Annotated in this window: 51 protein-coding genes and 1 tRNA gene (2 of these 52 cut by a window edge); 22 read left to right on the top strand and 30 right to left on the bottom strand. The window is 39.1% G+C overall.

The window, feature by feature from the left end; genetic code table 11:
* Positions 1-292, bottom strand: partial view of a metallophosphoesterase gene (locus tag OQX61_RS17950; RefSeq protein WP_265843182.1) — the start only. 839 nt of this gene lie to the left of the window's left edge; only the first 292 of its 1,131 coding nucleotides appear in the window; the start codon lies at positions 290-292; its stop codon lies beyond the left edge, outside the window.
* 273 nt (positions 293-565) lie between these two features.
* Here OQX61_RS17950 and OQX61_RS17945 point away from each other — a divergent pair, with 273 nt between their 5' ends.
* Entirely contained in the window at positions 566-1,024 is a 459-nt protein-coding gene (locus tag OQX61_RS17945; protein WP_265843181.1) for an effector binding domain-containing protein, read from the top strand.
* A gap of 67 nt (positions 1,025-1,091) precedes the next feature.
* A complete protein-coding gene (locus OQX61_RS17940) occupies positions 1,092-3,134 on the top strand; it encodes a M13 family metallopeptidase (protein WP_265843180.1) in 2,043 nt (680 codons plus the stop codon).
* 104 nt (positions 3,135-3,238) lie between these two features.
* On the opposite strand, the gene OQX61_RS17935 is transcribed toward OQX61_RS17940, so the two are convergent.
* The 4 genes from OQX61_RS17935 to recJ form a co-directional block, all read right to left on the bottom strand.
* Positions 3,239-3,667, bottom strand: a complete 429-nt coding sequence (locus tag OQX61_RS17935) for a CBS domain-containing protein (protein WP_265843179.1) — start codon at positions 3,665-3,667, stop codon at positions 3,239-3,241.
* A gap of 72 nt (positions 3,668-3,739) precedes the next feature.
* Positions 3,740-5,254, bottom strand: a complete 1,515-nt coding sequence (locus OQX61_RS17930) for a GH3 auxin-responsive promoter family protein (protein ID WP_265843178.1) — start codon at positions 5,252-5,254, stop codon at positions 3,740-3,742.
* A gap of 18 nt (positions 5,255-5,272) precedes the next feature.
* Positions 5,273-6,007, bottom strand: coding sequence for an LPS export ABC transporter ATP-binding protein (gene lptB, locus OQX61_RS17925; protein WP_265843177.1), 735 nt, complete (start codon positions 6,005-6,007; stop codon positions 5,273-5,275).
* A 40-nt stretch (positions 6,008-6,047) separates the two neighbouring features.
* Entirely contained in the window at positions 6,048-7,748 is a 1,701-nt protein-coding gene (gene recJ / locus OQX61_RS17920; RefSeq protein WP_265843176.1) for a single-stranded-DNA-specific exonuclease RecJ, read from the bottom strand.
* 176 nt (positions 7,749-7,924) lie between these two features.
* Here recJ and OQX61_RS17915 point away from each other — a divergent pair, with 176 nt between their 5' ends.
* Entirely contained in the window at positions 7,925-8,689 is a 765-nt protein-coding gene (locus tag OQX61_RS17915) for an MBL fold metallo-hydrolase (RefSeq protein ID WP_265843175.1), read from the top strand.
* On the opposite strand, the gene OQX61_RS17910 is transcribed toward OQX61_RS17915, so the two are convergent.
* From OQX61_RS17910 to OQX61_RS17890, 5 genes are all read right to left on the bottom strand, one after another.
* Entirely contained in the window at positions 8,676-9,092 is a 417-nt protein-coding gene (locus OQX61_RS17910; RefSeq protein ID WP_265843174.1) for a response regulator, read from the bottom strand. The genes OQX61_RS17915 and OQX61_RS17910 overlap by 14 nt on opposite strands.
* 143 nt (positions 9,093-9,235) lie before the next feature.
* Positions 9,236-9,826: a YceI family protein gene (locus OQX61_RS17905; RefSeq protein ID WP_265843173.1), complete on the bottom strand. Its 591-nt coding sequence runs from the start codon at positions 9,824-9,826 to the stop codon at positions 9,236-9,238.
* A gap of 94 nt (positions 9,827-9,920) precedes the next feature.
* The gene (gene gcvP, locus OQX61_RS17900) at positions 9,921-12,800 is read right to left on the bottom strand and encodes an aminomethyl-transferring glycine dehydrogenase (protein ID WP_265843172.1); all 2,880 of its coding nucleotides are present in this window, start codon (positions 12,798-12,800) and stop codon (positions 9,921-9,923) included.
* Positions 12,801-12,875: 75 nt separating this feature from the next.
* Complete coding sequence (locus tag OQX61_RS17895; protein WP_265843171.1) at positions 12,876-13,448, bottom strand: hypothetical protein; 573 nt, start codon at positions 13,446-13,448, stop codon at positions 12,876-12,878.
* Positions 13,449-13,460: 12 nt separating this feature from the next.
* The gene (locus tag OQX61_RS17890) at positions 13,461-14,180 is read right to left on the bottom strand and encodes a pyridoxine 5'-phosphate synthase (protein WP_265843170.1); all 720 of its coding nucleotides are present in this window, start codon (positions 14,178-14,180) and stop codon (positions 13,461-13,463) included.
* 70 nt (positions 14,181-14,250) lie between these two features.
* Between OQX61_RS17890 and OQX61_RS17885 the strand changes: the two genes are divergently transcribed.
* On the top strand, positions 14,251-15,825 hold the full coding sequence (locus OQX61_RS17885; protein WP_265843169.1) for a mechanosensitive ion channel family protein: 1,575 nt from the start codon (positions 14,251-14,253) through the stop codon (positions 15,823-15,825).
* A 135-nt stretch (positions 15,826-15,960) separates the two neighbouring features.
* Here OQX61_RS17885 and ahcY read toward each other — a convergent pair whose 3' ends face one another.
* Complete coding sequence (ahcY, locus tag OQX61_RS17880) at positions 15,961-17,277, bottom strand: adenosylhomocysteinase (RefSeq protein WP_265843168.1); 1,317 nt, start codon at positions 17,275-17,277, stop codon at positions 15,961-15,963.
* Positions 17,278-17,496: 219 nt separating this feature from the next.
* Here ahcY and OQX61_RS17875 point away from each other — a divergent pair, with 219 nt between their 5' ends.
* The 5 genes from OQX61_RS17875 to OQX61_RS17855 all read left to right on the top strand — a co-directional run bounded on the left by OQX61_RS17875 (position 17,497) and on the right by OQX61_RS17855 (position 22,043).
* Positions 17,497-18,495 (top strand): hypothetical protein, encoded by a 999-nt coding sequence (locus tag OQX61_RS17875; protein WP_265843167.1) that lies wholly within the window; start codon positions 17,497-17,499, stop codon positions 18,493-18,495.
* Between the two features lie 119 nt (positions 18,496-18,614).
* A complete protein-coding gene (locus OQX61_RS17870; protein ID WP_265843166.1) occupies positions 18,615-18,920 on the top strand; it encodes a helix-turn-helix domain-containing protein in 306 nt (101 codons plus the stop codon).
* A gap of 126 nt (positions 18,921-19,046) precedes the next feature.
* Positions 19,047-20,249: a VapE domain-containing protein gene (locus OQX61_RS17865; RefSeq protein ID WP_265843165.1), complete on the top strand. Its 1,203-nt coding sequence runs from the start codon at positions 19,047-19,049 to the stop codon at positions 20,247-20,249.
* 295 nt (positions 20,250-20,544) lie between these two features.
* On the top strand, positions 20,545-20,880 hold the full coding sequence (locus OQX61_RS17860) for a MobC family plasmid mobilization relaxosome protein (RefSeq protein WP_265843164.1): 336 nt from the start codon (positions 20,545-20,547) through the stop codon (positions 20,878-20,880).
* A complete protein-coding gene (locus OQX61_RS17855) occupies positions 20,877-22,043 on the top strand; it encodes a relaxase/mobilization nuclease domain-containing protein (protein WP_265843163.1) in 1,167 nt (388 codons plus the stop codon). Before OQX61_RS17860 ends, OQX61_RS17855 begins: the two co-directional genes overlap by 4 nt.
* Positions 22,044-22,467: 424 nt before the next feature.
* Here OQX61_RS17855 and OQX61_RS17850 read toward each other — a convergent pair whose 3' ends face one another.
* On the bottom strand, positions 22,468-22,686 hold the full coding sequence (locus tag OQX61_RS17850; protein WP_265843162.1) for an XRE family transcriptional regulator: 219 nt from the start codon (positions 22,684-22,686) through the stop codon (positions 22,468-22,470).
* 155 nt (positions 22,687-22,841) lie between these two features.
* Between OQX61_RS17850 and OQX61_RS17845 the strand changes: the two genes are divergently transcribed.
* The 7 genes from OQX61_RS17845 (at position 22,842) to OQX61_RS17815 (ending at position 31,994) form a co-directional block, all read left to right on the top strand.
* Positions 22,842-23,456, top strand: a complete 615-nt coding sequence (locus tag OQX61_RS17845) for a hypothetical protein (RefSeq protein ID WP_265843161.1) — start codon at positions 22,842-22,844, stop codon at positions 23,454-23,456.
* 87 nt (positions 23,457-23,543) lie between these two features.
* Entirely contained in the window at positions 23,544-23,843 is a 300-nt protein-coding gene (locus tag OQX61_RS17840) for a hypothetical protein (protein ID WP_265843160.1), read from the top strand.
* A gap of 345 nt (positions 23,844-24,188) precedes the next feature.
* A complete protein-coding gene (locus OQX61_RS17835) occupies positions 24,189-26,993 on the top strand; it encodes a DNA methyltransferase (protein WP_265843159.1) in 2,805 nt (934 codons plus the stop codon).
* Complete coding sequence (locus tag OQX61_RS17830; protein ID WP_265843158.1) at positions 26,990-28,990, top strand: DEAD/DEAH box helicase; 2,001 nt, start codon at positions 26,990-26,992, stop codon at positions 28,988-28,990. The genes OQX61_RS17835 and OQX61_RS17830 overlap by 4 nt, the downstream gene beginning before the upstream one ends.
* The gene (locus OQX61_RS17825) at positions 28,983-30,170 is read left to right on the top strand and encodes a GIY-YIG nuclease family protein (RefSeq protein WP_265843157.1); all 1,188 of its coding nucleotides are present in this window, start codon (positions 28,983-28,985) and stop codon (positions 30,168-30,170) included. The genes OQX61_RS17830 and OQX61_RS17825 overlap by 8 nt, the downstream gene beginning before the upstream one ends.
* 82 nt (positions 30,171-30,252) lie before the next feature.
* On the top strand, positions 30,253-31,113 hold the full coding sequence (locus OQX61_RS17820) for a HipA family kinase (protein WP_265843156.1): 861 nt from the start codon (positions 30,253-30,255) through the stop codon (positions 31,111-31,113).
* A complete protein-coding gene (locus tag OQX61_RS17815) occupies positions 31,113-31,994 on the top strand; it encodes a hypothetical protein (protein WP_265843155.1) in 882 nt (293 codons plus the stop codon). Before OQX61_RS17820 ends, OQX61_RS17815 begins: the two co-directional genes overlap by 1 nt.
* A gap of 20 nt (positions 31,995-32,014) precedes the next feature.
* On the opposite strand, the gene OQX61_RS17810 is transcribed toward OQX61_RS17815, so the two are convergent.
* The 3 genes from OQX61_RS17810 to OQX61_RS17800 all read right to left on the bottom strand — a co-directional run bounded on the left by OQX61_RS17810 (position 32,015) and on the right by OQX61_RS17800 (position 37,726).
* A complete protein-coding gene (locus OQX61_RS17810) occupies positions 32,015-33,268 on the bottom strand; it encodes a tyrosine-type recombinase/integrase (RefSeq protein WP_265843154.1) in 1,254 nt (417 codons plus the stop codon).
* Positions 33,269-33,862: 594 nt separating this feature from the next.
* Positions 33,863-37,297 carry a pyruvate carboxylase gene (locus OQX61_RS17805; RefSeq protein WP_265843153.1) on the bottom strand — a complete coding sequence of 1,145 codons (3,435 nt, stop codon included), beginning with the start codon at positions 37,295-37,297 and terminating at the stop codon, positions 33,863-33,865.
* A 355-nt stretch (positions 37,298-37,652) separates the two neighbouring features.
* Positions 37,653-37,726 (bottom strand) — tRNA-Asn (locus OQX61_RS17800).
* A gap of 321 nt (positions 37,727-38,047) precedes the next feature.
* Here OQX61_RS17800 and OQX61_RS17795 point away from each other — a divergent pair.
* Positions 38,048-38,458: a BrxA/BrxB family bacilliredoxin gene (locus OQX61_RS17795; RefSeq protein WP_265843152.1), complete on the top strand. Its 411-nt coding sequence runs from the start codon at positions 38,048-38,050 to the stop codon at positions 38,456-38,458.
* A gap of 101 nt (positions 38,459-38,559) precedes the next feature.
* Here the strand turns inward: OQX61_RS17795 and cdaA are convergent, their stop codons facing one another.
* Positions 38,560-39,351 (bottom strand): diadenylate cyclase CdaA, encoded by a 792-nt coding sequence (cdaA, locus tag OQX61_RS17790; RefSeq protein WP_265843151.1) that lies wholly within the window; start codon positions 39,349-39,351, stop codon positions 38,560-38,562.
* Positions 39,352-39,378: 27 nt separating this feature from the next.
* A complete protein-coding gene (gene folP, locus OQX61_RS17785; protein ID WP_265843150.1) occupies positions 39,379-40,236 on the bottom strand; it encodes a dihydropteroate synthase in 858 nt (285 codons plus the stop codon).
* Positions 40,237-40,292: 56 nt separating this feature from the next.
* Here folP and OQX61_RS17780 point away from each other — a divergent pair, with 56 nt between their 5' ends.
* The 4 genes from OQX61_RS17780 to OQX61_RS17765 are packed head-to-tail and all read left to right on the top strand — an operon-like array spanning position 40,293 to position 43,557.
* Positions 40,293-40,835, top strand: a complete 543-nt coding sequence (locus OQX61_RS17780; protein WP_265843149.1) for a DUF1599 domain-containing protein — start codon at positions 40,293-40,295, stop codon at positions 40,833-40,835.
* Positions 40,835-41,986 carry a BT_3928 family protein gene (locus tag OQX61_RS17775; RefSeq protein WP_265843148.1) on the top strand — a complete coding sequence of 384 codons (1,152 nt, stop codon included), beginning with the start codon at positions 40,835-40,837 and terminating at the stop codon, positions 41,984-41,986. The genes OQX61_RS17780 and OQX61_RS17775 overlap by 1 nt, the downstream gene beginning before the upstream one ends.
* A 3-nt stretch (positions 41,987-41,989) precedes the next feature.
* A complete protein-coding gene (locus tag OQX61_RS17770) occupies positions 41,990-43,048 on the top strand; it encodes an ABC transporter permease (protein WP_265843147.1) in 1,059 nt (352 codons plus the stop codon).
* 2 nt (positions 43,049-43,050) lie between these two features.
* Positions 43,051-43,557, top strand: a complete 507-nt coding sequence (locus OQX61_RS17765; RefSeq protein ID WP_265843146.1) for a shikimate kinase — start codon at positions 43,051-43,053, stop codon at positions 43,555-43,557.
* On the opposite strand, the gene OQX61_RS17760 is transcribed toward OQX61_RS17765, so the two are convergent.
* Positions 43,554-43,952, bottom strand: coding sequence for a hotdog domain-containing protein (locus OQX61_RS17760; protein WP_265843145.1), 399 nt, complete (start codon positions 43,950-43,952; stop codon positions 43,554-43,556). The genes OQX61_RS17765 and OQX61_RS17760 overlap by 4 nt on opposite strands.
* A gap of 71 nt (positions 43,953-44,023) precedes the next feature.
* Complete coding sequence (locus tag OQX61_RS17755) at positions 44,024-44,473, bottom strand: DoxX family membrane protein (RefSeq protein ID WP_265843144.1); 450 nt, start codon at positions 44,471-44,473, stop codon at positions 44,024-44,026.
* A gap of 815 nt (positions 44,474-45,288) precedes the next feature.
* Between OQX61_RS17755 and OQX61_RS17750 the strand changes: the two genes are divergently transcribed.
* A complete protein-coding gene (locus OQX61_RS17750; RefSeq protein WP_265843143.1) occupies positions 45,289-45,948 on the top strand; it encodes a TetR/AcrR family transcriptional regulator in 660 nt (219 codons plus the stop codon).
* On the opposite strand, the gene OQX61_RS17745 is transcribed toward OQX61_RS17750, so the two are convergent.
* The 11 genes from OQX61_RS17745 to OQX61_RS17695 form a co-directional block, all read right to left on the bottom strand.
* Positions 45,941-46,741 carry a tRNA pseudouridine synthase A gene (locus OQX61_RS17745; protein ID WP_265843142.1) on the bottom strand — a complete coding sequence of 267 codons (801 nt, stop codon included), beginning with the start codon at positions 46,739-46,741 and terminating at the stop codon, positions 45,941-45,943. The two genes, OQX61_RS17750 and OQX61_RS17745, sit on opposite strands and share 8 nt — an antisense overlap.
* A 4-nt stretch (positions 46,742-46,745) precedes the next feature.
* Positions 46,746-48,704: a beta-N-acetylhexosaminidase gene (locus OQX61_RS17740; protein ID WP_265843141.1), complete on the bottom strand. Its 1,959-nt coding sequence runs from the start codon at positions 48,702-48,704 to the stop codon at positions 46,746-46,748.
* A gap of 77 nt (positions 48,705-48,781) precedes the next feature.
* Positions 48,782-50,197, bottom strand: coding sequence for a D-alanyl-D-alanine carboxypeptidase/D-alanyl-D-alanine-endopeptidase (gene dacB, locus OQX61_RS17735; protein ID WP_265843140.1), 1,416 nt, complete (start codon positions 50,195-50,197; stop codon positions 48,782-48,784).
* Positions 50,198-50,297: 100 nt separating this feature from the next.
* The gene (locus OQX61_RS17730) at positions 50,298-51,290 is read right to left on the bottom strand and encodes an aspartate-semialdehyde dehydrogenase (RefSeq protein ID WP_265843139.1); all 993 of its coding nucleotides are present in this window, start codon (positions 51,288-51,290) and stop codon (positions 50,298-50,300) included.
* A 289-nt stretch (positions 51,291-51,579) separates the two neighbouring features.
* Positions 51,580-52,452, bottom strand: a complete 873-nt coding sequence (locus tag OQX61_RS17725; protein ID WP_265843138.1) for a sugar phosphate isomerase/epimerase — start codon at positions 52,450-52,452, stop codon at positions 51,580-51,582.
* A gap of 10 nt (positions 52,453-52,462) precedes the next feature.
* The gene (locus OQX61_RS17720; RefSeq protein WP_265843137.1) at positions 52,463-53,344 is read right to left on the bottom strand and encodes a TIM barrel protein; all 882 of its coding nucleotides are present in this window, start codon (positions 53,342-53,344) and stop codon (positions 52,463-52,465) included.
* On the bottom strand, positions 53,344-54,582 hold the full coding sequence (locus OQX61_RS17715; protein WP_265843136.1) for a nucleoside permease: 1,239 nt from the start codon (positions 54,580-54,582) through the stop codon (positions 53,344-53,346). The genes OQX61_RS17720 and OQX61_RS17715 overlap by 1 nt, the downstream gene beginning before the upstream one ends.
* Positions 54,583-54,655: 73 nt before the next feature.
* Positions 54,656-55,351, bottom strand: coding sequence for a DUF1080 domain-containing protein (locus OQX61_RS17710; protein WP_265843135.1), 696 nt, complete (start codon positions 55,349-55,351; stop codon positions 54,656-54,658).
* Between the two features lie 34 nt (positions 55,352-55,385).
* Positions 55,386-56,831 (bottom strand): Gfo/Idh/MocA family oxidoreductase, encoded by a 1,446-nt coding sequence (locus OQX61_RS17705; RefSeq protein ID WP_265843134.1) that lies wholly within the window; start codon positions 56,829-56,831, stop codon positions 55,386-55,388.
* Positions 56,832-56,858: 27 nt separating this feature from the next.
* Positions 56,859-57,245: a c-type cytochrome gene (locus OQX61_RS17700; RefSeq protein WP_265843133.1), complete on the bottom strand. Its 387-nt coding sequence runs from the start codon at positions 57,243-57,245 to the stop codon at positions 56,859-56,861.
* Positions 57,246-57,264: 19 nt separating this feature from the next.
* Positions 57,265-57,671, bottom strand: the end of a protein-coding gene (locus OQX61_RS17695) for a sugar phosphate isomerase/epimerase (protein WP_265843132.1). 646 nt of this gene lie beyond the right edge of the window; only the last 407 of its 1,053 coding nucleotides appear in the window; its start codon lies beyond the right edge, outside the window; the stop codon is at positions 57,265-57,267.

Here is a 57,671-nt window from a genome sequence, read left to right as displayed (position 1 = left end):
GGTCTCCTAAATGGTATAAAAAGGAAGGACGCTCTTCCGGACAAGCGGCCTGCAAATATTGTTGTGCCATCTGACTGGCGATTTGTTTTTGCAAGTCTGGTTGTTTAAATCCACCGGTATCACCCACCATGTGAAACACCATAGCCTGAGGTTTATCATTGCCGGATTTCTGCTCCAGATTTAAGCGGTAAGGGTAGCTTCCTGATGGTGATGGCAATGGCTGGAAGGTATGACTGTCATCTACCTGATCTTTTTTCAAAACTGCTTTATAAAGAATCTTTGTACTGATCATCGTCGGGTGTTTTTGATTTACTATGAAGTTATAGGACTCATGTTAACTGAGCATTAAGCGTTAAAGATTTAACGTAAATTTAAAGGGGAGATCATATCCGGGGCTGGATTTCTATGACTTGTTGACATTGAGGTGTTAAACTCAGGGGTGTTGCCAGGCGGCTGTTAAAGATTCAGTATTTTGCAATTTGTTTAGAAAAATTAAAATAGCCCTGACATAAGGTTGTCACTAGCCCCTTTAAATTTGCAGCATAAATCATTAGAAAATTATAAAATGGAAAGCGTAACGCTAACACCCTTTTTTGTAGTAGGTATCGCAGTCAGCACGAGTAATGACCCGGGTAAAGCCGGAATTGATATCCCTGAATTATGGGCGAGATTCAGTACCGAAAACATTGCCTCAAAACTAGAAAACAAACTTGGCGATGAGGTATATAGCATTTATACCGACTATGAAGGAGATTATACCCAACCTTATACAACGGTTATCGGATATGCAGTTCAAAATCTGGATCAGATTCCTGAAGGAATGCGCGGTGTAACCATTGCCGGTGGAGCTTATGAGCAGCATTCGCCGAAAGGAAATATGAATGAAGGATTGGTTTTTAAGGCCTGGTTAGACATTTGGAAATCAGGAGTATCCCGTGCTTATACGACTGATTTCGAAGTCTATGGGGGAAAAGCACATAATCCGGAAGCTGCCGAAGTCGATATTTTTATTGCAGTTCGCTAATTTCAGGAGGCTAACCACGGATTCCATATCTTTTGTTAAATTTGGTATATACCTATATTATTTTTTTATGATAAATATCAAAAAATCGATTGGAATCCAGGTGGTTGCAGGATCTATGTTGCTGCTTTCCGCTTGTAGTAATTCTGAGAAAAACACGGAATTACACTCCGGAATAGTCCTTAAAAACATGGATACCACGGTTGCTCCGGGAAATAATTTCATGGAGTACGTGAATGGAACCTGGATTAAAAACACCAAAATTCCCGCTGATAAATCTTCTTATGGTGCAGGCGCCATTGTGAACGATAAAGCGCAGGAAGATGTCAAGGAAATCATCGGGAATGCAGCTAAAGATAAGTCTGCGGAAGGATCTGATCAGCAGAAGATCGGGGATTTTTATGATGCTTATATGAACATGAAAGTTCGTGATTCTATCGGACTGGTGCCAATACAAGCCGAATTCAAAAAGATTGACGGCATTGCTTCCAATAAAGATCTTGCTGCTTATTTTGCTTATGCCAATAAAATCGGAAACTATATTCCTTTTAGTGTAGGTGTTATTGAAGATTTTAAAGACCCTAAAAAATATATGTTGTTCACCTGGCAAGGTGGATTAGGTTTACCGGAAAGAGAGTATTATTTACTTCAGGACGCTAAATCAAAAGAGATCCGTACTAAATATGTGGCGCACATTGAAAAGATGCTGACGCTTGCAGGTGTAGCGGATGCGAAAGCAAAAGCAGCTCAAATCATGGCTTTGGAGAGTTCAATCGCTGCTAAGCACATGAAAAAAGAGGAAACCAGAAACATGGCTGGCCTGTATAATAAATACGCCATCAAAGATCTGAGCAAACTGACTCCTGATTTCGACTGGAATACTTTATTAGCCGAAGCAGGCGTTAAAAACCAGGATAGTCTGGTGATTACGCAAGTGGCTTATACTAAAGACCTGAATGCGATTTTCAAAAATACGCCTCTGGATACCTGGAAAACATATTTAAAATGGAGTGCCCTGACAGGAGCAGGATCAGCACTGACTACTGCGATTGATGAGGAGAACTTTGATTTCTATGCGAAAACACTTTATGGTGTAAAAGAACAGAAACCAAGATGGCGCAGAGCAGTAGATGTGGTGAACAGTAGCCTGGGTGAAATGGTTGGAAAACTATACGTGGAAAAACATTTCCCACCTGCTGCAAAAGAACGCATGATGAAACTAGTGGATAACTTGTTGAAATCATATGAAGTGAGCATTAAAGAACTGGATTGGATGAGTCCGGAGACTAAAAAACAAGCTTTAGTGAAAATCAGTAAGTTCACTCCGAAAATCGGATACCCTGATAAATGGAGAGATTATTCTTCCTTAAAAGTGGTTAAACATGACCTTTACGGAAATGAGAAACGTGCTGCTGAATTTGAATATAACCGCAACCTGAATAAATTAGGTAAACCGGTTGATCGTTCAGAATGGGGGATGACTCCACAAACAGTTAACGCTTATTACAACCCGACATTAAACGAGATTGTGTTCCCGGCGGCTATTTTACAGCCTCCTTTCTTTGACATGAACGCAGAAGATGCGGTGAATTATGGCGGTATTGGTGCCGTAATTGGTCATGAAGTAGGACATGGTTTTGATGACCAGGGGAGTACTTTCGACGGTGATGGTGTAATGCGCAACTGGTGGACTCCAAAAGACAATCAAGAATTTAAAAAGAGAACTCAGGCTTTGATCGCACAATACAGTGCATTTAAAGTGTTCCCGGATTTAAAGGTAAACGGTGAATTTACTTTAGGAGAGAACATCGGCGACCTTGGTGGTTTAAGCATCGCTTTAAGAGCTTATAAAGCCAGCTTAAATGGTAAACCAGCACCAGTAATGGATGGTTTTACCGGAGAGCAAAGGGTGTTTATCGGTTGGGGACAAGTTTGGTTGAACAAATCAAATGATGAGTCGCTGAGAAATCAGGTAAGTACAGATCCACATTCTCCGGCTCAGTTCAGAGTAAATGGAGTAGTGAGAAATATCCCTGAATGGTACAACGCATTTAAGGTTACGGCAAAAGATTCTTTATATCTGGCGCCAGAAAAACGTGTTAAAATCTGGTAGTCTAAACTAGAAATATCCCAAAAAGAAGCCGGTTCTGTGTAAACAGAACCGGCTTCTTTGTTATAAAATGTATCTTGTTTCCTTCAGCCTTAAAAGAAGTTCTCTTAGCTGCTGATGTAATTTTCCAGTTGAGAAATGGTTTGTTTTTGATCTTCAATGATAAATTTCACCACATCACCAATAGAAACCATACCAATCAATTCCTGATCCTGAATCACCGGTAAATGGCGGATATGCCTGTTGGTCATGGTTTGCATACAATGGTCCAGACTATCTCCCGGGGTTACTGTAATGGGCTTAGCGGTCATGACTTCACTCATCGGGGTGTCTACAGAGGTCTTCCCCTGAAGAATGATCTTTCGCGCATAATCCCTTTCCGTAAAAATCCCTAATAGTTTTCGATCCTCCATAATGAGCAACGCGCTGATGTTTTTTTCCATCATTACCTGAAGTCCGTTTAACACCGATACATCGGCGGAGACAGAGAAAATTTCAGATGATTTAGTGTTGAGTAATTGTTTTACGGTTTTCATAACGCATTAATAATTAGCTAATTAAATTTAATAAAATAAAAGCTAATTTCCAATAAGTCCAACCAAAAAACTTTATTTAATCATCATTGGTAAAATTTCTTCCACATAAGTACGCTCATTTGCCAATCGGGGAACTTTATGCTGTCCACCTAATTTCCCTTTAGATTTTAACCAGTTGTAAAAGGTATTGTAAGGCGCATTGTGAACCTTCGGTCTGCGTAAAGCCATGTCTTTAAAACGCTTGGCGTCATAGTCTGAATTCACTTCCCGCAGTGTGTTATCCAAAATATCGATAAACTTTTCAAAATCATTGGGCTGCTGATCAAATTCTATGATCCATTCATGGCCTCCGACCTCTTCTCCCTTGAAATAAATAGGGCAGGCGGTATAATCCTTGAAGACGGCACCGGTTTCGGTACAGGCTCTGCAAATGGCTTGTTCTGCATTGTCGATGATTACCTCTTCGCCAAAAGCATTGATGAAATGTTTGGTACGACCGGTAATTTTAATGCGGTAAGGGGATAAGCTGGTAAATTGTACGGTATCACCAATCATGTAGCGCCAAAGGCCGCCATTGGTGGAAATGATGATAGCATAGTTTTTATTGAGCTGAACCTGATCCAGGGATAAGGTATCGGGATTTTCTGAATCCAGCAGTTCAATCGGCAGGAACTCATAGTAAATACCATAATCCAGCATCAACAGGAGTTCATCAGAATTTACCTCGTCCTGAATTCCAAAAAAGCCTTCCGAAGCATTATAAGTTTCCAGATAGTACATCTGGTTACAAGGGATCAGTTCTTTGAATTGCTCACGGTAAGGTTTAAAGTTAACGGCGCCATGGATATAAAGTTCCAGGTTTGGCCATACTTCCAGCAGGTTTTTCTTGCCGGTAATTTCCAGCACTTTTTTCGCCAGAACGAGCGTCCAGGTAGGAACACCGGCGATATTGGTTACATTTTCTTTGATGGTTGCCTCTGCCATCTTTTCCATTTTCTCCTCATAGTTATCCATCAGGGCAATAGAGATGTTTGGCGTCCGGTAATATTCTGCCCACATAGGCAGGTTTTTAATCAGTACCGCAGATAAATCTCCATAAAAAGAATCTTCATTGAGCTGGTTGATCTGATGACTGCCACCCAATACCAATCCTTTTCCTGTTAAGATCTGGTTGTCCGGGCGGTTGTTACAAAAGATGGATAGTAAGTCTTTTCCACCTTTAAAATGGCATTCCTGTAAGGATTCTTCGGATACCGGAATGAATTTACTCCGGTCGCTGGTGGTGCCGGAAGACTTGGCAAACCACTTAATTTCTGTAGGCCAAAGGATATTTTGCTCGCCTTTGAGCATCCTTTCAATATATGGTTTCAGGGTATCGTAATTTTGAATCGGCACCCGTTGTTTAAACTGTCTTGGAGAGATTATAGACCGGTATTCATATTTTGTTCCCCATTCTGTATCAGCAGCACTGGAAATCAGTTTTTGAAACCATTCCTCCTGTACATCATGTGGATATTTCATGAAAAGCTCAATCTGATGGACGCGCTTTTTCATATACCAGGTAAAAATCGAATTTACTATAGCCATGTGTGGGGGTAATAAGGGTTATAATTTTTTAGTACGGAGCACGAAGTTTGAGCCCAGATATACGCGTCTTACCATCTCATTGGCAGCCAGTACTTCTGGTGTTCCGGATTCTAATATTTTACCTTCAAATAGTAAATAGGCCCTGTCGGTGATGGAAAGTGTTTCCTGCACGTTATGGTCGGTAATTAAGATACCTATATTTTTCTCTTTTAATTTATGAACGATACCTTGAATCTCCTCTACAGCAATGGGATCGACCCCTGCAAAAGGCTCATCGAGTAAGATAAAGTTAGGGCTTGCGGCCAGTGCCCTTGCGATTTCCGTTCTCCGACGCTCTCCACCGGAAAGTAAATCGCCACGGTTTTTACGCACTTTATGTAAGCTGAATTCATTGATGAGTTCATCCAGCTTTTCATGGCGCTCTTCTTTGCCCATTTTAGTCATCTCCAGGATGGCCATAATGTTATCTTCAACAGACAATTTTCTGAATACAGAAGCTTCCTGAGCCAGATAACCAATTCCTTTCTGCGCCCTTTTGTACATGGCATCAGAAGTAATGTCTTCGTCATCTAAAAAAATAGTGCCTTCATTAGGTTTGATCAAACCCACAATCATATAGAATGAGGTGGTTTTTCCCGCACCGTTAGGCCCAAGTAAACCGACAATTTCTCCCTGGCTAACAGAAAATGAAACGTCATTTACAACGGTTCTCTGTTTGTACTTTTTGATTAGATTCTCAGCTCTTAATATCATTTATATCTTAATCTCAATGTTTGTATGGTACGAATGATCGCTAATTAATTTTTATTCCTTTGATGTTTAACTGCAAACGTCTCTGGTCTCTCCAGATGTTTTCCTCAATGGTATAACAAATGGAGAAAGGTGTATTCGGCTGCAAAAGGGCTTCATATTCTGCTAACCCAAATCCAATGCTTTCAAAAATAACTGAATTTTGTTGTTTTATGTTCAATTTTAAATGTTTTGTCGCAACAACGTTTGGCTTTCCCGCCAGACTTAGTCCATGGCTTACAAAAACAGGGGCAGCGTTATGTGGTCCGAAAGGGGCCATCTGCGAAATAATCCGTTGAAATTTGCCATCAATCTGTGAGAATTGAAGTTCGGTATCAATCTTGATTTTCGGGCATAACATATCCTCAGTAATGGTAGAAGAGACAATCTGTTCAAATCTATCGGCAAAAGCGTCAATATTTTCCGGCTTCATGGTTAATCCTGCCGCAAACTTATGGCCACCAAATTGAACCATTAAATCCTGACATCCCAGTAGTGCTTCATAAAGGTCAAAGCCCGGTACCGATCTTGCTGATCCGGTGAGTAAACCATTAGATAAGGTAAGAACGATGGTTGGGCGGAAATATTTTTCTGTTAAGCGGGAAGCGACAATTCCAATTACCCCTTTATTCCAGCTTTCATGGTAAACAACGGTTGTCTTTTTGTTGATTAAAATATCACAGTCGGCGATCAGTGCGAGCGCCTCGGCAGTGATGGTATGGTCTGTAGTTTTGCGATCTGTATTTTGCAGGTTAATGAATTCACTTTGTTCCAGTGCGAGCTCATCTTCCGTACAAAGCAACATTTTTACAGCCTGGTTGGCATGGTCCATTCTTCCGGCAGCATTGATTCTTGGTGCCAGCGAAAATACTACATCGGTTAGCGTATAGTCTTTGTTTTTTCCGGAGATTTTCATGAGGGCAGCCAGCCCCTTTGAAGGGTTGGTGTTTAGCTTAATCAGCCCATGATAGGCCAGTATCCGGTTTTCATCTTCAATTGGAACAATGTCTGCGCCAATGCTCACCATTACGAGATCCAGATATTTTTCATATCCTGCTGCGGGTAGCTGATGTTCGATGCTGTAAGCCTGGGCAAGTTTAAAGCCAATGCCACAACCGGCAAGTTCTTTAAACGGGTAGCTGCAATCCAGACGTTTTGGGTCCAGAACAGCTGCTGCTGCCGGTAATTCATCACCAGGAAGATGATGGTCGCAAATGATAAAATCTACACCTAAACTATTGGCATAAGCCACTTTATCTACGGATTTAATCCCACAATCCAGGGCGATGATCAGGGTAATCCCTTGCTGTTTCGCATAATCGATACCTTGCGTAGAGATTCCATACCCTTCTTTATGGCGGTCGGGGATATAATATTCTATAGTTTCAGTAAACTGGCTAAAGAAACTGTAAGTCAGGGCTACAGAAGTGGTGCCATCCACATCATAATCGCCGTAAACCATGATTTTCTCCTTTTTACTCAGGGCGAGGTCAATTCTGAGAATTGCCTTATCCATGTCTTTCATCAGGAAAGGATCATGCAATTTGGCCATATCCGGCCGGAAATAATCTTTGGCTTCGTCAAAAGAAGCAATGCCTCTTTGTACTAAAACCTCTGCTAAACTCTGATCTATATTTAATTGTTGTGCAAGCGAGCCTATGGTTTCAAAATCCTCATTTACTGCCTGCACCCATATTTTTTCCATTAGTATCTCTTGTCTTTTTTCGAATTATCGATTATTTGCAGCGAACATTTCCGAATTGCTCTTCCCCGTTGAACGGTTTTGACGCTGGTATGAACCGGATTTCGGCCAGGTTCCCTATCTTTGCAATGATTCGTAAATATATCATTTAATTATTTCTTCTTAAAATAACTACGCCATTGCAAGTTTTCACTTTGTTCGAAGGGACCTATTCTGTTGATGCCACTAAAAAGTTTCTGCCATTTAATCCTGCTGTAGATCAGCCAAAAGACCGTCCGGCATCTTTGTTTATCAATGTACAGCCATTTTTAGTAAAAATGGAAGATCAGTTGATTTTGATGGATACAGGATTGGGCTATAGCAATGAAGAAGGGCAGTTGATCCTTCATGAGAACATAAAAAAGGCGGGGTTTAATCCGGAAGATGTCACAATGGTGCTGATGTCTCATTTGCATTTTGACCATTCCGGCGGGATGATTCATCACGTTGGCGACAAGATCGAGCTGAGTTTTCCGGATGCTGTTTATGTGATTCAGCGAGGAGAATGGGAGAATGCTTTTACCAATAGTTCGTCGTCTTACCGCACAGAGATTTTCGAATTCCTGCAACGCAATGCACAACTGGTGTTTATTGAAGGGTCAGGACATTTAACTTCAGAAATCAGCTATGAACTTACCGGCGCACATACGCCATTTCATCAAACATTTTTACTGGATGACGGGACGGATAAAGTGTTTTTCGGTGGTGATGTATTGCCTGAGCCGGAAGAGTTGCTGAGAAAGTTCATTGCTAAATATGACTTTGACGGCAGAAAAGCAATGGAACTCAGGGAAGTTTTCGGTGAAAAAGCTGCGGCAGAAAACTGGAATTGCTTATTTTATCATGGCAAGTCCAGGGCTACAGGTTTTGTAACTTTAACAGATGGGCAGTTTAGGATTCACTAGACTGCTGTTCTACTATTTTAAATAACTCTGACAGGCGTTCAATGGAAAGCGGTTTAGAGATAAACCCTTTCACGGTCTGATAGGTTTTTGCCTTTTCTATATCATTCTCATATACGGAAGAGGAGAGCATATACATGTCTATTTTCTTGTCGATATTTAGCTGTCCGTAGGCATCCAGGAATTCCCATCCATTGAGGACAGGCATATTGATGTCGATCAGGATGAGCTGAGGTAGGCTTTCCTGCAAAGAGAGCGTCATGGTGATATAATCAACCGCCATTTGTCCGTTTGTTTTGGCCACCATTTCTACATTGTACCCCGTTTTTTCTACTATTTTTTTTATAATGAAGATATTAATGTCATCATCATCAATAACAAGTAGCTTAATTTTTGAGGTCATCATAAATTTCAAAGGGTAACTGTGAAAATTGTTGTGTAATATATAAAGTTATGAAATATGTAGCTATGGTAGAAGCCGTATCCGTTAAGTTACAAAAAAAAGGCCACTATACGATAATGGCCTTTTTTTTTATGAAATAAAACGAATTATTTTTTTGCTACCAGTTTAACAGAAAGCTCAAACTCATCATTGATCATCTTGTTTCCGATTTCAGGGAAAATAGATTTTGACTTAAAGTTGATGTCATACTTAGTTCTGTCGACGATAACCTTGTCGGCAGTAGCACTTACTGAACCGTCTGCATTCCATGCTAAAGTAGCTGGGAAACTGATAGGTTTTGTAATGCCTTTGATCGTCAAGTCGCCTGTTACAGTTACTGTTGGGCCATTTCCAGATACACTCTTAATTGCAAAAGTAGAAGTTGGAAATTTTTCGGTACCAAAGAAATCTTCTGATTTCAGGTGTTTTTCAAGGTTGGCACTATTGTCAGCATCTTTAAGGCTGTTCATGTCCATCACAAAATTACCACCAGCTAATTTCTTTCCATTGAAAGATAAAGCGCCGGATTGTAAATTAATGGTGCCATTATGACTGCCAGTAAATTTTTTACCTATCCAGGTGATGGTAGATTTGGAAGCGTCCACTTTATAGGTGTCTGCTTTAAAAACCGGTGCAATAAATGCAGATGTGGTCATCACTACTAAAAGTAGTGCTAATGAGGTTAATTTTAGTTTCATATCCTTGTTTAATGATTTAGTTATCGGTCGGTTAAGACCTTTTAATACATCTAAGACGTAAATGTATTAAAAGGTTTAACCATCCGGTAAATTTTTAAACAGTTTCTTCTTCCATGTAGCTTTCAATTGGAGGGCAAGCACATACCAATGATCTATCGCCAAAGGAATCGTTCACTCTACCTACTGAAGGCCAGAATTTGAAAGCAGCAACATAAGGAAGAGGGAAAGCAGCAGTTTGTCTGCTGTAACCATGGTTCCATTCGTCAGCAGTTACAATGGTAGCTGTGTGTGGTGCATTTTTCAATGGGTTGTCAGTTTTATCTGATTCACCATTTTCTACTGCAGTTACTTCTTTTCTGATGGCAATTAAAGCATCACAGAATCTGTCTAACTCATGTTTCGGCTCACTTTCAGTAGGCTCAACCATTAGCGTTCCGGCTACCGGGAAAGATACTGTTGGAGCGTGGAAACCATAGTCCATTAAACGTTTTGCGATGTCAACCACCTCAATGCCGAAGTTTTTGAAACCTCTGCAATCCAGGATCATTTCATGTGCACAACGACCGTTTGCACCAGAGTACAATACCGGGTAATGTTTTTCTAAGCGCGCTTTCATATAGTTGGCGTTAAGAATTGCATTTTTCGTTGCATTCATTAATCCGTCGCCACCCATCATTGCGATATACGCATGAGAGATTATTAAGATTGAAGCAGAACCCCATGGTGCTGAAGATACAGCAGGGATAGATTTTTCTTTGTTGATATCTACTACAGCGTGAGCAGGAAGGTAAGGAACAAGGTGTTTAGCAACACCGATCGGACCCATACCAGGACCACCACCACCGTGAGGGATACAGAAAGTTTTATGTAAGTTAAGGTGACAAACGTCAGCACCGATATTACCCGGGCTGGTTAATCCTACCTGAGCATTCATGTTTGCGCCATCCATGTAAACTTGTCCGCCATTTTCATGGATGATGTTACAGATGTCGATGATACTTTCCTCAAATACACCATGTGTAGATGGGTAAGTTACCATTAAGCAAGAAAGGTTTTCTTTGTTCTCTTCTGCTTTTGCTTTTAAGTCGGCAACGTCAATATTTCCGTTTTCCAGAGATTTAACGATGATGATTTTCATGCCGGCCATTGCTGCAGATGCAGGGTTGGTTCCATGCGCCGAAGAAGGAATTAAAGCAACGTTACGGTGATGATCACCACGATCCTGATGGTAAGCTCTGATCACCATTAGACCTGCATATTCACCCTGAGCGCCAGAGTTTGGCTGTAAGCTCATTGCTGCAAATCCAGTGATTTCACTTAACCATCTATCAAGCTCATTGAATACAGTATAGTAACCCGCTACCTGATCTGCCGGAGCAAAAGGGTGGATTCTACCGAATTCTGGCCAGGTAACCGGAATCATTTCAGTAGTTGCATTCAGTTTCATTGTACATGAACCTAAAGCAATCATAGAGTGACAAAGAGAAAGATCTTTTGCTTCCAGAGATTTGATGTAACGTAACATCTCATGCTCTGAGTGGTGTGAATTAAATAGCGGGTGCGCTAAATAAGCCGAAGTACGTTGTAATGCTGCTGGAATAACCGTTGCTGGATTTTCATCAGACATTTCAACGCTATCAGCAGCGATACCTTTTACTTTAGCGAAGATCTTAACCAATAATTTCACATCCTCAAGGTCTGTAGTCTCATCTAAAGCGATAGTCACTACGCTACCGTTGTAGTTTAAGTTGATCTCATTGTCGATACATTCTCTGTGGATAGAATCAACAAGGTTACCAAGGTCTAACTGGATGGTATCAAAGTAAGATTTATTCAATTGCGTATAACCAGCTTTTTCTAATGATTCAGCTAAAGTTACCGTCAATCCATGCGTCCGTTCTGCGATCAGTTTCAATCCTTTTGGACCGTGATAAACTGCGTAGAAACTAGCCATGATTGCTAATAATGCCTGTGCAGTACAGATGTTAGAAGTCGCTTTATCTCTACGGATATGTTGTTCCCTGGTCTGCAAAGCCATACGTAAAGCATAGTTATTGTTGCTGTCGATCGTTACCCCGATGATACGTCCCGGAATAGAGCGTTTGTACTCATCTTTAGTTGCGAAATAAGCAGCGTGTGGACCACCAAAGCCCATTGGTACACCGAAACGTTGGGTAGTACCTACTACAACATCAGCACCCCATTCGCCCGGAGGCGTTAATAGTGTTAAGCTTAAAAGATCTGCAATAACAGTAACTTTTACATTTACACCATGTGCAGTTTTAGCGAAACCAGTATAATCGAAAACCTCACCATTACCAGCTGGATATTGAATGATTGCACCGAAGAATTCTTCGTTAAGCGCAACAGTCTGGTGATCACCGATCACTAACTCAATTCCAAAAGGATTGGCACGGGTTTTTAAAATGTCAATAGTTTGTGGGAAGATCAACTCCGAAACGAAAAATTTCGTTGCTTTTGAGTTTTTACGCAAGCTGAATTGCATGAACATCGCTTCAGCAGCAGCAGTACCTTCATCCAATAGAGAAGCATTTGCGATTTCCATTCCAGTAAGGTCAATTACTAAAGTCTGGAAATTTAACAAGGCTTGTAAACGACCTTGTGCAATCTCTGCCTGGTAAGGTGTATATTGCGTATACCATCCTGGATTTTCCATCACGTTACGCAAGATCACTCCTGGCGTAGTCGTGTCATAGTATCCCTGACCGATATAAGACTTAAATACTTTGTTTAAGGAAGCAGTTTTCTTTAAGCTGCTTAGGTAATCCTTTTCAGATTTCGCCTTTGGCAGGTTTAATGGCTGTTTTAACCGGATCGATTGTGGAACCGTTTGTTCTATTAATTCGTCAACAGAACCCAAACCAAGGGTATCTAACATGGCATTGGTATCCTCTGTGTTAGGAGCAATGTGACGATCTTTAAAGTCTTCTTTGTAATGAATATCTAAGCTCATGAAATCTATATATAAAAAGTTCCGCAAAGATAATAAAAAATACACTTAGCTCTAAGTGATAAAAATCATATATTGCTACTCTCCAACTAGTATCCAGCCGCTATCTTTTTTGTACTTTAATTTATAAGATTTAGTAATATAATTACTGGCTGTTCCTTTGTCTCTCAGTAAGATAGCGAAATCATTGGCTTCCTTTTTTAAGGACACAGTGACACGGGCAACTCTTGAATCTCCTTTGATCATGGTGATCGGTTTTTCGGAATCCATCACATAGTCCAGGGCACGTAGCGTAGCCTGGGATACATTCTGTTTTAAAATGTAAGGCTTACTCTTGTCAGTTAAGATAATTTTATAGGTATAAACGCTGTCTTTCGACAGGAATTTCTTTTTCTGACCCTGGAGGTCGAGTGTTACCCAACCCTTTTCCTCCAGGCTCTTGTATTTTGCCAATTCTAACTTGTCATTCTTACTCTTAAACCTGATTTCTCCAACTTCCATTTTTGCCGTTTCATAAACCGGATTGGTTTTAAGGTAAGCAGCAATCACATCTGTTGCCGTGCTTTCGTCTAAATTTTCTGCGGCGCCTTTACAGCCGGTGATCAACAAAAGAAACAATGCGGAAATGCTGAAGAGGTTAAGGTGTTTCATAAGCGGTTTAAGTTAATTTTGTAATTGACGAAGGTACATTTGAATGGTATTTTCTAATCCAAGGTAAAGGGCATCGCTGATTAAGGCATGGCCGATACTTACTTCGAGTAATCCCGGGATATTTGCCGCGAAATATTTCAGGTTTTGTAAGTCCAGATCATGACCGGCATTGATGCCTAAGCCCAGTGTATTTGCGATTTTCGCAGCGGCGATATAAGGTTTGATGGCCTGCTCAGGGTCCTGATGAAAATGACGGGCATAGTATTCCGTGTACAATTCAATACGGTCTGTACCACTTTCTGCGGCAGCTTTCACCATTTCTTCTACCGGATCTACGAAGATAGAAACGCGGATTCCCTGCGCTTGAAACAGCTGCACCATTTCTTTCAGGTAGTCCTTATGTTTGATGGTATCCCATCCATGATTTGAGGTAATTTGTCCTTCTGTATCAGGTACCAGTGTAACTTGTGCCGGTTTATTGGCCAATACCAGGTCTACAAATTTCTGCTCTTTACAGTTGCCTTCAATGTTGAATTCTGTAGCAATCACTGCTTTTAAGTCGAACACGTCCTGGTAACGGATATGTCGTTCGTCCGGACGCGGGTGTACCGTGATGCCCTCTGCTCCAAAGCGTTCACAATCTAACGCTACCTTTACTAAATCCGGATTATTTCCCCCGCGACTGTTTCTTAAAGTCGCAATTTTATTGATGTTTACAGATAAATTTGCCATGAGGTAAAAATAGCAGATTATTTCCTTATTTTGCTCTAAGCAATGCCCCAAATTTCTTAAGCTATTTTCCATGAAGTTTCTTTTTACATTTCTATGCCTGTTGAGTTTACAAAGTCTGGTGCAAGCACAGGAAGCAAAGGTGGAGCCGAAAGGTTACCCTGTTGTGGCACACATGGACACCTTATTTTTTATTCAGAATAGGTTAGGGTCATTGTCGGCAAAGGAGCGTGCAGAAAGAACTTCTGAAAAAGTGAGCAAGCTGGCAGAGGATCTGTTGTTTGTAGCTGATTCCGTAAAGGTGGTGAAGGATTCGCTGGTGATGGATATTGACTATAAAGGCGATATTCTGATGAGCTTGTCCAGCCTGGATGCTGATTCTGTGAATATGGATAAAGCAGTGCTGGCGAAAACCTATCAACAGATCATTGTAGATAATGTATTACAGTATAAAAAGGAAACCAATGTGATGGAGCTGTTGAAGCGTGCCGGACTAGGGATCCTGATTTTATCCGTGCTTGGTGCCTGTCTTTTTTACCTGAACAAGTTTTTCAACCGCTTTCGTGGCTGGATCAGCAAAAGACTTCATCAGAAACTGAGTAAGCTGAGAATCAAAGATTATGAGCTGATCAACCGGAAAAACGAACTTGTACTCATCAATAAGGCACTACATCTCGTGAAATTTGTGCTGATGTTCCTGCTGGTTTACCTGACCCTGCCATTGGTGTTCCGCCTTTTTCCATGGACAAAACCATTGGGGGATCATTTGATGAATTTTGTGCTCAATCCACTCAAAAACATCTTTTCTTCACTGATCAATTTCATTCCTAACCTGATTACGATCCTGGTGATATTCTTCGTTTTTCATTATGTGAAAAAGGTGATCAAGTTTTTAGCAGGGGAGATTGAATCGGAGAAACTGAAGATTAACGGTTTTTATCCGGACTGGGCAAAACCTACCTATAATATCATTAAGCTGGTTTTAAACGCATTTATGCTGGTGGTGATCTGGCCTTTTATTCCAGGGTCGAACTCTGAGATTTTCAAAGGAGTGTCGGTGTTTTTAGGTTTGCTGATTTCCTTTGGTTCTTCCTCAGCGATCAGCAATGGGGTAGCAGGTATGGTGATTACCTATATGCGGCCTTTCAAGGTTGGAGATGTGGTGAAAATCGGGGATATTACCGGTGCGGTATTGGAGAAATCTTTGTTGGTGACGCGGTTAAAGACGATTAAAAATGAAATCATTACGATTCCAAACAGCGCGATTCTAAACGGGAATACGGTGAATTATACGAGCTTATGTGTAGCGGATGGATTGATTATCCATACCACGCTTACTTTGGGCTATGATATTCCCTGGACTAAAATCCATGAATTGCTGATCAATGCGGCATTGGCAACGGAAGGGGTGATCAAAGAGAAACAACCTTTTGTATTGCAAACCAGTCTGGACGACTGGTATGTTTCCTATCAGCTCAATGCCTATGTGTCGAGACCAGATATAATGGCTGTGATTTATTCGGAACTGCATAAAAACATCCACATGGCTTTTGACGAGGCAGGAGTGGAGATCATGTCGCCGCATTACCAGGCCATAAGAGATGGGAATGCGAGTACTTTACAGCAAAAAGGGGATCAGGCGGTTTAACAGAGTTTTGTTCTGTTCCGGTTGCCTGCGATTCCGGAGCGCCTGTTTCATAATAAAAGGGATGTTGTTTTGAACAACATCCCTTTTATATTTTCAGGATTCAGCAGATTTCCATCCGCTAAATACCCGATTTACTTAGTATCTGTAAGCCTCAGGTTTGAATGGACCTTCTACAGGAACACCAATATAATCTGCCTGGTGCTGATCTAACACGTCTAATTCTACACCGATTTTAGCTAAGTGTAAACGTGCTACTTTCTCATCAAGATATTTAGGAAGCACATAAACTTTGTTCTCATAATTAGCTGTGTTAGTCCACAATTCTAATTGCGCTAAAGTTTGGTTAGTGAAAGAGTTAGACATTACAAAACTTGGGTGGCCGGTAGCACAACCTAAGTTTACCAAACGTCCTTCAGCCAATAAGATGATATCTTTACCGTCAATGGTATATTTATCAACCTGTGGTTTGATCTCAATTTTAGTGTCGCCATAGTTAGTATTTAACCATGCTACGTCGATTTCATTGTCAAAGTGACCAATGTTACAAACGATTGCTTTATCTTTCATTGATCTGAAATGTTCTGCACGAACGATATCACAGTTACCAGTAGTGGTAACGATAATGTCAGCTTCTTTAACAGCAGTAGCGAATTTCTTCACTTCGTAACCTTCCATTGCAGCTTGTAGTGCACAGATTGGATCAATTTCAGAAACAATCACACGTACACCTTGTGAGCTTAATGATTCCGCAGAACCTTTACCCACATCACCGTAACCTGCAACAACAGCAACTTTACCAGCCATCATTACATCAGTTGCACGACGGATCGCATCAACTAATGACTCACGGCAACCGTATTTATTGTCAAATTTAGATTTAGTTACTGAATCGTTAACATTGATCGCAGGTAAATGTAAAGTACCATTTTTCATGCGCTCATATAAACGGTGAACACCAGTAGTCGTTTCTTCAGAAAGACCTTTGATATCCGCAATCAGCTCAGGGAACCTATCGAAAACCATGTTGGTTAAATCACCACCATCGTCTAAGATCATGTTTAATGGCTGACGTTCCGGACCGAAGTGTAAAGTTTGCTCAATACACCAATCGAAATCTGGTTCGTTAAGACCTTTCCAGGCATAAACCTGAATGCCGGCAGCAGCAATTGCAGCAGCAGCGTGATCTTGTGTTGAGAAGATGTTACATGATGACCAGGTCACTTCTGCACCAAGTTCTACCAATGTTTCGATCAAAACGGCAGTTTGGATCGTCATGTGTAAACATCCTGCGATGCGTGCACCTTTTAATGGTTTCGAAGGACCGAATTCTTCGCGTAATGACATTAGACCAGGCATTTCTGCTTCTGCTAATCCAATTTCTTTACGACCCCATTCCGCCAGTGAAATGTCCTTAACTTTATACGGGACATAAGTTGTCTCTACTGATGACATAAATTTATTTTTTAATTAGTTGATTATCAATTGTTTATCTGATTTTTGAATTTATCTGCGCAAACAATTTGCAAACATTTTCCAATTATCAGAACACAAAAGTAAGCAATTTTGATGTGAATAATAAGTACTTACCAGTTTACAATTTTTAGGTATTTAAATTATACATTAGGATTACTTTATAACCTAATGTCTACAAATACCTTCAAAAGTTTACAGATGAAATTAACTAAAATAAGCCCAAAAATATTTGCTTTTGCCTTATTTGGGCTGTCTTTGGCAATTACAGTATCATTAGTTTATACATTAGATAAGACCTCAATTAATAAGTACTTTTATTATTTACTTATTTCCTCAGTCCTATTGATTGGAATAAATTTGCTGGTTGCATTTATAAGAGTTGGCGATTTAAATATTCCAATACAAATAAAGATGAAATACTTCTTGGGTGTGCATTACAACTTACCAAGAGATAAATATAAAGAGGTGGTAGCCTCTTTAATAAATGATTACGGCAAACATCCAGATGAAAAAGACTCCATTAGATCGTTTTTGTTCTATTCAACGATTTATTTTTACGCGGTAATTTTGTGTTGCTTTTTATCAATCGGATTTACTGTTTTCCTATTTGCCTACCATCTCCCTCTCTTAGCTGGCTGGCTGTTGCCACTAGTATTTGTTGTTATAGTGATTTTCTTATATGGAGGGTATGTGATGTACAGTAGTACTTTTTCTTCGAGTGTATTCTCAAATATTCGGTTTACCTATAAGAATATAAGGAATTCCAATATACCTTTAGAACCCATCCCAGTTACAGAAAGTATTTTAGAGCCCAAACAAAACTTGATCACTCAACAGGAATTTTCAGATTATTCTTCGTTGTTCTCTAACGAGTATATGCCATACATATCGCTTATAGATAAAATGCTGGTTGACCTTAATTATGCAAATAACATAGAATGGTATGGGTCAAAATACTTAGCAAGGATTTTTTACGACACGATGGTTAATTTTGGCATCATGAAAAAAACTACTGCTGAAAATGCTGCAAGATGTTTTTCAACAAGATTTAATGGGGTACTCCATGGTACATTTAAAGGCAAGGAAGAGAATGTTATAGAGACGGAGAAAATAAAGAGTGAAATTGTGCACGTACTTAGACCTTTTCCCGATTTACCATTATTTAAAAATATCGAATTTCAAAAAAACACGAAATAGAGAATGTTTGGGTGTTTTAGTATAAACCTATTTCCCCTATTATTCCTATTAATAGGGGGAATAGGGCAATAAAATCACACTAAAGCTAACATTTGTGCCATAACAAAATATGGCGCAAAATGGAAAACATCATTGTAACAAGCGAGCCTCAACTTAAACAATTAATAGTTGAAGCATTAATTACCGTTCTAGGGGATACTACAGCATCAAATGGTTCACCCAAAACAAAATACCTGTCTACAGATGAAGCTGCACTTATCATTAAGAAAACTGCTGGTGCATTAAGGCAAATTGTACATAAAAGAGAAATCCCGTCAATTAAGCGTGGCAATTCTCTCCTGTTTCTAGAAAGCGATCTAATAATTTGGTTAGAAAAAGGCAGAAGAACAATTTCAAGGGAAGATCCCGCAAAATATCTCAAATAATTTATTGGAAATAAAAAAGCGAAAACACGCTCATGTTTTCGCTTTAAGAATTGTGCGGAATGGTTTTTCCTTTCAACAGGTCAAATATACCATTTCGTGATTGATTATCAATTGATTGATTAGAAAATGGCTAAAAAACCAAATTATGAATTAGGCGATTCAGAGAACAGCAGCAGCACTATTAAAATGATTAAATTTTTATTCTCAAAATATGATTTTATCAACAACACCATTCTTAATGAAGTGATGATAAGCTTAAAAGATGAACGGAGTTTTAATGCTGTAAACCCTAACACCTTATATATTGAGGTTAGGCAAGCTGGTTTTAGAACCACCGTTGGGGAAATAAATACTTTCCTCAGTTCTGATTACATTATCAAAGTAAATCCATTTGAAGAGTATTTTTCAAAGATTGAACAATTGTGGAGTGGGTTAAACGAAGATTACATCCAGAAATTCGCTCAATATATTGAGGTTGAAAACCAAGAAAGATTTTTCGTCCAATTTAAAAAGTGGTTGGTTCGGTGTGTTGCCTGTGCATTGAATGAAGATTACTTTAATAAGCAAGCTCTGATATTCGTGCATGAAGAACAAAATAGTGGGAAGACCACTCTTACACGCTTCCTAATTCCTAGTGATCTGTATAATTATCAGGCTGAGAACATCTCGGTTGATAAGGATAGTTTAATTTCACTTTGCCAAAATTTTGTGATCATTCAGGATGAGCTATCAACTCTGTCAAAAACTGAGATTAATGCACAAAAAACTTTAATGAGCAAGTCATATATTAAAGTTCGACACCCATACGATCGAAAGCCAAAAATGGAGCCGCGAAGGGCATCTATCATTGGCTCAACAAACAAAGCGGAATTTCTTACTGATGAAACAGGCAGTGTAAGGTGGTTATGCTTTACTGTTCGAAAAATTAACTGGGCTTACAAAACCGATATAGATATCAATATGGTTTGGGCTCAGGCTTATCATCTCCACCAAAATGGTTTTAAGTACGAAATGACACCAACAGAAATAAAGGAAAATGAGATTTCAAATAATCAACACACCACATTTACAGTAGAGATGGAACTCATTCAAAAATATTATTCCCCAGGAACGAATCATGACTACGAACAGTTTTACACCGCAACTGATCTGGCAGAACACTTAACAACAACCATTGAGGGGAGGCTGAAAATCAATCCAGTTGAGATTGGTAAGGCTTTAAAGATTCTCGGTTTTGAACAGGTACAAAGAAGAGGGCACGAAAATCAAAAGTTCGCAGTAAAAGGTTACCTGATTAAATATAATTCTCTTACTACTTACTACAAATGATGACAATAAGCAGTGAATCAATTGATTCCCCAGAAGTAAGATGAATAATTAAACTTACTGCTACTTACTCCATGATTGATAGTAAGAAGTAAGTGTAGTAGGTGGTTTTTTAACTATCGTAGGAATTTATTATTGATGAAATACAGGTTTATAAACGGAATGAATTATTGGCGAATACCTGCTTGGAAAATCGCTAGGATTAAGTCGTTTGCACGAAGCAAGCCATGTTTTGGTAAGACCAAAACGCTTGCCTCGCTAAGACTCAGATTGTTCAACTCACTATGTTCATAAAATTATGGCTAGACCGCAAAAAGAAAAAAAGGAAAAAAGAACAGTGAAATTTACATTCAGGATGAATGAAAAGGAAGTTCAGGAACTGGCAAATCTCTGTGCCTATTCCAGCCTTTCTGGGGCTGAGGTGTTACGTGAAATCGTTTTTAAAGACAGGTTGCTACTACCTAAAATTCCAGCACTGGATTTGCAAACTTATGGAGAGTTAAAAAGAATAGGCAATAATATCAATCAGATTGCAAAGCACCTAAACTCTGGCACCTCAACTCAGGTAGACGTTAGAATCATCTATGAATTGTCCTCAAGACTGGATATTATCATTAAAGCCATTTTAAAATGATAGCAAAACAGACAATAGGAAAATCGTTTGGTGGTGCATTAAACTATAATCTTAAAAAGCTTTACAGCAAAGACCATGAAAATAGAGCCGAGCTTTTGGCAACCAATTTTTTAAGTCTAGATCAGACCGAAATAAAAAAGGAGTTGGCGATTATGAAAGCTCTGAATCCAAACTTAAAACGAAATACTTACCATACCAGCTTAAATTTTTCAATTGATGAAAAAATATCAAATGAAAAAATGGAGGCCATTGCAAAGGAATACATGGAGAAGATGGGTTTCGATAACAATCTCTATTTTATTTTTAGGCATAACGATGCCGAACATCCGCATTGTCATGTACTTACCCTTAGAAATCGGTTTGATGGAATTGTCGTTTCCGATAGTAATAATTATATGCGAAGTGAGGCGATTGTCAGGGAGCTGGAAGAGAAATATAATTTGGTAAAAGTAATAAGTAGCAAGGAATCATTGACTAAGGCGCCTGATAAGGATGAACTAGAAATGATAAGCCGTACGGGTAAAGTCTCTGATAAAATGCTGATGCAAGAAAAAATAGCTGATGCATTTGCTGATAGTAAAAACATAAACCAATTCATTAACAGATTAGAACAATCAGGAATTAGTCCATTATTCAACCAAGCAAAAACAGGAAGGGTATCTGGTATCACCTACATCATGCCAAATTTTAAGGCAAGAGGTCAGGCTTTGGGTAGCCGGTTTAAATGGGGAAACGTTATAAAAGAAATAAATTATGAGCAAATTACAGACAGCAAGGAGATTAGCCAAGCAAACAGTAGAACAAGAGAAAAGTACAACATCGGAATCGGAGGAGAAAATTCCAACAATGAAAGAGATTTATCAACTGATAGAACTATTTCTAAACCGGATAAAAGCTATAGAGACCGACCAGTACAGGTTGATGGTATTTATAAAGGAGAATTTACAGAAGAAGAGCGAGAAAGAAACGAGCAATCAAATAATAACGCTAGCCCTGGAGAAACTACAAAAGGCGCAGAATCGAATGGAGGTAATAATGAAAATAATCTTCTTCACGATTCTAATTCCCTTGATGGTATTAACAACAGTAGGCTTTATAGTTTTGATTTGTCAATAGCCAACGATGAGGACGACAGCTTAAAACGGAAAAAAAGGAAGAGGTAAGATTTGTATGCATATATACGAATATTCATATATCTGTATAGTCGTATATATGTACGAGAATTTACAATGTTGGTATGGGTGATTTTTGTAAAATCAGTTTCAGCAAGCTCAAATAAGCACAGAATAAACAAAAGAGCTTTTTATAAATTTATGAAATTCAAGAATAGAGGATATTAGATTTGTTTTTTCTTTTTGCTGTAATTGGGCAATCATATCCGAATAATGCAAAATCTTATCAAAAGATAATAGAATTAAGTTATGCAAGAAATGCCTACTTCAAAAACTGCCCCTGCAATACCATTAATCTTTCTTTTCAGCAAACCACTAATATGAGAGCGTATCTTTTTTGCTCAACATCTTTGGTAGCAGACCAAGGCAACATTTCAGAACATTTTGGTCGATAAATAAAGCGCCGTTTTGTCGGTCAAACCCCTTTAAGGTGCAAATCTTTATATAATGTTTTAAATAACTCCACAATATCGGCATCAATCGCTAATGCGATTAGGTACAATTCAAATCCCATAGGCCTTGCATTAGTTTTAAGGCATAAATCGTTCAATCGTTGCACTGTTAGACCTGTCTTTCTTGCTATTGCTGCTTTAGTAACAGATTTTCGGTTCAGATATTCTCCTAATGGTGTCATTGATAATCGATTTTTTAAATGATAAATATAAGTTGTTATCAATAAGATATTTTAACTATTGCAAAAACGAATGTTTAACATTACATTTATAATGTTAAACATTCTATTAAAGTTGTAATTGTTGTTTCATTCACACCTTCTTAAACAAGATTTTTATGATTATTGAAAACAAAATGCCTGTAGCCGTTCATTTTAGGTATCTAAAGGAAGACGAAATGAAGAATCCCCTTTGCTGTATTAGTAAATTTTGCACCCTTGATATTTACATTGAAGATTTAAGACGCGGGGTTATTAATTTAATTAAATCAGCGTACACTAATTATGAGAATAAAACCTCAAGGGATATTCAGAATTATATGATGAGCCAACGCCAGATTATTAAGTTGATGGAAGTTGTACATACTTTGAAATGCAATGGTGAAGATTTGAAAGTTTCTAAAGATAATCCTCTTTATAGAAATGGAAGTTATTGGTTTGGATACCACCTTGATAATAGGGAGTTAATTAGTTATCCTGCTATTTACTTTCGCCAATTGACCGATAATGAAGTAAATAATATAACCTTGTTTTTTGAGGATTTGTTTTCATTTATGTCCCTTCCTAGTTGGCACGATACAATGGATAATTTAATCTTTTGCGCCTGTAGTGGTGAAAATTATGATGACACCTATGGGGATAATGGCTGTCCTATGATATTTATAATGGAATACTTAGAAAAATTAGTTGAATCAATCTATTTGATTAACTACCTAAGACCTTATCCTTTTTAATGGGTGGGTTAAGTCAGTTATTGGCCCGTCATACGGCTAAAAAACCTCTTATTGTTCAACAATGTAAATTAACATAACTTTAGAAATATGTCTATATACAAATACAAAATCAAACACTTTCTTCAAAATTTAACGCATGAAGAATACCGAATTATGTGGGTAGTTCTTCCGGAGATCTTGGATGTTTCTCGTAATACACTGGTGAATTATCAAAATATTAAGCAAGAGGATCATAAGGATATTCCATACCAGATTGTTCGCAAATTGGAACACATTTTTGGTTGTGCCCAGGGCGAATTGTTGAATATAGATGTGTTTGCTGATCACTATACAAATTTGGTCGCACAAGCAAAGGTCAATAACCCTCTCCAGTTCGATTCTTTTTAATGCGGATTAAGCATCCTAGATTCTCAATTAGGTAAACTTCGCAGAGAATAAAAATAATTTGAGGCACAGCGTAATGTAGAAAACCCAAAACATATTGCTAAATTTAACTTAAATCATCTTAATCGGATTTCTAAGGAACTTAGTGTTCCTTTTCGAGATATCTTTCTGGAATATTCGCTGTAAAAACAGAATGAATATGATTTTATACTCAGACTAATTTGCTACAATTATTAGGTTAACTTAAGTACGTTACGGTATGGTGAGGTTAAAGTTGATATACAACCACTTATAGCGTGCCGACCATTATTGCTAATTTAAATCATATTAAACAATTATCTTTGAAGCATGACCTCTAAAGAAATTGAAGCTAACCTTGAAAAACTGATAGCAAATCTTAATAATGAAGAATTTATTTATGATTTACTTTTGGCTTATGGAATTTCGAAAACATCGGTCAATAGATTAAAGAAAGGAGATTTCAATTTTTCTAAAATTGCAGGGGAAGTTTTATATAAAAACAAATTGTTTTTTGCCTATGCTGAAAGTGATTTACATTTAAAAGTTGATGAGTTTGCTACTGACGAACGATTACTTAAACAAAATCCAAGATTTGTTATTGTAACGGATTACAACACTTTAGTAGCAAAAGATTTAAAAACAAAGTTAAATAGAGATTTTCTACTCAAGGATTTACCAAAATATTTCGATTTTTTTCTGCCGTTAACCGGTGCGGAGGTTTATAAATCTTCGAATGACAACAAAGCTGATAGGGACGCCGCTTACAAGATGGCACAACTTTATGATATTTTAGTTCAAGATAATCCTGACTTCAAAGATGATAGTCATAAACTAAATATTTTTCTTTCAAGACTACTATTCTGCTTTTTTGCAGAGGACACAGGTATATTTGAGAAATCAAGCATTTTTACGGAGACTTTATCACAACATACAAATTCTGATGGTAAAGATGTTGATGAGTTTTTGAATTCTTTTTTTCAACGTCTAAATACTGAAAATGGTTCTTTTCCAGATTACTTGCAAACTCAGTTTCCTTATGTAAATGGAGGGTTATTTAGTGATGATATAATATCGCCTAAATTTTCTTCAAAATCTAGAGCTTTGCTTTTAAGTTGTGGAGATTTAGATTGGAGCGAAATTAATCCTGATATTTTTGGTTCAATGATACAGGCTGTAGCAGACCCCGAAGAGCGTAGCGATTTAGGGATGCACTACACATCTGTACCAAATATTAGGAAATTAATTGATCCCCTTTTCTTAGACCCTCTAAAGGACGAATTCGAAAAAAATAGTGATAATGCAAAGGCTTTAGATAAATTATTAGTAAGATTATCAAAAATCAAATTCTTTGACCCAGCATGTGGAAGCGGCAACTTTCTAATTATAACATATAAAGAAATACGACTTTTAGAAATAGAGATAATTAAGCAAATAATTTCTTTAACCAATCAATCAACTTCTATATCTGATGGAAGTCAATCTAAAATTCATTTTACTGCTAGCGGTCATCAAGTGGTAATACCTGCAAAGCAAGCCAAAATTAATTTTAATGGTTCACAGACTAAGATATGGTTCACTGAAATTTCTCTCTCTCAGTTTTACGGTATAGAGATAAAAGATTTTGCACATGAAATGGCGATACTTTCTCTTTGGTTGGCTGAACATCAAATGAATAGAGTATTTGATGAGCGTTTAGAGGGATATGGACAAAGTAAACCAATACTGCCACTTAAACAAGCTGGGAATATCACATGCGGAAATGCGACTAGAGTAGATTGGAAAATAGTTTGCCCTATTAAAAAAGATGACGAGGTATACATTTTGGGTAATCCACCATACTATGGCGCTCGGAAACAAAATGAGGAACAAAAAGGAGATATCGCATTTACTTTAAATTCCATAAAAGGAGCAAATAATCTAGATTATATTGCGATTTGGTTTTTTAAGGCAAAAAAATATATTGAAAATTTGAATGCCAAGTTTGCTTTTGTAACTACAAATTCAATTTGCCAAGGCGAGCAGGTTTCTAATTTATGGCCAACATTGTTAAAGGATAATATCGAGTTAGAGTTCGCATATCATTCATTCAAATGGACAAATAATGCTATTGGAAACGCAGGAGTTACGGTTATTATAATTGGGGCAAGGAATTTAAGCACTCAATCCAAATTTCTTTATACTGATAATATAAAAAGAGAAGTGAAAAACATAAATGCATATCTTATAGATGCACCTTATATTTATGTATTGCCAAGGACAAAACCCTTGAGTAAATTTCCAGAGATGAATTTTGGAAGTATGGCGAATGACGGTGGCAATCTGTTTTTGGATCCAGTGGAGAAAAATGAGTTTATATCTTCTAATAAAGAGGCAAGGAAGTATATTAAGAAATTGGTAGGCTCACTTGAATTTATTCGAGACGTTGAGAAATTCTGTTTATGGATTAGTGATGACGAACTCGAAGAGGCAAGTAAAATTATCCAAATCAAAAATAGAATTGATTTGACAAGAAAGTCACGTATTGAAAGTAAAAGACCAACGACGCAAACCTTGGCCAATACTCCTCATAAATTTGCAGAAATTCGGTTTAAAAATTCAGATGCTATTTTTATGCCTAGTGTTTCCTCAGAGAAAAGAGAATATATTCCTGTTGGTTTTATGAACAGTGATAGTGTTATTGTCGCCCCAAACTTTGCTATTTACGATGCTCAACCATGGCTCTTTGGCATTATTCACTCTAAAATGCACATGGTATGGGTAAGTGCCGTTGGGGGGAAGCTAAAAACAGATTATAGATATTCTGCTAAACTAATTTATAATACATTTCCTTTTCCGGAAACCAGTTTAAAGCAGAAAGAGAATATTAACCAATACGTTTATGACGTTCTTGATGAAAGAGCAAAATACTCTGAAAAAACAATAGCTTGGATGTATAACCCCGGCACTATGCCAAAAGGACTAAATATAGCTCATAAGGCGTTAGATGAGGCAATTGAAAGAATTTATCGTTTAGCACCATTCTCAACTGATGCTGAACGACTAACGCATTTGTTCAAGGTTTATGAGGAAATGGCAAAAAAAGATACATTATTTGCAAAAGTAAAGGCTACTAAAAAAACTAAAATCAAGTGAGCGAACAGAAATTAGAACAAACAGCATATTCTAAACCAATTAACTTGGTGCAGGTTAATTATGCCCAAACTGGTCAAAGCAAGCAAATAAATAGTTTAGGCATGCGAGAAATGCAAGCTAAAGCTTTTGAGGCTAGAACTGCCAAATATCTTTTATTAAAAGCACCCCCTGCGTCAGGTAAATCTAGAGCCTTGATGTTTCTTGCGTTAGATAAATTGAAAAATCAAGGCATAAGAAAAGTTGTTGTCGCTGTGCCAGAACGTTCAATAGGCAGCTCATTTAGCCCTACTCAATTAACAAAATTTGGTTTTTTTGCGGATTGGGAACTAAATCCAAAATACAATCTATGTACAGTTGGTAATGATGGTAGTAAAGTAAAAGCATTTTTGTCTTTTCTAGAAAGTGATGAAAAGATACTGATCTGCACACATGCAACACTTCGTTTCGCTTTTGAAGGAATGACAGATACATCTTTAAATGACTGTCTTTTAGCAATAGATGAATTCCACCACGTTTCTACAGATGGTCAAAACCGTTTAGGAGATGTGCTACGCAAGGTAATGACAAAATCTACCGCCCATATTATCGCTATGACAGGTTCTTATTTTAGGGGAGATAGCATTCCTGTTCTTATGCATGAGGATGAAATAAAGTTTACTAAGGTTACTTACAATTATTATGAGCAATTAAACGGTTACGAACATTTAAAATCTCTTGGCATTGGCTATCATTTCTACAAAGGTAGGTATTATAAAAAACAAGATAGTGGGCTATCTGCACTTGAAGAAATACTAGATGAAAATTTAAAAACTATCATCCATATACCAAGCGTTAATTCATCTGAATCATCTAAAGAGAAAGATGAAGAAGTTAGTCATATAATAGATTGTATAGGAGACTTGGAGTACCAGGATGAAGAAACAGGAATTCGTTATGTAAAAAGTAAACGGAGTGGTCGAATTTTGAAAATTGCCGATTTAGTAAAGGATAATCAAAAAGAGCGTGACAAAGTTGTAGCTTATTTAAGAGGTATTAGCAGTGCTGATGATATTGATATGATAATTGCATTGGGGATGGCAAAAGAAGGTTTTGATTGGCCTTTCTGTCAGCATGCGTTAACTATTGGTTATCGTGGTTCTTTGACAGAAATCATTCAGATAATTGGTAGGGCAACAAGAGATAGTAATAATAAAACACATGCACAGTTTACAAATCTAATTGCGCAGCCTGATGCCGTAGATGATGACGTAAAATTGGCTGTAAACAATATGCTAAAGGCAATTACCGCATCATTGTTAATGGAGCAAGTACTAGCGCCAAACTTTAATTTCAAGCCAAAGTATGATGGCGATATTGACGATGAAGATAATGAGGATGATGGAAAGACTATTAAGGTTAGGGGTTTTAAATTACCAACATCACAAAGGGCAAAGGCTATTATAGAAAGTGATTTGAATGATTTAAAAGCAAGAATACTACAAGATGATACAATGCTTAAGGCTATGCCTGGTAATGTAGAGCCAGAAGTAATTAACACAATCATTATCCCTAAAATAATTAGAGAGATATATCCTGATTTAAGTGCAGAGGATGTAGAAGCAGTTAGGCAGTATGTTGTTGTAGATGCTGTTATTAAGAACAGTATAATTGAAGAACAGGGGAGTAAAAAATTTATTAGAATGGCTGGCAGTTTTGTTGATATTGACGATATCCATATTGATCTAATTGATACAATTAATCCATTTCAAAAAGCATTTGAGATATTGTCAAAATCGGTAACTACATCAGTTCTTAAAGCTATTCAAGATACAATAAACGTATCAAAAATTGAGATGACACAAGAGGAAGCTATTTTGTTATGGGATAAGATTAAAGAATGGGTTGCTAAGACTGGAGAACAGCCAAATATTCAATCATTTGACCAAAAAGAGCAACGAATGGCGCAAGCTTTAGTATTTTTGAGAGAGGCAAAAAGAAAGCGAGAAGAAAATGGCTAAAACACTCGACGATATATTTGATGATGATGATTTTGGGTTGCTTAACCACAAGGAAAAATCTGCTAATGTTAAAACTGATGAAGACAGGCTTATAGACTCTTTTGAAGAAATTAATGCATTCTACGAGAAAAACAATAGTGAACCATCTACGGGCAGTATGTCTGAATACAGTTTATCCGCGAAGTTGAAAGGGTTTAGAAGCAATGACAGCAAAAAGAAAATATTAAAACCTTTTGACCGTTTCAATTTACTTGGAGAAGTGGAAATGAAAAAAAAGACCCTTGATGATATATTAGCGGAGGATGATTTAGGATTGTTAAATCCAGAGGGAGATTTATCTATTTTTGAGTTTAGACATACACGTAAAATTGATAAACGAGCGGATGCTGATTTTGTGGCTCAAAGAACTTCTATTCCAGATAAGGATTTTGAGAAGTATGAAGCTGTGTTCAAGCAAGTACATCAAGATTTAAAGAGTGGTAAGCGTAAATTATTACCCGCTGAAAATGTTTACAAAAATATTCAAGTAGAACATTTTTATTTGTTGGATGGTATGTTATTATATCTTCAATCTGCAGTATTAAATGAAGAAGAAATCGGCGGACGAAAAAGATTAGATGGTCGTACCGTAACTATTTTCGAAAATGCCACTAAGTCTACCATGCTCTATCGTTCCTTAGGTAAAGCAATACAAAAGAGTGGTAAGGTGATTACTGATACAGATGAAGATATACAGTATCAATTAAATAATAATGTGGGTTTAGTTAAGGAGGAGGATTTACAAAGCGGTTGGGTTTATGTTTTAAAATCAAAATCTAAAAGATCAGAGATTGCTAATTTGGAAGATTTATTTAAAATTGGCTTTTCCACCACTAAAGTAATAGACAGAATAAAAAATGCTTCGAGAGAGGCTACTTATTTGTTCAGTGATGTAGAAGTAATTGCAACTTACTCTTGCTACAATTTAAATGTTCAGGCTTTTGAAAAGTTAATTCATCGTTTTTTTGCAGAGAGTTGTTTAAATGTTGATATCTATGACGCTGATGGACGTAGATTAGTTCCTAGAGAATGGTTTGTTGTCCCTTTGCCAATAATTGATGAAGCTATAAATCTTTTGATAATGGGGACAATAGTGAATTACAGATATGATAACAATTTTGAGAAGATTGTATTAAAGTAAGTACTATTCAAAAGAATTCTTTACTTTTCACTTTAAGATAGCCATTCTTCTTCAAATATCTATATGTTATTACATGCTGATATTGGAAGAAATTACTAATATTGACATGCTCCAGCCAATAAAAACGATAGAAATATCAAAAATAATCAAAGAAACAACTACAAAGGGAAGTGCACCATTATTAACTTATGGTATTGATGATAATACTTATTTTGTTAAAACTACAGCTCAAAAAAATCCATCAGCCGAGATCATAAATGAGCTTTTATGTGCTTATTTTGCCCAATGCTGGTCATTACATGTCCCTGAATTTTGCTTAGCAACAATTTCAAAAGAAACTGTTGACAATTATGTACAAGACATGGGTAAATTATCGGGTTTTTATTCACCCGATTTTTATGAGAATACGTTATTTGGTTCTAAACAAATATGGTCAGCGACTGAGCTAGATCAATTTATAAATATTTCTAATAAAAGAGAACTGAAACTGTTTTCAAATCCAGTAGACTTTCTTAAAATTGGGGCATTTGATTTGTGGGTAGGAAATAAGGATAGGAGACCTGAAAATCCAAATGTTTTAATTGGTAATGAAACTGGTTTATTTGACTTTCATCCTATCGACCATGCCGCCGCATTTGCTTATTTGACTAATTATAAAGAAGTTCGAGAAGTATTGTTACACATAGAACCGAAAAATTGCATATTATCAACTATATTGGCCAAAACAATTAGTAGCTTTGTAACTCATGAAGACATTGAAAACCTTAAAAATGACATTAACGATTGTATAAGCAATACAATAGAAAATCTTGATTTTATATTTGACCAAGTCCCTGATAGTTGGGGATTGAGTAAAAAATCGAAAGTACATTTAAAAGCTTTTTTTTCTGATAAAGCTCGAAACAAAACAATTATTGAACATTTTTTGTCTTATTTAAAATAATGAAAAGTTTTTACAGCATATTGAAATATGTAAATAATCCCCTTAGCAATGAAATAATTGCTTTAGGGCTTGTTGTTATTGCTGATGAACAAGTTTATTTTCATTTATCTCATCAAAAACTTGAATTAGCGAGGAAGCTTAATCCTAAAAATTATAAACTTTTAGAGTTTTCTCTAAATCAATTTAAAAATTTTGTCAAAAAAGAAACCGTTGATGAGTCAGTATTTTTATTTAGATCAGAGAAGCATTTAAATAAACAATTTCTTCATAGACTTTATGATTATAACAATGGAATTTTGCAGTTTTCAAAACCAGAGGTTATAAATTCTATTATCTCATATAACACATTTCATGATTATTTTAGAAAATTCATAGGAGAAGAGCTTATTTCTGAAGAAAAAGAAAGTGTATCACAATTTAAAAAAGTAATTGAAAAAAAGCTTTATAACCCTCTAAAGGACATAATTGATATTGATTACACTCTCAAGAAAAAGCAAATCGAAACTTTATTTTTTGATTTTCATTTGGATGGATTAGGGGTTAACGGAAGCCTTTATGCCGCTAAGGCTATTGACTTTAATTCTAATAGACAGCTTGGCCAAATTAGAAATGACATTAGTGACTTTGAAAGTGTCATTGAAAGATTGAAAATACTAGCTGTTTCAAAAGGGTTATCTAGTGACCATAAATTTTGTTTAATTGTAGATCCTTATAAGGGTAATAAAATCTCTTATAATGATTTGTATAATATATTGAAAAAAGATAATATGCCACTATTTGATATAATTTCTTCTAAAGAAATGGATAAATTTGTCAATATAGTAATAGATAAAAAGGCTCGTAAATTTTCTGAAGAATTAAACTTAAATATTCAAAATTAGAAAGGCTGAAATATGCTTTTTTATTTCAAAAGCCGTTCCTGAAATTCCATTAATCTTTCCTTTTTTTCTGCACCAATATAATTTTGGGTCGATTTAATGTCCTCATGGCCTATTACATCCTTGATAGTGTTCATAGATGCACCTAAATCATGCATCATGGTAGCAAAGGTGTGACGGGCGAAATATGTGCTTATATCGGAGGTAATGCCTAATGTCACGGCTATTTTTTTTAGCTTAATATTTACGCCACTAATATAAGAGCGTATCTTTTTTTGTTCAACATCTTTGGAAGCTCCCCAGGGCACGACATTAAAAATGTAGCTATTACCCAATTTTTTACTTCCATGTAAATCAATGATAGATTGTATTTTTGGATTTAAGAATACTCGAATCTGTTTATCAGGTAGTTTTGCAGAAGTCTTTTGTCTAACGAAATAAAAAGCATCGCCTTTTATATCCGACCATTTTAACTTGAAAATATCATAAAAGTTCATTCCATTGGCTAAATAGGAGAAGATGAACATATCCCTTGCGAAAATCTCTTTATCGTCTTCACTTTGGTAGTTTACCATCAGCATTATTTCATCATGCTCCAAAGGCCTTTTTGCACTTCTCGATTTGGGGATAACGTACTTGCCCTTTCCGAATGGATTCTTTGTAATGTGTAGTACGCCAGTTTCTGTTAAAGAATTGATGATGGCTTTTACTCTGGTTAAATACATATTTAATGTAGTAACAGAATACGTCTTTATCATTTTGTCTTTATTTTTCTCAATGATGTAGTTCGTGCCAAGTGCCCATTTTTGAAAAGCTTTTAGATAATCAGGTGTAAGCTCTTTAACATACAGCTTCTTAGATTTTTTTTCATTAAGGTTAAATCTTTCTAATAAATCGGCTGCTTGAAAGTACAATCTTGAATTGGCAAAATTTTCTTCTTTTTTTAGCAAAGCGGCTTTTTCTCTTATGAGATCAAGCAAATCATTCCTGTCGCCAGTATTCTTAAACCGCATTGTAAAAGTATCAAAATTAAACACCTCTAAATCTTCGATAATGTCATTGGCCTTTTTTAAGAGGTCGTCTAATTTGCTTTTTGTTTTTTTCTGGTTAGCATCAAGCCGAAGACCATTTGAAATCTTGGCAAACTCCGCATCATCGGCACTGAAAACCGTTTCGAAAAATTTGCTTTTACGCTCATGTGTTACCCTGATTTTTATAGGGAAAAAACCATTCTTTTTAGGACGTCTTTTGTCGTGGTACAGATTACAATTGGCCATATGTTAAATTACAAGTTTCGATTTGCAAATTTTAAAAAGTGCGCAAACAATTTGCAAACATTTTAAAAATGTGATAAAATTTAGTGAGTTACTTATTTGTTTAAATAACTGACAATCAGCAAGTAATTAATGTGGAGTGATTTTATGAGATGCTGTAAAAACGTATATTACGTCTCTACTGATGACATATTTCTATATTTAAGTGATTAAATGCGAACTAGTTACCTTGTTTCCTGAAGGTAGACCGTAGTTTTACTTGGTCCTCTTTGTAAACAGGCTAATTACGCGACAAAATTACACAATAGTTTGGCCAAATTCAAAGGCTAGAAATTTAAAGAATCTGAACAGGTGTAATATAACCTTTGTATGGCAGTAATTGTGGTCGGGTTGTAGTCGGGAAGAGCGCTGATACAGCTTAGGGTTGCCGTAAGGTTCGGTAAGGGGTTGGTTACTTAAACCTACAGCAAAGTATGAGCAACCTATACCGAACCTATACCATACCCTTTTGTAATACGCCGTTCTTCCCGACTACAACCCGACCACAACCAAGCGTCATCATATGTTGATTATTTAAGGAGATATTGGTTAGATTTTTTAAAGTTCAAGTACCAGGTCGTCAGTATTGACAATGGTACCTTCGGGTAAGACAATGGTCTTCACCACGCCATCTTCTAATGCAGTAATATTGGATTCCATTTTCATCGCCTCAATCATAAACAGGGCCTGGTTTTTCTTCACGATATCACCAGCTTTTACGAAAACCTTTGACAGTAAGCCTTGTAAAGGAGAACCGATATGGGCAGGATTACCCTTGTCTACTTTGCGGTTTTCCTTTCTGGTTACCTGGATAGATTTATCCAGAATTTCAATATTGCGCGTTTGCCCATTCAATTTAAAGAACACCGTACGCATGCCTACATCATCTGCCGGACCTATGGAAAGCAGACGAATCAGCAAGGTTTTTCCTTTGGCAATTTCAAGAGTTGTTTCCTCTCCCGGCTTCATACCATAAAAGAAATATTGTGTTGGAATTACAGAAACATCGCCATATAACCTGAAAACCCTGATCGCCTCGGCCGTTACTTTAGGGTAAAACTTGTAGGCCAGGTACATGGTGTAGTTTAAATCGCTACCGAAATCCTGCTTAAATGTTTCGAACTCGGCTTCTAAATGAAGGGCTTCCAAATGTTTATTCGGCCGGTCGGTAAATGGTGTTTTTCCTTTCAGCAGGATCCGTTGTAAGGCTTGAGGAAAACCTCCTGTTGGCTGGCCAATTTCACCCATAAAAAAGGAAACTACCGATTCTGGAAAAGCAAGTTGCTCTCCTCTGGCAAAAACATCTTCAGGGCTAATGTCATTGGCTACCATAAACTGGGCCATGTCTCCAACTACCTTAGAGCTTGGAGTAACCTTCACAATATCACCAAATAAGGTATTGACATCTGCATAACGCTGTTTGATCAGTTCAAATTTATCACCCAGACCCAGTGCAATGGTTTGAGGTTTTAGATTTGAATATTGCCCCCCCGGAATCTCATGTTCATACACTTCCGCTGAGCTTGCTTTTAATCCGGATTCAAATGGATAATAGTATTCTCTTACAGTTTCCCAATAATTTGAATAGGCATTTAATGATTTGATATCATAAGGGTTTTCCCTTTCATGGAAGCGCATCATTTCTACAATGGCATTGAAGTTAGGCTGCGCTGTACTGCCGGATAAGGCACCCAGGGCGCAATCGATGACATCAACTCCTGCTTCAATGGCCATCAGATAGGTTGCGGGTTGCAGGGAAGAGGTGTCGTGGGTATGTAAGTGAATCGGTATTTTCACTGTATCCTTAAGTGCTTCAATTAAAATTTTTGCAGCATATGGTTTCAGTAAGCCCGACATGTCTTTAACCCCCAGAATATGACTTCCGGCATTTTCCAGATCTTTGGCCAGCTTTAAATAATATTCCAGGTTATACTTACTCCGTTTGGGATCAAGAATATCACCAGTATAACAAAGTGCGCCTTCTGCAAGACCTTTGGTTTTTTTGCGTACCATTTCAATGCAGGGTGCAATATTCTCCATCCAGTTTAAGGAATCAAAGATTCTGAAAATATCCACGCCCTTTTCCCAGCTCTTCTCTACAAAAGATTCAATCAAATTATCCGGGTAAGCTGCATAGCCAACGCCATTGCAACCACGGATGAGCATTTGAATTAAGATATTGGGCATTGCAGCACGTAATTTTTCCAGTCGGCGCCATGGGTCTTCATGTAAAAAGCGCAGGCAAACATCAAAGGTTGCTCCGCCCCAGGCTTCCATGCTAAAGGTTTGGGGGTGATGTTTTGCAAAGCCTTCTGCCACTTTTAGCATGTCGTATGTACGCATTCTGGTAGCCAGTAAAGACTGGTGAGCGTCCCTGAAAGTGGTGTCGGTATAATGTATTTTCTTTTCTGCTTTAAGCCATTTCGAGAATTCTTCCGGTCCGAGGGCTGTTAACAGATCTTTGCTGCCCTTTGGATACGATTGTACATCGACTTTTGGTACGATTGGTTTTTCCAGTCGCTTATTCTCGTCAACCTCAAGTACGTCAGGGTTACCATTTACAGAAACCTCTCCCAGATAGGTTAAAATACGCGTTCCGCGATCCAGTCCCTTTTTAGTTTCAAAAAGCTCCGGATGTTCCTGTATAAAATTCACTGTTGCCTTTCCCTGTATAAAGGTTGGGTGGCTGATCAGGCTTTCCAGAAACTCAACATTGTTTTTTACCCCACGAATCCTGAATTCTCTTAAGGCCCTGTGCATTTTCCTCGCTGCATCTTCTAAGGTACGGCCACTGGTGCTCACTTTTACCAGCATGGAATCAAAAAACGGACTGATTTTCATCCCTGGATAGGTGCTCCCTTCATCTAGCCTGATGCCAAATCCAGTTGCATTTCTATAGGTAATCAAGGTTCCATAATCGGGCTTGAAATTATCAGCAGGGTCTTCTGTTGTAATGCGACATTGCATTGCAAATCCGTTACAAGAGATAGTTTCCTGATTTTTAATGCCCAATTCCGGATCAGACAAGTGATAGCCATCTGCAATAAACAACTGGGTTTTGATCAGGTCAATACCTGTTATCATTTCTGTAACGGTATGTTCCACCTGAATCCGGGGGTTTACTTCAATAAAATAGATGGCTTCCTGTTCATCAATTAAGAATTCCACTGTTCCTACATTATTATACTTTACGGCTTTTGCGATAGAGGTCGCATAGTGGTAAAGCTGATCTTTGGTTTGCTGGCTTAAATTTAAGGAAGGTGCAACTTCAACGACTTTTTGGAAACGGCGCTGTACAGAGCAGTCGCGTTCAAAGAGGTGCACCACCTCCGCATAGTTATCCGCTACAATCTGCACTTCTATATGCCTTGGCCGGTTGATAAACTTTTCAAGAAATACAGTATCGTCACCAAAAGCATTTTTCGCTTCACTACGTGCTTCAAAGAAACTCTTTCTGAGCTGTTCATCGTTATGTGCAATCCGCATTCCACGTCCGCCGCCGCCAAAAGCCGCCTTGATCATTAACGGATATCCAATTCGGTTGGCCTCGGATAAAGCCTGTTCAATAGTGTCCAGATCTACCTCACTGCTTTCTATGATCGGCAAGCCTGCAGATTTCGCCACCTTTTTTGCGGTAACCTTATCTCCCAATGCTGACATGACATCGGGTCTGGGGCCGATAAATACAATGTCGTTTGCTGCACACTGCGCAGCGAATTCTTCGTTTTCTGATAAAAAACCATATCCAGGGTGTATCGCATCTGCCTCGCAATATTTTGCCATGGCAATGATTCCTTTGATGTCGAGGTAAGGTTTTAAAGGTTCATGGTCCGAGCCAATCTGATAAGCTTCATCTGCTTTGTACCTGTGTAGGGAATACCTGTCTTCGTAGGTGTAAACAGCCACTGTCTGGATGTTTAGCTCACTGCATGCCCGTTCAATACGAATAGCGATTTCACCGCGATTGGCAATTAACACTTTCTTGATGTTCATAGTCTGGTTGTAGGTTGAACCAAAAATATTACATTCTTATTGAATTTATTCTATTCAAATCAATTTATTATCAGTTAGTTATGTTGTATAAATTACACTATCTGACCGGTTTTTTATTGATTTTTCGGGGGGGGGGAGGGGCAAGTGATGTGTTGTTGTGAAGTATTACTGTTTTGTGGCAGGACTAAAACTGATTGCATATTATTGCCATCGGCATTTATTTTTTTTCTATAAGAGATTGTCTAAAAAAGCGGCGAATGCAGTATCAGTATGAATTATTTTTGCGCCGGGAGAATCTGGGTTTTAGGCTAAAAAAGAAGGGCAAGCGACCGTTTAAACGTGCTTGCCCTTTATGCTCCCGAGACTGGGCTCGAACCAGTGACCCTCTGATTAACAGTCAGATGCTCTAACCAGCTGAGCTACTCGGGAATCCTTCGATTCAGAGATTATTAGTGTTTTTGAAAACTTAAATAATTCCCTTTTTTTCGGTGTGCAATATTAGGAGTTTTTCTCCGATTATAAAAGTACTACCGTAAGTTTTTTTTAGATTTTGAATTAAGCCCTTAATTCTGTGTGGATTAAAATTCAATTTTTATTTTCAGAAAACCTGCGAAATGATGCTGAGGGCCATTAAATGGATAAAATCAAAGTAATTTAAAGGTAAAATCAGGACCATTACCCCGGTATTTCTTTGATGCTAATCCCCGTTGCTGTACATTTGTATGGATTAACGAATTAAAGATAGAAAATATGTATCCTGAATATTTAGTAGAACCAATGCGTGCAGAACTTACTAAAGTAGGTTTTGCAGAAATGAAAACTGCAGCTGATGTAGACAGTGCAATTACTGCTGAAGGTACCGTGTTTGTAGTGGTAAACTCTGTTTGTGGTTGTGCAGCAGCAAATGCTCGTCCAGCAGCAAGATTAGCAGCAGCTAATGAAAAACATCCTGATAGATTGATTACCGTGTTCGCAGGTATGGAAAAAGAGGCAGTAGACAGAGCAAGAGGTTATATGATGCCTTTCCCTCCATCTTCTCCGGCAATGGCTTTATTCAAAGATGGTAAATTGGTTCACATGATCGAACGTCACCAGATTGAAGGCAAACCAGCACAAATGATCGCTGATAGCTTAATCGGTGCTTTTGAGCAATATTGCTAATCAAACAAAATATAAAAGAACAGGGGCTGGTTTCAAAGAAATCAGCTCCTGTTCTTTTTGTGGCAAGCTTCATTGCTCACAAAATCTCTACTGCATAAGATCTAAAAATCCTTGTTCAATAGTTTTTCCAGCTCTCCGAAAGAGACATTCATCCTTACCCTTCCTTGTTTCGCATAGGCAATTTCTCCGGTTTCTTCGGAAATGATCACCGCAACCGCATCCGTAGTTTCCGAAACACCGATACCAGCTCTGTGGCGTAAACCAAATTGTGGCGGGAGCTTGTCATTGTCTGTCAAAGGCAAAATACAACTGGCACTCTTGATTTTATTTTCTGCAATCACCACCGCACCATCGTGCAGCGGACTATATTTCTGAAAGATACTTTCCAGCAGTCTTTTTGATATTTTTGAATCAATAATCTCGCAGCTATTGGCGAAAAGCTGATCGTCATAAAACTTGACAAACACGATTAAAGCACCTGTCCTTGATTTTTTCATGCTCTTGCAGGCATCAATAATGGGCTTAATACGTACTAAATTGTCTCTTTCTATGTTTTTGCTGCCAAATAGGTAACCCCACCAGGCCTTATTCTGCTGTAAAAAGGTGTTTTTCCCAATTAAAAGCAAGAAACGCCGGATCTCCGGCTGGAAAATCACAATCAAGGCGATGATCCCCACACTCATAAATTTGTTGATAATGGTAGAGAGTAACCTCATGTTGAGCTGCTCTACCGCAAACCAGATGATCAGAATGATCAGCATTCCCAACAGTAAATTGACCGCCAGTGTGTTTTTAATCAGGTTATAGATATAATAAATAAGGAGTGCGACAAATATAATGTCCACCACATCCGTTAATGATACTCTTAGAAAATCGAAATCAAATCCTTTCATTATGCCCAAGTTAGGTATTTTTTGATATTAATGTGATCTGGTCTTCTCCACAAGGGCAATACACTCCGCTGCGGCTTTCACATCATGCACCCTAAGAATTCCTGCACCCTTCATCAGGGCAATGGTATTCAGGATAGAGGTTCCGTTTAACGCTTGCTGTGGATCATTCCCTAAAAAGTTATAGATCATCGATTTTCTGGAGAAACCTACCAGTAATGGCAATTCGAAAATATCAAGGTCTTGCAGCTGGTTGAGCAACTGATAGTTTTCGTTTGTTGTTTTCGCAAAGCCAAAGCCCGGGTCCAGAATAATATCTTTTACCCCTAACTTTTTAAGTACAGCTATTTTTTCGGAAAAGTAATCAATCAGATCCAGTCCAATGTTCGAATAACCGGTTTGCTGCTGCATATTCTGTGGTGTACCCCTCATGTGCATCAGGATATATGGAACCTGTAAATCAGCAGCGGTCTGGAACATCGCTTCATCTAATTCCCCTCCGGAAATATCGTTGATCAGATGCGCTCCGGCCTCCACACTTTCCTTCGCTACTTTCGCCCGGAAAGTATCTATTGAAAGCCAGGCTTCAGGGAATTTTTTACTGATGATTTCTACAATAGGAACCATTCTGCTCAATTCCTCATCCTCGCTTACTTCCGCAGCACCGGGGCGCGAAGAATAAGCACCAATATCGATGAACTTAGCGCCCTCATTTAGAAATGTTTCCGTTCGTCTTAATGCGTCATCCGCATTGTCAACTCTGCTGTTATTATAAAATGAATCCGGAGTAAGGTTGAGGATTCCCATCACTGTTGGCTTGCTGATATCTACAAGCCTGCCTTGCAGGTTTAGTGTGGTTTTTGGGTTTAAAAATGTATCTTTAGCCATCGTATAAAACAAAAATACGGTATTTAAATAGCTTTAAACTAAATATTTTAATTGTTTTGGCAACAAACACATCTCAAGAATTCGATTCAGTAATTGCGGTTTGTAAATCGCTTTTTATAAAGAAAACAAAAGACTATGGAACAGCATGGCGCATACTTAGGCCATCCTCCATTACCGATCAGATTTTCATCAAGGCACAGCGTATCCGTACCCTGGAAGAAAAAAAAGTGGCTATGGTAGATGAAGGGATTATCCCTGAATATATCGGCATCATCAATTATTGCGTGATGGGAATGTTGCAGCTGGAATTTACAGAAGAAGATTCCTACGACTTGCCATTGGAGCAAGTGGAGCAGCTTTATGAGGAGAAAGTAACCCTCACCAAAGAATTAATGTTCGCTAAAAATCATGATTATGGGGAAGCCTGGAGAGATCTGCGCATCAGCTCCTTAACCGACCTCATCCTGATGAAAATTTTAAGAGTAAAACAAATTGAAGACAATGCCGGTAAAACATTGGCCTCGGAAGGGGTGGATGCGAACTACCAGGATATGCTAAATTATTCGGTTTTTGCATTGATTAAACTAGGACTAAAATAATGAATAAAATTGCCTTAAATTTTGCCAGAATATTTGTTGGAGTCCTGTTTATATTCTCCGGACTGATTAAAGCGAATGACCCACTGGGCTTCGGTTATAAGTTGCAGGAATATTTTGAAGTTTTCCATATGCCTTTTTTAAGTGGCATCGCTACCGGAATTGCCATCTTACTTTGTGTGATGGAAATCGTACTGGGCGCTTTACTGCTATTCGGATTCTGGGCTAAAAAGGTCACTTCGGGCTTACTGGCAGTAATTATCTTCTTTACCTTCCTGACTTTCGTCTCCGCATTTTTCAAAGTAGTGACTTCTTGTGGTTGCTTTGGGGATGCGATTCCTTTAACACCATGGCAGTCTTTCTCCAAAGATTTAGTGCTGTTGGTACTGATCGTTTACCTGTTCATCAACAAGGATTTAATCCGCCCGGTTACCACCAGCCGCAGCTGGCAAAGTGCCTCGCTGGCCATTGTACTTTGTGCTTCGCTGCTATTTAGCCAATATACTTACAGCAGGTTGCCGGTTCTGGATTTCCTGCCTTATAAAGTAGGGGCTAACATTCCGGAACTTATGGCTACGCCTCCGGGAGCTGAGCCTGATGAGTTCTTAATCATGTACAACATGAGCAATAAGAAAACAAAAGAGAAAAAGGTGATGAGCGACAAGGATTACCTGAAAACTGAAATCTGGAAAGATGAAAACTGGGAAATTGTAGGTACGCCTGAAAAGAAACTGATCAAAAAAGGATACGAACCGAAAATCAAAGATTTGCTGATCAGTGATGCTTCCGGTACCGATTATACGAAAGAACTGATAGAAAACCCTTATTATAACCTGATTTACGTAGCCTATAACCTAAAAGATACGGATGAAGAGGCGATGGCGAAGTTAAACGCATTGGCATTGAATGCCGCAGAACAATTCAACATCAGAACGGTTTTACTGACTTCCAATTCTGCGCAGGATGCACAGGCTTTCAGTAAAAAAATGAAACTGTTTACCGAAGTTTTTTATGCGGATGCCGTGCCTTTAAAAAGTATGGTAAGAGCTAATCCGGGCATAATTTTACTTAAAAACGGGGTCATAGTAGACAAATGGCATTACAATACGGTACCTTCCTTTGAAGTGCTTTCCGAAAAATATTTTAGTAAATAAGAGATGCTTTCCTACGCCCTCAAGAAGTTTTTCTACGGACTGGCGGTCATGCTGGGCGTGTTGAGTATTGTATTTATACTGTTTAATGTATTACCTGGCGATCCAGCCAGAATGACGATGGGGCAACGCTCTGATGTACAATCGCTGGAAGCTGTCCGCAAAGAATTTGGCCTGGACAAGTCCAGGCCAGTTCAGTTTTTGCTATACCTGAACGACCTTTCGCCCCTTAGTATCCATACCAACACTGCCGAAAACAAAGCAAAGTATCACTACCTGAAATTATTGCCTGTCGGGAAAGAGGTGGTCGTTTTAAAGTGGCCCTATCTCCGCAGGTCTTATCAGACCAAAAGAGAGGTGAGCACCATCTTAAGAGAAACTGTTCCCAATACTTTTGTGCTGGCTTTATCGGCCATGATTTTCGCCACCATTACCGGCGTTTTTCTGGGCGTAGTTTCTGCGGTACATAAAGATACCTGGATTGATAAGGCCGCTAACTCATTCGCCATTCTGGGGATTTCTGCTCCTTCATTTTTTGCAGGAATCATCATTGCATGGCTGTTTGGCTTTGTCTGGAGTGATTATACCGGCTTAAATATGTCGGGAAGCCTCTATAGTTACGATCCTTTTAAGGGGGAAATCATGACCTTGAAAAATCTATGGTTACCAATGATTACACTGGGATTAAGGCCACTGGCGATAATCGTGCAGTTAACAAGGAGTGCCATGCTGGATGTACTGGCTCAGGACTACATCAGGACTGCCAGAGCGAAAGGTTTGAGTAAGAATGCCATCATTTACAAACATGCGCTTAAAAATGCTTTAAATTCGGTAATCACCGCGATTTCCGGTTGGTTTGCAGGATTACTGGCTGGTTCTTTTTTCGTAGAATATATTTTTGGATACAATGGATTGGGGAAGGCTACAGTTACCGCACTGGAAATGTCAGATTTTCCGGTGGTGATGGGCTCAATTCTTTTTATTGCCTTTATATTTGTGGTGATCAATATTCTGGTAGACTTATTATATGCCCTTGTTGATCCCAGAGTTAAACTTGCTGAATAAAAATGAAAATATTTCTGATTGGATTTATGGGTTGCGGTAAAAGTACCTTGGGTAGAAAACTGGCAACTAAACTTGGGTATGATTTTATTGACCTGGATCACCAGATTGAAATGCTTGCGGGTATGCCTATCGGGGATTACTTTGCGGCCAATGGTGAACCGGCATTCAGGGTATTTGAAAGCAAAACGTTGAAAGAATTTAATTATCCGGACAACTGTGTGGTGGCAACCGGTGGGGGAGCACCCTGCTATTTTGACAACATGCAATGGATCAATGAAAACGGACTTTCCGTGTATATCGAAATGCCTCCCGCAGCTTTAGCGAAACGCCTGGAAAGCGGGAAGGATAAACGTCCTTTGTTAAAAGACATGAGCGAAGAAGAACTGATCGCTTTTATTACTGGTAAACTGGAAGAGCGTAATCCTTTCTATCAGCAGGCCAGGCAGACTGTAAGTGGCATCAGTCTTACGCCCGATGCCTTAAGAGTATTGGTTTTATCCGACGTTTAAAGGTCTTCTTTCTCAAACTGCTCTTCGATATATTTAATATGGGTTCTTCCATGTGCTGCCGGATTTCCATCCTCATCTACATTTACAAATACCATTTTATCGATGGTCAGGATACTTTTTCTGGTGATCTTGTTCCGCACTTCGCAGCGCATGGTTAAAGAGGTATTCCCGAAGTCAGTGGCAGTAATTCCCATCTCTATGATGTCTCCCTGTCTGGCAGAACTCACAAAGTTGATTTCCGAAATGTATTTTGTAACTACCCTCGGATTACTCAATTGTACGATCGCATAAATCGCGGCCTCTTCGTCGATCCAACGGAGCAAGCTACCGCCAAACAAAGTCCCGTTAGGATTCAGATCTTCTGGTTTTACCCATTTTCTAGTGTGAAAATTCATAAGCCTTATTTTGTTCAAAATTAATCATTTAAGCGCTCATGAATCTCAGATCGGTGTAAAAGAATCTTATTTTACCACCTCGGTTTTTTCTTCATTTGATAGTCTACGGAGTATGGTCCGGAGCCAATCACCCAGAATAAGATCAATAACATCAAAACGATGATGGAAAGCCATAGTTCTGAGTTTAAAAATGAAAATCCTCTGGACAGGTTAACGAAAAACACCGCACCCAACAGAATTGGAATCTGAATCACTACAGCAAACCTTGTTAGCAGGCCGAGCGCAATCAACAGGCCGCCCACCAGATGGACAAAGCCAATAATGTGCACCAGTAAACTGGCCATCATTCCTGAAAAACTATAGACATTATTTTGTAACAGTAAATCTTGTAAGGCTGCTGTATTGCTCACTATCGCAATGCCCTTACCAAATATCAGTACACCTAAAATAATCCGCACCGCATCCAGCCATTTGGCATGATGCAGGTCTCCCCAGTGCTCAATCTTTTGAATAACAGTCATGATATACCTCCTTGTTTTTAAAAATTGCTATTTGAAGTTAAGGAAAATAAACAAGATTACCAAGGGAGTTATGGCGGTAATTTCCTGTTGTTCAGTGTCTTATTTGCGTTCTGAATGTGGGCTTAAAATCAATGAAAATCAAATGGCCTTCAAGCTCAAAAACTGTGTTTTTACACTAATAGTGTTTTTTTATCTCTTTATTTTATTTTAATGCACTGATATACAGTGGTTAAAATGATGTAAAATAGTTTTCCATGTCACCACTTCGAGAGATTTTGTAGTTTATATTTGCTGTGTATGAATTAAAATATAATCCCCTATTATCTTGAAATTCTAATACATTAATCAACGTTCTCGAATTTTGTTGATTTACCGTTTTGCATTTGTGCGTTATTGCAAAACGGATGATTAGAACGCATGTTAATTCCATTCAATATGTCCCCCCTATATTGAATTATCCCCCTCCATGGCATTCGGTAGGAATGCCATGGAGTTTGTTTTTTCAGCCCTTTGCAGCTTTTGTATCTATTTATGAACTCTTTATAACAATTTATATATAAATATACCCTAATGAAAATCAGCTATTTGATGCTCCAGACTGTGTTTTTGTGGAACTTTACTTGCTGCTTTAACTAAATAAATAATTAATTATTATTATTTTTCCAAAGAATTCAAAGAGATTTTAAATTAAATTCCTTTTTATTGCATGGTTTTTGTGTTTATGCCTAATATTTATTTATTGTATTAAAATATTCTTCTACACCATTTCGTTTTAGCTATTTTCCATTTGTCCTTTATAAGAATTCCCCATTGATATGGTAAAAAAAGAACCCACAGAAGCAATTAAAAGCCGTTTATTGACGGAACGTAAGCTGATTAATGCAGTTGGTGCGATTATCAAGGCCAAAGGTTACCGCGCATTGGGCGTCAATGAAATTGCCAGAGAAGCGAAAGTGACCAAAAAGTTGATCTACAGGTATTTTGAAAATGTAGACCGCCTGATTGAAACTTATGTGATCGAAAAAGACTACTGGCTATCCTATAATAAGAGCATTTCCAGTAACATGGAAGGGATCAATAAAAAAAGCGTTTTAATAGAAACCATATCCACTCTTCTTGAAAAACAGTTTGAGTATTTCTGGAATGAGGAAGAGATGCAAAAGATTATTCTGTGGGAGATTTCCGAAAGAAATGTCCTGTTGGAGAGCATGTGTAAAGTGCGTGCGGAACAGGGGGAGCTATTGCTGGAAATGTCAGATCCTTATTTTAAAAACTCTCCGGTAAGCCTGAGAGGGGTATCGGCCCTGCTGGTTTCCGGGATTTACTATATGGTGCTTCATGCCAAGAAAAACGACAGCACCATCTGCGGACTGGACATTAAATCAGAAGCAGGAAGAGCTGAAGTACAAAAGTCCATCCGACACATTATCGAATGGGCATTTCAGGCAGGAAAAACTAAAAATAAAACTACTTAAAGGTCTCAAACTGGGGCTGTAGAATCGCCGAAAAGGTGGTTCTTGGTGGCAGGTCCAAATACGGGTAAGACACCTTAGACAAATATAACCCTTGCGGTTGGGCAGGGGTAATCAGTCTCGGTGTTTCTTTATTGATCAGATAATGCTCAAATTCATCTACACTCAATTCCCCTTTTCCGACTTTCAGTAACTGACCCATAATGATGCGGATCATTTTGCCCAGAAAGCGATTAGAAGAGATTTGGAAGCGTAAACGGTCTCCACTGCTGTCTACGGTTAGTCCAGCCGACTTCACATGACAGATCGTATGCTCGTACTTTTCCGGACTGGTACAGAAACCGCGGTAATCATTGTACAACGGCAATAATGCTGCGGCCTTTTTCATTTGATCGAATTGCAGGCCTTCCAGCAGATAAAAAGCACTCAATCCGTTTAGAAAAGGACTCTTATAAGTATGAATAAAATAATCATAACTGCGTTGCACGGCACCAAAGCGGGCATGGGGCAGGCCTTCCATAGGAATGATGTCAAAAACAGCAATACTTCCCGGCAGGACCTTGTTTAACCGGAAGATCAGGTCGAAATCCCAGGGCTGCTCAATGTCCATGTGAAAAAAGAACTGACTGGCATGAACATGCGCATCTGTACGGCCGCAACCATTGATAAATACCGGGGTTTTCAAAACCTGTGTCAGCGCATTTTCTATAACGCCCTGAACGTTCATTACTCCGGGTTGCTTCTGCCAGCCATTAAAATGAAGGCCATGGTAGCCTATATGTACGAAATACCTCAATGTCTTATCTTCTTGCTCTCTTGTTTAATTCTTCTATTGGCATATTCATCATTCTTCCAACCGGCTGTTTACCTCTGTACGTGATGACTCTTAACATTTTCGCATCTTTTGGCGGCGTTAATCTTTCCGTATACTTCGGATAAAAACGATCCGGAAAAGAGTTGTCAAAACTGTAATAGATATCCAGTCCTGCTACTTCTGTAGTCAAATCAATGACCAGCTGCTTATCGGCAGCTCTGCTCACCTTAAATATCGGATCATATACGCTAGGTGCATATTTGGTTTCCGCAATATCCAGCCTTTGAAAATGCTGCTCTACTCTTCCGAAAAAGTTCTCCCAGTTTTTCTTTTCTTTAGGAGACCATACCGATTCGGCAATAGCCATTCCTCTCGGCCAGGTCATGTATTCTGCCTGGCGGATATTGGTAACCTGTTCCGTCCATAGGTTGGCTTGTCCGCCTTTAATGTATTTTGGATCTACACCGGCAGGGATCGGGTCAAATTCATAAGCTTTACTCAAACGAAGCGAAGCATATACCCTTGGTTCCGTAATCTGATCGGCCTGCATATAATCCAGGTAGGCATAAGTACTCGGGCTCATCACCACCTCATGTTGTTTCATGGCTGCATCAGTACCATATTTCATACCTCTCCAGCTCATTACTGCTGCACTTGGGGACAAATCGCCATCCATGATCTCATCCCAGCCCATGAACTTTTTACCTTTAGATTCTACAATTCCCTGTACACGTTTTTCAAAATAACCCTGTACCTGGTGCATGTTCTTTAATCCTTCTTTTTGCATTAATGCTTTAACCGCATCACTTTTCTGCCAGAAGTTAAAAGGGGCTTCATCACCACCCATATGGATGTATTCGAAAGGGAATAGTGCGGCAACCTGCGTAATCACCGTATCTAAAAAGCTGTATACTTTCTCATTTGCCGGACAAAGGGTATTGTCTACCAATGCGGTTGGTGGCGCTCCTCTGGACCAGTCCATGATTCTTTCGCCGGAGCGTACACGGTAGTTTTCTGCGCCTGGCGTACAGGAAAGTTCCGGATAGGAAGCAATCGCTGCTAAACTGTGTCCGGGAACATCAATCTCCGGCATGATGTTTACAAAACGATCCTGTGCATATTGAATCAGTTCTTTTAAATCTTCCTGGGTATAAAAACCGCCATAAGTACGAGGTTCGTCTGCTGTAGGAGGGATGAAGTTTCCAAATTCTCCGGTTTTCTTCACACTCCAGGCACCAACTTCCGTTAGTTTCGGGTAGCCCTTGATTTCTATTCTCCAGCCCTCATCATCGGTGAGGTGTAAATGAAGGAGATTATATTTGTAGCGAACCATGGCATTGATGTATTGCTTAACCTCTTCTTTAGTGAAGAAATGACGCGCTACATCCAGCATCAATCCTCTCCAACCCACACGTGGGTAATCTGTGATTTCTACGCATGGTGCAGACCAGCGGACATTTGCTACCGGATCTTTACTTTCTATTTCTTTAGGGAACAGTTGTATCAGGCTCTGTGCGCCATAATATAAACCTGCAGGTTTATTGGCCCTGATCAGAATTTGATTTGCTTTAACTATCAACTGATAACCTTCAGTTCCTAAAGTCGGATTGGGTTTATCGTTTAAAATTAACCTGATTTGTGCATGATCTCCGGTATGTCCGCTAACAATGGATACATAAGCTCCGGTAGGGGTAGTCAATCGTTCCTGCAAAAAGCCGGTCACTTGTTTCATTTCCGTAATTGCCGGCGACTGGATCACTACGTTTTTCGGTAAAACGAAATGTCCATCCTGTTTGATCACAGAAACAGGTTCTGGAATGATGGCAATTTCGGTAGGAAGTGGGTTTGACGGGATCAGCTCAACAGCACTTTCAGTAAGGGGTGCCTGACTAAAACCAGCAACGCTGATCAGACCGCACAATACGAACAGGAATAATCTTTTCATAGCAGGGGGTAAGCGTATTATGTATTTAAAAACTCGCGCAATTTAACCATAAAAAGGCAGATAATCCGGCAATGACCTTACTTTAAAGCGTCAAGCACCTTGAACAGTTTCTTGTTAATGCCTGTTCCGGAGTAGTTATTGATGTTGATGACAATGATGTATTTGTTGCCCGCTCTATCGGTATGATAGCCGGCATAAGCAGAAACATCGGCTATGCTGCCACTTTTAAGCTTCATGCCATTGTTGTCCGGCAACGATTTATAGAAGTCCGGAAACCAGGCTTCTTTTTGTGATTGAAACAGGATTTCGGCCATTGCCATTGGCGTCACTCTGGTGGCTGGCGATAGTCCGCTGCCATCCGTAATGTTCAGCGCATGTTTGTCCAGGCCTTTTTCCGCCCAGAAATTGATCACTGTCTGTGCCCCATTTAGGGTAGTCGGTACTTTTCCTGTTTTCCAGGCCAGCGTTTTTAACAGGTGTTCCCCGTATAAATTAACGCTTTTTTTATTGAACCAATAGACGATTTCTGATAAAGCAGGAGAGGTAATAGTAATCAGTTTCTGCTGGATGGCAGGTACAGTTTGCTGATCTACGGCCATCAACCTTGCGGTGGTCGGCGGTAGTTGTGTAGGGATGCCGATACGGCTCAGCGTATCCTGTAAACGGTAAGCAGCGTCAAAAGCAGGATTGGGTACCGCTGTTGAAACCCCTGGTTTGGAAATCCCCAATGCCCAGGTTCCGCGAAGATAAGCAATGCTGCCATCGGGAGGGAGGTAGGAATAGGCATGATCTCCGCTACCTTCGGCACCGGCGGTCAGCTCATTCATGATTTTAAGGTATGGCATTTCCGGAACCACTTTTAAAATGGATACCGGTTTATCTGTGGATTTATTGGCTTTCAGGTGGATGTCGAACTGGTTTTCGCGCCAGCTGAGTGCTGACGAACCAGCACCATAATAATTGCCAATATCTTGCCAGATCCAGCCATCAGGCGTACTTTGGGTACCCCAGATACTGTCGTCTCCAATGATTTTACCGGTTATTTTTTTAATCCCTGCACGCTGAATGGCATTTACCCATTGTTGCAGGATGTAGTTTTCTTTCGTGTTTTCGTAGCGCCAGGAGCCCAGTGTAGGATCTCCACCGCCGACAATAATCAGATCACCTTCTAAGGTGCCATCCGGACTAATGTTGCCACTATAAGCCAGCGTAGTCTGGTATTGAAAATCTTTGCCCAGCATACTGAATGCCGTTGCCGAAGTAATGGTTTTTAAAGTGGAGGCGGTAGCCAGACCCAGCTCTTCATTTTTACCCAGTAATAGCTTTCCGGTACCTGCATCTAATACACAAAGACCGATGATCGCATGTTTCGCCTGGCCATCGTCTTTTAATACCTGATACGCTTGTTCCAGTTTTTCTACCGGACTTTGCGCATTTGCAATTTGTTGTAAAAGAATCAGGGATAACAGGGCAATTTTTCTGACAATATTCATGAAAAAGAATTAAAAGACTAAATAGCTATTAACGAAAAAATTGAGGTACAGATTGCCTTTTAGAGCGTTCCATACCTCAATCATTTTTTATAGATGCAGATTAAACCAGTTCTTTGCTCACCAGGTATTCTGCAATCTGTACCGCATTGGTTGCTGCACCTTTACGAAGGTTATCTGCAACGATCCAAAGGTTTACTGAGTTCGGCATAGATTCATCACGTCTGATTCTTCCAACAAATACTTCATCTTTCTCATGAGCATCTTTAGGCATTGGATATTTCAGGTTGGCAATGTCATCAACAACAACGATTCCCGGCGTATTGGCCAATAATTCTCTCAGCTCAATTACATCAAAGTCGTTTTCAAACTCGATGTTTACTGATTCAGAGTGTCCACCCATAACCGGAATACGAACCGTAGTAGCCGTTAAACGGATGCTATCATCGCTCATGATTTTGCGGGTCTCATTGATCATTTTCATTTCCTCTTTTGTGTATCCGTTTTCTTCGAAAACATCAATCTGAGGAATTACGTTTAAATCGATCGGGTATGCATAAGCCATAGGACCATCAGTGATGCCTTTACGCTCATTCATCATTTGCTCTACTGCTTTTACACCCGTTCCTGTTACAGACTGGTAAGTAGAAACAACAACACGTTTGATCTTATATTTATCATGTAATGGTTTTAAAGCCACTACCATTTGAATAGTTGAACAATTTGGATTTGCAATGATCTTATCATCAAGAGATAGTTCATGAGCATTTACTTCAGGGACCACTAATTTCTTAGATGGGTCCATGCGCCATGCCGATGAATTGTCAATTACTGTGGTTCCTGCCTCAGCGAAACGTGGGGCATGTGCTAATGAGGTGCTGCCACCCGCAGAGAACAAAGCAATATCAGGTCTCATTGAAATTGCAGTATCCATGCTTACAATAGCGTGCTTCTTACCCTTAAAAGTGATTTCTTTACCTACACTTTTTTCAGATGCAACCAGAATCAATTCGGTTAACGGGAAGTTACGCTCTTCTAACACTTTTAACATTACGGTACCTACCAGACCGGTGGCGCCTACAACTGCAATTTTCATTTTTTTAATTGGTTTTTTATAGTTCTTATTAATTTATAGTATTCAGTTTTGGTAATAAGTTCTCTGGCTTCATGGGCTTATTCCGCCCATATTTTTCAAATATGGTGAAATTTTTGTGCTTTTTGATGCTAAAGCACTCAAAACTTGCATTTTAATGCGCTTTAAAGATCAGCAGAGGCTGGTATTATAGCAGCTATTGATCTTTAAGGATTAGGTTACAGCCGAAAGGGCATAAAAAAAGGGAAGTAGTTTCGTAAACCACTTCCCTTGATATTTTAAGCTGTTATTCTTAAACCAATTCGCGACTTACGTAATCAAAGCTTTGCTTGATGCTGATAAAGGGATCCTTAGAGAAATTCTCTTGTTCCACGATAGCATACTTCAATCCTGCCTGTTTGGCATGTTTAAAGAAAGATTTGAAATCAATAGTACCCGTACCTACCTCAGTATTGATGGAATGGTTCGCTTTGTCCATATCCTTTACGTGCCACATTGGGAAACGTCCAGGGTATTTATTGAAGAAAGCAATCGGATCATTACCTGATCTTACTACCCAGTATAAGTCCATTTCAAACTTCACCAGGTTTTTATCGGTTTCTTCCAGCATGACCTCATATCCGGTTTTGCCATCATATTTTTTGAATTCAAAATCATGGTTATGGTAAGCCAGTTTCAATCCGGATTTCTTACAGATTTCTGCTGCCTGATTCAGACGCTCAGAAACTTTTTTGTAATCATCAAGGCTTGATCTTAAACTTTCGCCCATCCATGGAATGGTCAGGAAGTCCATTTTTAGTGCGCTTGCGCCTTCGATAGCGATTTTCAGCTCGTCCTGATTTCCGTCTTTTAAGAAAGAATCCAATCCAAAGTGTCCACTTGGTGCTTTCAGTCCGTTGTTATCCAACAGGCTTTTGAAAGCTTTAGCGTCCATACCGAAATAACCACCTTTTGCAGAGTATCCGTAAGTTTCCACTTCTTTATAGCCTGCTTTAGCTATTTTCTCAATTACACCTTTAGGGTCTTTACCGATCACCTCTCTCAAAGTGTACAGTTGTAGTCCTACTGGTTTTACCTTAGCAAAGGCATGCGCAAATGATGGAAACAACAGGGCTCCTGCGGCAGCCATACCTGCGTTTTTTATAAATGTTCTTCTAGAGTTCATAACTTTTGATTTATACGTCACAAATATTTACGGCGTCTCTCAGGGATTTGATTTTATCTTTATACTTAGGAATGAATTCCTGAGCCAGATAACCTTTAAATCCCGTTGCTAATATAGCTTTTATAATCGCGGGATAAAATAGTTCCTGAGTATCGTCTATTTCATTTCTACCGGGAACGCCGGCAGTATGGTAGTGTGAGATGTACTGATGGTACTTTTTAATGTTGCTGATCACATTGCCTTCATCGATCTGCATATGATAGATATCATACAGCAATTTGAAGTTTTCTGAGCCTAGTCTTCTGGCCAGTTCCGCACCCCATTTGGTGGTGTCGCACTGATAATCAGTATGGTCAACTTTGCTGTTTAACAATTCCATCACCAATACAACATTGTGTTTTTCGGCAAGGCCGATCACTTGTTTCAAGCCTTCCACACAATTGTTGATCCCGGTTTCGTCGTCTTTTCCACGGCGGTTTCCGCTAAAACAAATCAATTGTTTATAACCCGCTGCGGCAACTTTAGGAATCATTTCCGTATAGTTTTTGATCAGCGTAGCATGAAATTTAGGGTCATTCCATCCGTCCACAAGGTTGATTTCTGCACCATTACACATGGAAGAGTCTAAACCGTGCTTCTTTAAGGTAGGCCATCCTGCCGGACCCACAAGGTCTATTGCTTTAATTCCGATCTTTTTGGCTTCAACACAAAGTGCATCTAATTCCATATCGCCGAAACACCAGGCACACACCGAATGGTTTACATTTCCTTTCAGTGCCGTAGATTTATAAGGCTCCATAGCAAAGGTTGGCAATGTTGCCGAAACGCCTAAAGCGGCGGTTCCGGCAACGATGTTTTTTAATGCAGTTCTCCTGCTTAATTCCTCAGCCATTAGGCATTCAATTGAGCTTCCTCTTTTTTCTTGTCCGTAAAGAAAACAGCGAAGAGTAAGAAGACTACGAATGAAATTACGGAAGGAATGATCCAGACCATTTTCCAGTTAACTGTACCATCCGCAAGTTTATAAGTATCGGTGATGTATCCTGCAACAGCGAATCCAATTAACATACCTACACCGTAAGTTGCTAACGTGATCAGTCCCTGAGCAGAACTTTTGTATTTATCACCAGCAATAGAGTTGGTGTAAATTTGACCGGATACAAAGAAGAAGTCATAGCAAATACCATGAAGGGCGATACCAATGATCAGCATAAAACCTAAATCACCAGCGTTTCCATAAGCGAACAGCGCATAACGGACACCCCATGCCAACATACCCACAAGGATCGTTTTCTTAAAGCCAAATTTGGTAAAGAATACAGGAAGTAACAACAGGAACAATACCTCAGAAATCTGTCCAATCGTCATCTTTCCTGTAGGATCATCCATACCTACATGAGATAGGAAAGGGTGCGCATTCTGGTAATAGAAGGCCAGAGGGATACAGATCAGGATAGAAGAGACAAAGAAAATCGCGAAGTTTTTATCCTTTAATAGTTTTAAAGCATCTAATCCTAAGATTTCTGATACCTTAACTTTATCGCCGGCAACCGCTTTAGGAGGTGTTTTTGGTAAAGCGAAACTAAATAATCCTAAGATTACTGAGGCGATACCTGCCATTAGGAAGGTGTTTTTAAGCAATCCTTCTTTAGCGCCTTCGGCCGAATCCCAGTGGAAATAGAAACTGATTAATAAACCAGCAACAATCCATCCGATCGTTCCAAATACCCTGATGGTAGAGAATTCTTTTTCCGGATCTTTCATTTGATTGAAGGAAACTGAGTTAACTAAGGCCAGGGTAGGCATGAACAGAATCATGTAAGCCAGGACATACGGGTAGAATACATTGATGTCTGTGGCATTATACATTTGATACATGAGTACAGCGCCAATCAGGTGCAGCACACCAAGGATCTTTTCTGCGTTAAAATAGCGGTCAGCAATCAAGCCAATGATGAAAGGAGCAATGATGGCTCCCCAGGATTGGGTAGAAAATACGGATCCCGACTGGCTGCCTGTTGCGCTGAGGTTATACCCCAGGAAGGTACCCAGTGTCACAAACCATGCGCCCCAGATGAAAAACTCCAGGAACATCATGAATGACAATTTGATGCGGTTGTTAAGGTTCATTGTTTATTTCTTGTTTTATATTTTGGTTTATTTTTTAATGTTAACCGCGCCGCGCCGGGCCGCGACAATCCGGTTACAGTTCTTTAATCAGGATGTTACGGTACCAAACCTCATTACCATGATCTTGTAAAGCGATTTTTCCGGTCTTGAATGTAGCAAAACCTTTCCAGTTTGCAAATTTACTACCGGCAACCAATGCTTTAAACTGGTCGTCCCAAAGGGTAGTTTTCACTACTGTTACGCCATTTAATTTAAGCTCCAGTTTACCGTTTTTGCTGATAATCTCAGAAGTATTCCATTCTCCAACAGGTTTAACCGGCTCTGAACTGCTTTTAACCAGGTCATAAAGGTCTCCTGAACGGTGTTTGGTGATTTTTCCATCTGGATGACCATCATTGTCCAATACCTGCATTTCGAGACCAGTACTATAGGTAGCACCGTATTTTGCCTTGTCTTCATGAACATAAAAGATCACGCCGCTATTTGCTTTAGGCGCTACTTTCCAGTCGATCTTCAGGTGAAAATTACCATATTCCTTATCGGTGACTAAATCGCCGCCACCAGTCCTGCCAGACTTAGGGTCAAAATGAAGGGTACCGTCTACGACATTCCATTTCTCGCCAGCGGTATCCTGACCATAAGTATGCCATCCGGTAGTCGTTTTGCCATCAAACAGTTTGGTAAATCCTTTACTGCCGGATTGCGCATTGCTATTGCCTGCACCGATTACTGCGGAAAGCAGTATCGCTGAAAAAATATATGGTTTCATAGTTTTTCTTTTTAAGTTAAAAAAAGGGTGGTGTTTACCATCCTTTACGGTAGTCGCGTTTTACGAACTGGTTTACCGCATCAAAATTGGTGACTTTCATATTGTTGTTGTCCCAAAGTAATTTGATGTCTCTTCCAGGGTAAGTAGCTCTTCCTTTATCATTTTTCACCTGAACATCCGTTCCTCTGATGGCTAAATTCGCCATAAGTAAAGCTTCCGTCAGCGGGCCTGCAATGTCAAAAGGAGAACTTAATTCTTTCTTGCCATAACCGGCAATACAACCTTCTACCCACTGGGCATAATGGCCTTCTGCACCACCAGGAACGCGTGCAAACTTTGCAGGAACCTTAATGTCTTTATTTTTACTCAATGGTAATAAACGTGGATCTGCACTGTAAGTGCTGGCCATCATTTTTCCTTTGGTACCGATAAATAAAGTACCGTTTCCACCATCACCGAAAACTTCATTTGCTTCCAGTTCTTCTGGTCTTTCCGGCTGAATACCGCCGTCCATCCAGTGAACTACTACATCACCTTTAGTTTTATTGGTTTTAGGGAATTTTAAAGTCACGTGACTGGAAGGAGGACAACTATCAGGGAAATAACCACGTTTAAATTCATCCACATAGACAGAGCCTACACTAGCTTGAACTTCTGTAGCATATTTCAGGTTTAGCATGCTAAATGGAGCTTCCAACAGGTGACAACCCATATCGCCCAATGCACCTGTTCCATAATCCCACCAGCCTCTCCAGTTAAACGGAACCAGTTTGTTAACGTAATCTTTGTAAGGAGCAGTACCTAACCATAAATCCCAATCCAGGTCTTTAGGCACTTCTGCTTTATTAGCAGACCATGGAATACCTTGTGGCCATACCGGACGATCTGTCCAGGCATAAACCGTATGCACATCACCGATTAAACCAGCATCATACCATTCTTTCATTTGTCGCGGGCCATCATTTGAAGCGCCCTGGTTTCCCATTTGGGTGACCACTTTGTATTTTTGCGCTGCTGCGGTTAACGCACGGGCTTCGTGAATATCATGTGCCAAAGGTTTCTGAACATACACGTGTTTACCCAGTTGCATCGCACCTAACGCAATAATCGCATGACTATGATCGGGGGTCGAAACCGACACCGCATCGAAGTTTTTGTGCTCTTTGTCGAACAATTCACGGTAATCCCTGTAGTATTTTGCTTTCGGGAATGCCTTGACGCTGGCCGCAGCCCTTGAATCGTGGACATCACAAAGAAAGCCGATGTCAGCTTTCCCACTTTTGTAGAAATTCGCAATGTCTGATTGTCCTTTTCCTCCTGCACCGATTCCGGCGATAATCAGGCGGTCACTAGGCGCTATAAATCCTGGTCCGCCTAAAACATGACGGGGAACAATCATAAATGCCGAAGCTGCAATTGCGGTGGTTTTAAGGAAACTCCGTCTTGACGAAGTTTCCTGGTTTTTATTGGTTTCTTCCATGGTTTATATTTGGTTCTGTGGTTCAGGTTATTTTTTCAGGGATAGAATGTAACGTACCATTTCTTTGGCATCGTCTTGTGATAGGTTGGCATGAGGAGTCATTGGAATTTCACCCCAAACACCTTTACCACCATCAATGATTTTTTTCGACAGTAGCTCAACTGTTGCATCATCAAGGGTGTATTTTGCAGCAATCTCTTCGTAAGTCGGGCCGATTACTTTCGTTACTTTATTGTGGCAACCGATACAGTCAGATTTTGCAATTAACGTTTCTCCAGGGTGTTTTTCAGTTGATGAACTCGCTGCTGGTGCACTCTCAGTGGTTGCTGTGGTACTGGTAGAATTTGATTCCGGACTTGAGCATGAAGCTAAAGCCAAAATAAAGCAGGCAAGGATAAATAGTGTGTTTTTCATCTTATTGGTGTATTAATTATTATAGTCCTAAAATTTTATTGTTGAATTCGTCATTTCCACCGGAAGCAGCGAAGTCGTCGAATGCCCTGTCCGTTACCGGAATGATCAGTTTGCTGATCAGCTCGGCACCTTCTCTGGCACCAACCTGTGCATCTTTAATGACACATTCCCATTCCATTACTGCCCAGCCACTGTAATCGTACTGCGCAAGCTTGCTGAAAATGGTTTTGAAATCTACCTGTCCATCACCTGGAGAACGGTATCGTCCGGCACGGTTTGCCCAGCTTTGGTAACCACCAAAAGTTCCTTGTTTTCCCGTAGGATTAAACTCAGAGTCTTTTACATGGAAAGCCTTGATGCGCTCGTGATAGAAATCGATGTATTGGATGTAATCCAGTTGTTGTAACACAAAATGCGATGGGTCGT

This window comes from Pedobacter sp. PLR (assembly GCF_026239675.1).
Taxonomy (GTDB): Bacteria; Bacteroidota; Bacteroidia; order Sphingobacteriales; family Sphingobacteriaceae; genus Pedobacter.
Note: the sequence above shows the minus strand (reverse complement) of the source record. Positions and strands in the feature narration are given on the sequence as shown.

Bases quoted from the DNA above. Each gene is read 5' to 3' on its own strand.
- OQX61_RS17945 (WP_265843181.1), top strand. From the start codon at position 566: ATGGAAAGCGTAACGCTAACACCCTTTTTTGTAGTAGGTATCGCAGTC.
- OQX61_RS17940 (WP_265843180.1), top strand. From the start codon at position 1,092: ATGATAAATATCAAAAAATCGATTGGAATCCAGGTGGTTGCAGGATCT.
- OQX61_RS17935 (WP_265843179.1), bottom strand. From the start codon at position 3,667: ATGAAAACCGTAAAACAATTACTCAACACTAAATCATCTGAAATTTTC.
- OQX61_RS17930 (WP_265843178.1), bottom strand. From the start codon at position 5,254: ATGGCTATAGTAAATTCGATTTTTACCTGGTATATGAAAAAGCGCGTC.
- lptB (WP_265843177.1), bottom strand. From the start codon at position 6,007: ATGATATTAAGAGCTGAGAATCTAATCAAAAAGTACAAACAGAGAACC.
- recJ (WP_265843176.1), bottom strand. From the start codon at position 7,748: ATGGAAAAAATATGGGTGCAGGCAGTAAATGAGGATTTTGAAACCATA.
- OQX61_RS17910 (WP_265843174.1), bottom strand. From the start codon at position 9,092: ATGATGACCTCAAAAATTAAGCTACTTGTTATTGATGATGATGACATT.
- OQX61_RS17905 (WP_265843173.1), bottom strand. From the start codon at position 9,826: ATGAAACTAAAATTAACCTCATTAGCACTACTTTTAGTAGTGATGACC.
- gcvP (WP_265843172.1), bottom strand. From the start codon at position 12,800: ATGAGCTTAGATATTCATTACAAAGAAGACTTTAAAGATCGTCACATT.
- OQX61_RS17895 (WP_265843171.1), bottom strand. From the start codon at position 13,448: ATGAAACACCTTAACCTCTTCAGCATTTCCGCATTGTTTCTTTTGTTG.
- OQX61_RS17890 (WP_265843170.1), bottom strand. From the start codon at position 14,180: ATGGCAAATTTATCTGTAAACATCAATAAAATTGCGACTTTAAGAAAC.
- OQX61_RS17885 (WP_265843169.1), top strand. From the start codon at position 14,251: ATGAAGTTTCTTTTTACATTTCTATGCCTGTTGAGTTTACAAAGTCTG.
- ahcY (WP_265843168.1), bottom strand. From the start codon at position 17,277: ATGTCATCAGTAGAGACAACTTATGTCCCGTATAAAGTTAAGGACATT.
- OQX61_RS17875 (WP_265843167.1), top strand. From the start codon at position 17,497: ATGAAATTAACTAAAATAAGCCCAAAAATATTTGCTTTTGCCTTATTT.
- OQX61_RS17870 (WP_265843166.1), top strand. From the start codon at position 18,615: ATGGAAAACATCATTGTAACAAGCGAGCCTCAACTTAAACAATTAATA.
- OQX61_RS17865 (WP_265843165.1), top strand. From the start codon at position 19,047: ATGGCTAAAAAACCAAATTATGAATTAGGCGATTCAGAGAACAGCAGC.
- OQX61_RS17860 (WP_265843164.1), top strand. From the start codon at position 20,545: ATGGCTAGACCGCAAAAAGAAAAAAAGGAAAAAAGAACAGTGAAATTT.
- OQX61_RS17855 (WP_265843163.1), top strand. From the start codon at position 20,877: ATGATAGCAAAACAGACAATAGGAAAATCGTTTGGTGGTGCATTAAAC.
- OQX61_RS17850 (WP_265843162.1), bottom strand. From the start codon at position 22,686: ATGACACCATTAGGAGAATATCTGAACCGAAAATCTGTTACTAAAGCA.
- OQX61_RS17845 (WP_265843161.1), top strand. From the start codon at position 22,842: ATGATTATTGAAAACAAAATGCCTGTAGCCGTTCATTTTAGGTATCTA.
- OQX61_RS17840 (WP_265843160.1), top strand. From the start codon at position 23,544: ATGTCTATATACAAATACAAAATCAAACACTTTCTTCAAAATTTAACG.
- OQX61_RS17835 (WP_265843159.1), top strand. From the start codon at position 24,189: ATGACCTCTAAAGAAATTGAAGCTAACCTTGAAAAACTGATAGCAAAT.
- OQX61_RS17825 (WP_265843157.1), top strand. From the start codon at position 28,983: ATGGCTAAAACACTCGACGATATATTTGATGATGATGATTTTGGGTTG.
- OQX61_RS17815 (WP_265843155.1), top strand. From the start codon at position 31,113: ATGAAAAGTTTTTACAGCATATTGAAATATGTAAATAATCCCCTTAGC.
- OQX61_RS17810 (WP_265843154.1), bottom strand. From the start codon at position 33,268: ATGGCCAATTGTAATCTGTACCACGACAAAAGACGTCCTAAAAAGAAT.
- OQX61_RS17805 (WP_265843153.1), bottom strand. From the start codon at position 37,297: ATGAACATCAAGAAAGTGTTAATTGCCAATCGCGGTGAAATCGCTATT.
- OQX61_RS17795 (WP_265843152.1), top strand. From the start codon at position 38,048: ATGTATCCTGAATATTTAGTAGAACCAATGCGTGCAGAACTTACTAAA.
- cdaA (WP_265843151.1), bottom strand. From the start codon at position 39,351: ATGAAAGGATTTGATTTCGATTTTCTAAGAGTATCATTAACGGATGTG.
- folP (WP_265843150.1), bottom strand. From the start codon at position 40,236: ATGGCTAAAGATACATTTTTAAACCCAAAAACCACACTAAACCTGCAA.
- OQX61_RS17775 (WP_265843148.1), top strand. From the start codon at position 40,835: ATGAATAAAATTGCCTTAAATTTTGCCAGAATATTTGTTGGAGTCCTG.
- OQX61_RS17770 (WP_265843147.1), top strand. From the start codon at position 41,990: ATGCTTTCCTACGCCCTCAAGAAGTTTTTCTACGGACTGGCGGTCATG.
- OQX61_RS17765 (WP_265843146.1), top strand. From the start codon at position 43,051: ATGAAAATATTTCTGATTGGATTTATGGGTTGCGGTAAAAGTACCTTG.
- OQX61_RS17760 (WP_265843145.1), bottom strand. From the start codon at position 43,952: ATGAATTTTCACACTAGAAAATGGGTAAAACCAGAAGATCTGAATCCT.
- OQX61_RS17755 (WP_265843144.1), bottom strand. From the start codon at position 44,473: ATGACTGTTATTCAAAAGATTGAGCACTGGGGAGACCTGCATCATGCC.
- OQX61_RS17750 (WP_265843143.1), top strand. From the start codon at position 45,289: ATGGTAAAAAAAGAACCCACAGAAGCAATTAAAAGCCGTTTATTGACG.
- OQX61_RS17740 (WP_265843141.1), bottom strand. From the start codon at position 48,704: ATGAAAAGATTATTCCTGTTCGTATTGTGCGGTCTGATCAGCGTTGCT.
- dacB (WP_265843140.1), bottom strand. From the start codon at position 50,197: ATGAATATTGTCAGAAAAATTGCCCTGTTATCCCTGATTCTTTTACAA.
- OQX61_RS17730 (WP_265843139.1), bottom strand. From the start codon at position 51,290: ATGAAAATTGCAGTTGTAGGCGCCACCGGTCTGGTAGGTACCGTAATG.
- OQX61_RS17725 (WP_265843138.1), bottom strand. From the start codon at position 52,452: ATGAACTCTAGAAGAACATTTATAAAAAACGCAGGTATGGCTGCCGCA.
- OQX61_RS17720 (WP_265843137.1), bottom strand. From the start codon at position 53,344: ATGGCTGAGGAATTAAGCAGGAGAACTGCATTAAAAAACATCGTTGCC.
- OQX61_RS17715 (WP_265843136.1), bottom strand. From the start codon at position 54,582: ATGAACCTTAACAACCGCATCAAATTGTCATTCATGATGTTCCTGGAG.
- OQX61_RS17710 (WP_265843135.1), bottom strand. From the start codon at position 55,351: ATGAAACCATATATTTTTTCAGCGATACTGCTTTCCGCAGTAATCGGT.
- OQX61_RS17705 (WP_265843134.1), bottom strand. From the start codon at position 56,831: ATGGAAGAAACCAATAAAAACCAGGAAACTTCGTCAAGACGGAGTTTC.
- OQX61_RS17700 (WP_265843133.1), bottom strand. From the start codon at position 57,245: ATGAAAAACACACTATTTATCCTTGCCTGCTTTATTTTGGCTTTAGCT.